35 protein-coding genes are annotated in these 41,705 nt (G+C 31.0%); 18 read left to right on the top strand and 17 right to left on the bottom strand.

From position 1 onward, the window contains the following. The 7 genes from E4J94_RS17020 to E4J94_RS16990 all read left to right on the top strand — a co-directional run. A partial coding sequence (locus tag E4J94_RS17020; RefSeq protein ID WP_317129234.1) for a transposase occupies positions 1 to 443 on the top strand: 443 nt, incomplete at its 5' end. Between the two features lie 91 nt (positions 444 to 534). Then, positions 535 to 855, top strand: coding sequence for a helix-turn-helix domain-containing protein (locus tag E4J94_RS17015; RefSeq protein ID WP_135836978.1), 321 nt, complete (start codon positions 535 to 537; stop codon positions 853 to 855). 474 nt (positions 856 to 1,329) lie between these two features. Beyond that, positions 1,330 to 1,725: a RidA family protein gene (locus tag E4J94_RS17010; RefSeq protein ID WP_135836977.1), complete on the top strand. Its 396-nt coding sequence runs from the start codon at positions 1,330 to 1,332 to the stop codon at positions 1,723 to 1,725. A 378-nt stretch (positions 1,726 to 2,103) separates the two neighbouring features. Continuing rightward, positions 2,104 to 2,940, top strand: a complete 837-nt coding sequence (locus E4J94_RS17005) for a pepsin/retropepsin-like aspartic protease family protein (RefSeq protein WP_135836976.1) — start codon at positions 2,104 to 2,106, stop codon at positions 2,938 to 2,940. Positions 2,941 to 3,196: 256 nt separating this feature from the next. Then, positions 3,197 to 3,730 carry a helix-turn-helix domain-containing protein gene (locus E4J94_RS17000; protein ID WP_135836975.1) on the top strand — a complete coding sequence of 178 codons (534 nt, stop codon included), beginning with the start codon at positions 3,197 to 3,199 and terminating at the stop codon, positions 3,728 to 3,730. An 88-nt stretch (positions 3,731 to 3,818) separates the two neighbouring features. Further along, positions 3,819 to 4,730, top strand: a complete 912-nt coding sequence (locus E4J94_RS16995) for a hypothetical protein (protein WP_135836974.1) — start codon at positions 3,819 to 3,821, stop codon at positions 4,728 to 4,730. Between the two features lie 197 nt (positions 4,731 to 4,927). Continuing rightward, positions 4,928 to 5,509: a Crp/Fnr family transcriptional regulator gene (locus E4J94_RS16990; RefSeq protein ID WP_246034368.1), complete on the top strand. Its 582-nt coding sequence runs from the start codon at positions 4,928 to 4,930 to the stop codon at positions 5,507 to 5,509. 418 nt (positions 5,510 to 5,927) lie between these two features. On the opposite strand, the gene E4J94_RS16980 is transcribed toward E4J94_RS16990, so the two are convergent. From E4J94_RS16980 to E4J94_RS16955, 6 genes are all read right to left on the bottom strand, one after another. After that, complete coding sequence (locus E4J94_RS16980) at positions 5,928 to 7,430, bottom strand: helix-turn-helix domain-containing protein (protein ID WP_135836972.1); 1,503 nt, start codon at positions 7,428 to 7,430, stop codon at positions 5,928 to 5,930. Positions 7,431 to 8,151: 721 nt separating this feature from the next. Continuing rightward, entirely contained in the window at positions 8,152 to 8,469 is a 318-nt protein-coding gene (locus E4J94_RS16975; RefSeq protein ID WP_135836971.1) for a helix-turn-helix domain-containing protein, read from the bottom strand. Between the two features lie 281 nt (positions 8,470 to 8,750). Continuing rightward, positions 8,751 to 9,182 (bottom strand): transposase, encoded by a 432-nt coding sequence (locus E4J94_RS16970; protein ID WP_135836970.1) that lies wholly within the window; start codon positions 9,180 to 9,182, stop codon positions 8,751 to 8,753. 62 nt (positions 9,183 to 9,244) lie between these two features. Beyond that, positions 9,245 to 9,805: a hypothetical protein gene (locus E4J94_RS16965; protein ID WP_135836969.1), complete on the bottom strand. Its 561-nt coding sequence runs from the start codon at positions 9,803 to 9,805 to the stop codon at positions 9,245 to 9,247. A 133-nt stretch (positions 9,806 to 9,938) separates the two neighbouring features. Further along, positions 9,939 to 13,886, bottom strand: a complete 3,948-nt coding sequence (locus E4J94_RS16960) for a hypothetical protein (RefSeq protein ID WP_135836968.1) — start codon at positions 13,884 to 13,886, stop codon at positions 9,939 to 9,941. A 143-nt stretch (positions 13,887 to 14,029) separates the two neighbouring features. Then, positions 14,030 to 14,716: a hypothetical protein gene (locus E4J94_RS16955; RefSeq protein WP_135836967.1), complete on the bottom strand. Its 687-nt coding sequence runs from the start codon at positions 14,714 to 14,716 to the stop codon at positions 14,030 to 14,032. Positions 14,717 to 15,298: 582 nt separating this feature from the next. Here E4J94_RS16955 and E4J94_RS16945 point away from each other — a divergent pair. Continuing rightward, positions 15,299 to 16,087, top strand: a complete 789-nt coding sequence (locus E4J94_RS16945; RefSeq protein ID WP_135836966.1) for an SDR family NAD(P)-dependent oxidoreductase — start codon at positions 15,299 to 15,301, stop codon at positions 16,085 to 16,087. A gap of 322 nt (positions 16,088 to 16,409) precedes the next feature. Further along, positions 16,410 to 17,189 (top strand): NYN domain-containing protein, encoded by a 780-nt coding sequence (locus E4J94_RS16940; RefSeq protein ID WP_135836965.1) that lies wholly within the window; start codon positions 16,410 to 16,412, stop codon positions 17,187 to 17,189. Positions 17,190 to 17,410: 221 nt separating this feature from the next. Here E4J94_RS16940 and E4J94_RS16935 read toward each other — a convergent pair whose 3' ends face one another. Then, positions 17,411 to 18,163, bottom strand: a complete 753-nt coding sequence (locus E4J94_RS16935; protein WP_135836964.1) for a sulfite exporter TauE/SafE family protein — start codon at positions 18,161 to 18,163, stop codon at positions 17,411 to 17,413. A gap of 217 nt (positions 18,164 to 18,380) precedes the next feature. Between E4J94_RS16935 and E4J94_RS16930 the strand changes: the two genes are divergently transcribed. Together E4J94_RS16930 and E4J94_RS16925 are read left to right on the top strand one after the other, a co-directional pair. Beyond that, the gene (locus E4J94_RS16930) at positions 18,381 to 19,286 is read left to right on the top strand and encodes a LysR family transcriptional regulator (RefSeq protein ID WP_135836963.1); all 906 of its coding nucleotides are present in this window, start codon (positions 18,381 to 18,383) and stop codon (positions 19,284 to 19,286) included. Continuing rightward, positions 19,276 to 19,935, top strand: a complete 660-nt coding sequence (locus E4J94_RS16925; RefSeq protein ID WP_246034367.1) for a GNAT family N-acetyltransferase — start codon at positions 19,276 to 19,278, stop codon at positions 19,933 to 19,935. The genes E4J94_RS16930 and E4J94_RS16925 overlap by 11 nt, the downstream gene beginning before the upstream one ends. A 68-nt stretch (positions 19,936 to 20,003) precedes the next feature. On the opposite strand, the gene E4J94_RS16920 is transcribed toward E4J94_RS16925, so the two are convergent. From E4J94_RS16920 to E4J94_RS16905, 4 genes are all read right to left on the bottom strand, one after another. Then, complete coding sequence (locus E4J94_RS16920; RefSeq protein ID WP_135836962.1) at positions 20,004 to 20,648, bottom strand: DUF6891 domain-containing protein; 645 nt, start codon at positions 20,646 to 20,648, stop codon at positions 20,004 to 20,006. A 258-nt stretch (positions 20,649 to 20,906) separates the two neighbouring features. Continuing rightward, positions 20,907 to 21,671 carry an SDR family NAD(P)-dependent oxidoreductase gene (locus E4J94_RS16915; protein ID WP_135836961.1) on the bottom strand — a complete coding sequence of 255 codons (765 nt, stop codon included), beginning with the start codon at positions 21,669 to 21,671 and terminating at the stop codon, positions 20,907 to 20,909. A 91-nt stretch (positions 21,672 to 21,762) separates the two neighbouring features. Continuing rightward, the gene (locus tag E4J94_RS16910; protein ID WP_135836960.1) at positions 21,763 to 22,695 is read right to left on the bottom strand and encodes a helix-turn-helix domain-containing protein; all 933 of its coding nucleotides are present in this window, start codon (positions 22,693 to 22,695) and stop codon (positions 21,763 to 21,765) included. Between the two features lie 57 nt (positions 22,696 to 22,752). Further along, positions 22,753 to 23,640 carry an alpha/beta fold hydrolase gene (locus E4J94_RS16905; RefSeq protein ID WP_135836959.1) on the bottom strand — a complete coding sequence of 296 codons (888 nt, stop codon included), beginning with the start codon at positions 23,638 to 23,640 and terminating at the stop codon, positions 22,753 to 22,755. Positions 23,641 to 23,692: 52 nt separating this feature from the next. On the opposite strand from E4J94_RS16905, the gene E4J94_RS16900 reads away from it, so the two are divergent. The 7 genes from E4J94_RS16900 (at position 23,693) to E4J94_RS16870 (ending at position 30,506) form a co-directional block, all read left to right on the top strand. Further along, positions 23,693 to 24,115, top strand: a complete 423-nt coding sequence (locus E4J94_RS16900; protein ID WP_135836958.1) for a MarR family winged helix-turn-helix transcriptional regulator — start codon at positions 23,693 to 23,695, stop codon at positions 24,113 to 24,115. Between the two features lie 6 nt (positions 24,116 to 24,121). Continuing rightward, the gene (locus tag E4J94_RS16895; protein WP_135836957.1) at positions 24,122 to 24,469 is read left to right on the top strand and encodes a GIY-YIG nuclease family protein; all 348 of its coding nucleotides are present in this window, start codon (positions 24,122 to 24,124) and stop codon (positions 24,467 to 24,469) included. A 235-nt stretch (positions 24,470 to 24,704) separates the two neighbouring features. Further along, positions 24,705 to 26,318, top strand: a complete 1,614-nt coding sequence (locus tag E4J94_RS16890) for a helix-turn-helix domain-containing protein (protein ID WP_221411306.1) — start codon at positions 24,705 to 24,707, stop codon at positions 26,316 to 26,318. 383 nt (positions 26,319 to 26,701) lie between these two features. Next, on the top strand, positions 26,702 to 27,433 hold the full coding sequence (locus E4J94_RS16885) for a DJ-1/PfpI family protein (RefSeq protein WP_135836955.1): 732 nt from the start codon (positions 26,702 to 26,704) through the stop codon (positions 27,431 to 27,433). 122 nt (positions 27,434 to 27,555) lie between these two features. Then, complete coding sequence (locus tag E4J94_RS16880; protein WP_135836954.1) at positions 27,556 to 28,311, top strand: hypothetical protein; 756 nt, start codon at positions 27,556 to 27,558, stop codon at positions 28,309 to 28,311. Between the two features lie 9 nt (positions 28,312 to 28,320). Then, positions 28,321 to 29,076 (top strand): hypothetical protein, encoded by a 756-nt coding sequence (locus tag E4J94_RS16875; protein ID WP_135836953.1) that lies wholly within the window; start codon positions 28,321 to 28,323, stop codon positions 29,074 to 29,076. Positions 29,077 to 29,630: 554 nt separating this feature from the next. Further along, positions 29,631 to 30,506 (top strand): hypothetical protein, encoded by an 876-nt coding sequence (locus E4J94_RS16870; protein ID WP_135836952.1) that lies wholly within the window; start codon positions 29,631 to 29,633, stop codon positions 30,504 to 30,506. 175 nt (positions 30,507 to 30,681) lie between these two features. Here the strand turns inward: E4J94_RS16870 and E4J94_RS16865 are convergent, their stop codons facing one another. From E4J94_RS16865 to E4J94_RS16840, 6 genes are all read right to left on the bottom strand, one after another. Next, positions 30,682 to 31,011 (bottom strand): helix-turn-helix domain-containing protein, encoded by a 330-nt coding sequence (locus tag E4J94_RS16865; protein WP_135836951.1) that lies wholly within the window; start codon positions 31,009 to 31,011, stop codon positions 30,682 to 30,684. A 220-nt stretch (positions 31,012 to 31,231) separates the two neighbouring features. Beyond that, on the bottom strand, positions 31,232 to 31,663 hold the full coding sequence (locus E4J94_RS16860) for a transposase (protein ID WP_135836950.1): 432 nt from the start codon (positions 31,661 to 31,663) through the stop codon (positions 31,232 to 31,234). Positions 31,664 to 31,673: 10 nt separating this feature from the next. After that, positions 31,674 to 32,186: a hypothetical protein gene (locus tag E4J94_RS16855; protein WP_135836949.1), complete on the bottom strand. Its 513-nt coding sequence runs from the start codon at positions 32,184 to 32,186 to the stop codon at positions 31,674 to 31,676. Between the two features lie 73 nt (positions 32,187 to 32,259). After that, positions 32,260 to 32,784 carry a hypothetical protein gene (locus E4J94_RS16850; protein WP_135836948.1) on the bottom strand — a complete coding sequence of 175 codons (525 nt, stop codon included), beginning with the start codon at positions 32,782 to 32,784 and terminating at the stop codon, positions 32,260 to 32,262. An 80-nt stretch (positions 32,785 to 32,864) separates the two neighbouring features. Beyond that, on the bottom strand, positions 32,865 to 40,484 hold the full coding sequence (locus E4J94_RS16845; RefSeq protein WP_221411305.1) for a GEVED domain-containing protein: 7,620 nt from the start codon (positions 40,482 to 40,484) through the stop codon (positions 32,865 to 32,867). A 141-nt stretch (positions 40,485 to 40,625) separates the two neighbouring features. After that, positions 40,626 to 41,261, bottom strand: a complete 636-nt coding sequence (locus E4J94_RS16840) for a hypothetical protein (protein ID WP_135836946.1) — start codon at positions 41,259 to 41,261, stop codon at positions 40,626 to 40,628. Positions 41,262 to 41,705 lie beyond the last annotated feature (444 nt).

Below are 41,705 nucleotides of genomic sequence, written 5' to 3'. Positions count from 1 at the left end.
CACTAATGAATTTCAAAGAAATACATATTGGGACTTTAATCAATCAAGCAGTCATAGAAAATAAAATAGAACTATCTCGTATTTGTAAATTTATGAAATGTACAGAGCAAGAAGTAAATGAAATGTACAGTATGAGCAGTTTGGAAATTGAAGTTGTATTAAAATGGAGTAAATTATTAGAGTATGATTTTTTTCGTTTGTATTCTCAACACTTGATTTTATATGCTCCTATTAAAAAAGATGATAGTGAAAAAGTAATCAATAATTATAAATCATCTTTACCCCAATTTCGTAAAAATGTTTACACAAAAGAAATGATAGATTATATTTTAAATAAAATAGACACGGGAGCAATGAAAAAGTCCGAGATAAAAGAACGCTATAATATCCCAAAAACAACTTTGTATAAATGGATTAGTAAATATAAAAATTCAACTAAATAAAGAATCTCATTACTACACAAACTTATTCTAATTGTAACCTTAGTCACTAATCATTTGTTATGATTAGTGACTTTTTTTTAAACTCAAATCAATGAAAACGAAAATAAACTACAAAACTCTTTATACAGATATAATAAATGATCTTTACCCAGATAAATTATTACAATGTCAAGAAATTCTAAATAAACAAGATTTAAATATTTTAGATATTTTAGAATTGAATAAATTAATTTTTGGAGAGGAATATAAAAACAACATCGAAGTAAATCAAAAATTCAGATCTTATTCAAAACAAGATATTTTATTGATATTAGATTATCAGAAAAAACATCGATTAAATAATACTCAATTGGCTAATCATTTTAATTTAAGTAGAAATACTATTGCTAAATGGAAGAAAATATTTATTTAAGAGCTTTGTAGTATCAAAAAAAACGTTGAAATATTGTGCTGTTAACTAACAGGAGTAACTGTTGCACAACCCTAATTTTAGGCACAAAACATAAACTCTATAAATAATAACCTCTTTAAAAGTGATATTAGGGAATTTTTGTTATCCAACATTATTTAAGCAATAAGGTATATAATATAGTTTTGTTTGTATATTTGAGGTTAATTTTACGGAAATAGATATAGCTGATTTTTTACGAAATTAAAGCTATAGTAGTTTCGTAGAAAACAATGTTAACGGTAATGTGATAAGAATATCTGAAGACTATGACTTAATTTGAACTTACTATAAAATCTTATTTTTTAGAATATTCAAAAATTAATTCATTATTAAATTTAAAGACACTAAAAAATGAGAGTGTTTTCAGAATCTACTGAAAAATTAATATCAATCAACTTATTTAAGTAATCCTAATTGAAAAATAAATGTAAAATAATGAGTACAAACAAAATAATTCGATTAAATCCTGATAATATTCCTACGCCAGTTGGAAACTATTCACATGTTACAATAATTCCTAGAAACTCAGATTTATATACTTTTTCGGGGCAAATTGGAATAGATAACAACGGTAAAACGCCCGTAAATTTTAATGAACAAGTTATCTTAACATTTAAGAACATAAAAGAACTTTTGAATAGCCAGGATTTGGATGCAGAAAATGTAATTAAAGTGAATATTTGGGCTACAGAAGAAATAGATTGGGAGTTTTTCGATAAAGAATGGGAAAATTTATTTAAGAAAAATTATCCTTCAATGACTATTGCATATATAACTGCATTAGGGCTTCCGGAACTGAAAATTGAAATTGAAATTTGGGCTGCAAAGTAGAATACATCTACCGCTAACATCGATAACTGTTGCACAACTCCAGTTTTAGTTTCAAAAACAAAAAACACTATAAATAAAGACCTCTTTAGAAGCAATTTTAGGGAGGTTTTTTGTTTTGCACAATAAAGTATACAATTTAGTTTTGTTTGTATATTATTGAACAATTTTGTGAGTTTCGTTATCCATACTTACATATTTTTATTTTAGTCTAAATAATTTGATTATCCATAAATTGTATTCTAATAAACTTATTGTTTACACAGAAATAGTTATATTAGTGAGTAAATTAACGAAATACGGATTTAGGTGTCTTTTTACAAAACTACGTTATACTTTATTTCGTAAAAAAATGTTAGTTGTAATACCACAAAAAATTATATGAAAAGAATAGTAGTAATTTTATCAATAATAATTTCGTCTCAATTATATAGTCAAAAAACTCAGATTCAAGTTTTGCCCTCAGGACATATTATTGCTAAAGCCAATATTGACGGGAAGGAAGGAAATTTTATTTTTGATACAGGAGGAGGAATTAATTTATTTTTTGACAGCTTCGCAAAAGATTTTAAGCAAAAGTCAACTTACAATTTTTTTACAGCATATCGTGCAACCGGTGAAAGAATTGACGCTCCTTTATATGAAAATAATGAAGTTCTTTTTGCAGGTAAAAAATTTGTGAAAATTCCATACTCAACATTTGATATGAAACTAGATGGAATTGATGGATTAATTTCACTTCAAATGTTTAGTGATACAGATTTTATCATTGATTACACTAAAAATGAAATTGAATTAACTGATTTTTCAAAAAAGAAAAATATAAAATCATTTGATATACAATTAAGTACAAATGCTGACAAGTCAATAGACATATTTACTTATATCACTTTAAATGATAAGTTTAAAATTCAAGTTTTATTAGATTCAGGAGCAGGTAAGAACTCTTTTTGGCTAAGTGATAAATTAATTTCAACATTAGAAATTGATAAAACTAAATTAGAGCTAAATGAAAGGAAAAGTGAGTTTAATGAAAAAGTTATAACAAAATTTTATAGTGGAAACATAAACTCTATTACAAATCAATATGTTACGTTGAAGGATCCAAAAGTCGTTTTTGTTGAAGGATTAATTTATGAAGGAAAAACAAGTATTAATTGGCTTGGAAATAAGATTGGTATTAGTTTAAAAAACAAAAAGATGTATATCCTTGATTAAAAAGATACTACATAGGTAACTGTTGCACAACTCCTATTTAGGTAGAAAAACAATATTAAAAATAATAACTTCTTTAAAAGCAATTTTAGGGAAGTTTTTTGTTTTGTACAATAAAGTATACAATTTAGTTTTGTTTGTATATTTGGGTATACTTTTACGAAGTAAACTATAGATATATTTTTACGAAACTCACTATATTTTACTTCGTTAAAAAAGAATGTTATCTGCTAATTTTATCCAAAATGCCATATCGAAAATGAATAAAGTAAAATATTGGAGAGAAAAAAATAATCTTACTCAAGATGAACTTGCGGAGAAATCAGGAGTGTCGTTGAGAACAATTCAACGAATTGAATCTGGAAGTACATTAAAAGGATTTACATTAAATTCAATAGCAAAAGTTTTAGAAGTAAACCCAGAAAATTTACTTTCAGAGGAAACTATAAACATTGAAAGAGCCAAGTTGATAAATTCATCTGTTCTTTTAGGTTTAATTATTCCTTTTGGAGGAATAATTTTCCCATTTATATTAACTTCAAAAACAAAAGATATTTATAACAAACAGATTGGAAAAAGTATTGTTGGAATGCAGATTATAATAACCACATTGCTTTCTATTTTTTTAATCATTTGTCCTTTTTTTCAAAAGGAATATCTAATCAGAAAACCACTTTTCATTTATGGAATAATTCTATTCTTGGTTATAAAATTGCTTATTGTTATAATTAATGGTATGAGTTTGAACAAAACTAATAAACTTAAAATTTGCCTGAAAACCAACTTCTTATAATTAACGACAGTAAAATGTCGTAAAATTGTCGCATCGTTTTTTCTAAAAATATCAACGTTTTAACTGAAAATTGCAACAAAAAAATTCTATGAAGTTATTTAAGAAAATTTTATTGGTATTTTCAATTTTAATTTTGCTATCAGCCATTATTGGGTATTTCTATTTTGATAAGAAATTTACACCTGAGAAAAATTATTTACAAGTAAATAAAGAAAGTGGAAGAATTCCAATAAAATGGCAATCAGAAAAAAAAACTGCAATGCTTTTGCCAATACAATTTGAAGCAGATACATCAATATATTATTTACAATTTGATACGGGCAGTCCCTATACAGTATTTTACAGAAATACGATTACAGAAATTGATCAAATTTCTATAACCAATAATATTGCAAAAAGCAGTTTTAAAATCGGAAATTGTGAAGTAAAATCCAATCAATTTAAAACTATTGATTTTGGTGAAAAACTATACAAAAACAAAATCAATATAATTGGAACCATCGGAACTGATATTCTCGAAAACAGAAAAACACTTATTAATTTCAAAGATAATTATGTAATTTTCAATTTAGCTTCTGAACCAAAAAATTTAATTAGCAAACCTTTTGATTTTAGTTTCAAAAAACGGAAAATCATTATTCCTGCTGTCTTAGAAAATACTGAAGAAAAGTTTCTATACGATTCAGGAACGAGCGCTTATGAACTTTTAACAAATAGAAAAATTTGGAGTAAACTGAAGTTGAAAAATTCAAAAATAGTAGAAGAAAAAGGAAAATCCTGGAATAATATTCTTACAACTTATACAGCTAAAACAAATAAAAATATAGAATTTCAAAATACAAAAATTCCTCTTCACGAGGTTACTTATGTCGATGGATATTCCAAAACTCAATATTATTTAATGAAATTTTCAGGAATGTCAGGAATGTTGGGGAATAAAATTTTTTCGCAAAAACAGCTTTATATTGATACTGAAAATTTTAAAATGATTATTGAATAATAAAGGTAACTGTTGCACAACTCCTATTTAGGTAGAAAAACAATATTAATAATAATAACTTCTTTAAAAGCAATTTTAGGGAAGTTTTTTGTTTTGTACAATAAAGTATACAATTTAGTTTTGTTTGTATATTTGGGTATAATTTTACGAAACTGACTATATTTTACTTCGTAAAAAACAATGTTATGTGTAATCTTATGAATACAGTATACCTAAAATTGATCAAAGATATTTCAAAATATATTCCACTAAGTAAAGAGGATATTCGAACGATTTCTGAGTCTTTTTCATCTATTACTATTCCAAAAAATACAATGCTTGAAGTTGAAAATACATATACAAAGTATCTCTATTTTATTATCGATGGATACGTTCGTGTTTTTTACACAAAAGAGGGAGAAGAACGTACAACACAAATAAACTGCCCATCTGGATTTATCACTTCCTTTCAAAGTTTTATTACCAATTCTAAGGCATATGATAACGTACAAACCATTTCTGAATGTAATTTGTTGCGTGTCACTAAAGATAGTCTAGATAAATTGAATAAAAACGTGAAAGATTGGGGAATTTATGGAGAAAAAATATACGAACAAGCCCTCATTTATAATGAAGATCGTACCCGAGATATGATTTTACTTACTGCTGAGGAAAGATATTTAAAACTCATGAAAACGCAACCAGATATAATCCAAAATGTTTCTTTACAATACATTGCTTCTTACATTGGCATTAAACCCGAAAGTCTAAGTAGAATCAGAAGGCAAATCACTTTCTAACGAAGTTTGTGGTAATGAAACGTGCCTACCAAAAGAAGTTGGTACAAAAATGAAAAAATTAGTTTTTGATTATCATAGTATTGAAAAGAAAACTTTTGAAGATATTACCAACTTCCATTATCAGTTTGATAATTATTCATCCTTTGATTACGTTTAAGGAATGTCTTGCTAATAATATTGTCCCTTTTATTATTGATAAAGATTTAAAACTGTTTTATTACAGAGGTTTACAAGATATGGAATCATATAATCTCATTTGAATAAATTTTGGATTCGTTTTCTCTTTTCTTATTAAAGGAAAAAGACCTCTTTGTCAAATTTAATTATATGCGGTAATCTATCTGATAGTTGAGTTAATTAGGCAAAACATTATATTATGCAGCTAATTTTATTAAATTAAAGAATAATTTTTTCTTTGTTACTTTAATTGGTTTATATAATTTCCTGGTGTAATTTGTTTCTCTTTTTTAAAAGCGTTTATAAACTTACTAGATGATGAAAAGCCACATTTATCAGCTAAATAACTGATTTTATATTTGCGATAAACTGGTTCTTGATTTAATTTATCAACAATATAATTAATTCTTAGTGAATTTATGTAGTTATTAAAATCTTTATTTTTATGTGAATTTATAACATGAGACATATACTTTACATTTGTATCACAAAATGTGGCTAATGAAGCTAAAGTTATTGTTTTCTTATTAAAGAATAAATTGGTTTCAAACAGTTCTAATTTTGCCAATATTTTTTTTTCAACAACAGCAGATATCACAATCTCTCTTTTATCTTTTTGAAATTCCTTATCTTTCAGTTGAAAAAGCTCTCTTTTAATTATTTTTAGATTATTTTTATATTTATTTCTATATAATAAGAAACATAAAATTCCAATAACACTCATTATTGAAATTGTTAATGCATAATAAAGATTATAGGATTTCTTTTTGTTTAAATTCTGATTATTTATCAATAATTTTTCTTGCTCTTTATTTACTAAAGTATTAATATTCTCTTGAATTTTACTTGATATAGAGTCTCGTGATTTACGAATTTCCAAGACCTCCTCTGTTTTATTTTCTAATTGACCAAATTCTTCAATCGTTTTTAAAAGTTCTTCTTTTAAAGATAAATATTCAGAATGGTTAACAACATCCTTTAGTAATGCTATATATTCTTTTGCTTTTGAGAGATTATTTCTTTTTATATAAATTTTAATCAAACCATTGTAGGACAATATTTTTATATGATTATTAGGATGGTCTTTGAAAAGATCTAATGATTTATTATAATGAATAAAAGAATTTTCCAAATCATTTAATTGATAATAGCATAAACCTAGTAACTGTTCATTACTTGCTGTAAAAAAATTATAGTTGGAGTTTTTATTGATTGTAAAATATTTTTGTGATGAATTAATATGAGTAATAGCATTAAGATACCTTTTTTTATCTATCTCTAAATAAGCTTTTTCTTGGTATATAATACCCAAAAAAGTTGATTTTTGCTCAATCGCTTTTATTTTTTCCGTTTCTTTTATTGCAGTTTGTAAATAAAAATTAGACTGATAAAATAAAGAAGACAATCTATATTGTGTTGCTAAAAAACCATATATTTTCATTTTCTGAATTGTTTCCTCAGTATCTTCAGCTAGTTTCTGTGCGCTAATCGCATATTCTATTGCTTTTGAATAATTACTTTTTTGTTGCCAAAGCGTAGCGGTAAGCATTAAACTTTTAATACGATACGGTATTGACTCTGAAATCGAATATAATGAATCTGAAATCTCCAAGGCTTTCTCGAAATTCTCTTGGGAGATTTCTAAATATACCTTCTTATAAATTTCGTCAAATTTATCTGGATTTTGAGCTAAGCTCAAATGTGGAAAAAGTAGTAGAGAGATAAATTTTATAAAAATTTTCAAAATTATTAATTTGTTTTAAATGTGCATATTAAACAAAAAATTGAATATCCATGCTTAAGATTAATAGGATGAGAAGACTAAAGGTTTACTTTGAAAAACTTATAGAATTCATTTTTGGTTTAAAAATATTATGGTTGACCCTCAGCCTATACATGAACAAAAATATTGTTATAAATATAAATATATAAACGAAATTTATTTGATAAATATCTTTACAACACTCTCATTCTCATACTTGGGTTAATATAAATACTCCGTTTTTTATCATTATTACTATTCGTAAGCGTATACTCTCACAATTGTTTATCTCATTACGGGTTACATTACACAAGATCTTTAAAATAGTATTTTAAGTTTTATAATAATATAAGAAAGATTGGCTACTTCTTATATTTAGAGGTTGAATTTTCTGATTCAACCTCTTTATCGAAGATCTGTATAAATTCTATAAAGAGTAATTATTCCTTTGTTATTGCATTTTAATTGCAATCTTTTATAAAAGAGTCCAAAACAATACTTTTTAATTATAATTTCATATTCATTCGATGTAATCTTTTTTGCTGTGCTATTATAAAGAGCTTCTGTTTCCTCTAATGTTTTACCTATTAGCGACATACTCTAGTTTTAATTAGTTCAAATTTGATTTTTACATTTTGACGCTTCAAAATTACCTTTTGCTTTAAATAGGTTTTTAGGTTTTTCATAGATTATATGGTTTATTTTATACTAAAAATAGTTTTTTCCATTTTGCAACTGTATTTCGACTTAATCTAAAATGATTTGCTAATTGAGAATTATTGAGACCTTTTTCCTTTTGGTATTCTAAAATCTTCAAAATATCTGATTTTTTATAGGAACGAAATTTCTTACTATCATTAATAATTGCTATGCCAAATATTTTTGCATTTATTTCTATAACGTCTACAATTGAGAGCGTTGTTTTATTAAGAATATTTTCACATGCATTTCTTTTTTCAGGGTATTTTCTATCTAAAATATCTTTAAAAATTTGTTTATAATTAGGGCTTGATTTTTCCATATCCTTTTTTAACTTTTATTCTTATTACTCCATCGTTATTAAAATATATAAAGAGTTTTTTTTCTACCTAACAAAAATTTGTAATCCGTATTACTAATCATAAGTACTATATATTCTATTCCCAAATATTATATTCTGAGTGATATTTACTGTATCTCAAGATGTTCTTTACCTCTATTTTGGTTTTGTTTTGAAACAAAGAAATCGTTTGTTGATGACGAATTATTTTTATCATTTTTTTGATCAGATTTTGATACTGTAAAATGAAATTGGACTATACTTTATTTGGTATATTTACTTATCCATTTATAAAGAGTCGTTTTTGGAATCCTGTAACGATCCATTATTTCATTTTTTGTCATCTGTTTTGTTTCTAATTGTTCTAATATAAATTCTATGATTTCCTTTGTATAGATATTTTTACGAAACTGTGGAAGACTAGTTTGTTTCTTTATACTATCTTTCGGTTTGTCTGCTGCTATTGATGCATATAAAATAAGATGTTGAGAGTATAATCTAAAAAAATCATATTCTAATAGTTTACTCCATTTTAGTAAAATCTCTGTATCCAATATTTTTGATTCATACATTTTCTTTATTCTCCGTTCATCACAATTTATAAAATTGCAGATGCGACCTATCTCTATTTCACTTTCTACAACAGCTTTTTGAATAACCGATCCAATATGGATATCTTTATAATTATCACTCATTATTTCTAAATGCTTATTTTTTTTGATAAAGCAGTCTTTATAAAAAGACTGCCTTATTCTACTTATTTCCAGTAACTCCAATTTGTACCATCGTACACAGCTAGAGTATCTGATGTTGTATCATACACTATATTACCTGCAACAGGACCTATTACAGCCGTATTAGGATCAGCTACTTTAGGTAGAACCAATGTTCTTGTTTCTGATTCTAAAATCAAAACACCTGGTTTACTACTGGTTTCTGCTCCAATAATTATCCCTTGTTTGTTAACAGATTCTCCAGTACTCACATAAGGGTTTAGTTTGCCTCCTTCTTGAGATGCGTCTAACTTCGCTGAAAGAGAAGTCCAACGATCATTTGTACTAGTTCTTCCTTCTCGAACTTCCACCTCTTTAGTTGCTACATTGAATATGAATGTTCCGTTTACAGCATCTGTAGGAGCTGTAGTAACAGAAGGCAAAATAATACCTCTAAGATTTGTAGCTTCATCGCCAAATTCTAATAATACACTATTATTTGTAACGCTACTTTTTCCGATAGCTACTTGAGCTGATGCAGCTACAAAAGCAAAAAAACTCGCTGTTACTAACATTTTAATCGCTAATGTTTTATTTATACTCATTTTATTTATCTTTTATTTTGAGATTGACTATCTCATGGTTTTGTTGTTAATAGTAACTAGAGAAAAGCATTTGGTAAAACAACCAATTTGTACCAAGATTACTTTTCTTATCAAAAAAAATTATGAAAAACTCTTATTCGTTACAACCTCTTTCCAAACAGTTCCATCCTTTTCTTGAAGGATCAATCAATGGGGATTCACCTCTGTATAATTGGACACAATTTTCTGTTGTGTTGTAAATAAGCATTCCTTCAATCGCTGTAAGTGCGTCTCGTTGAGTTGTAGTCATATGAGGAATTACTAAACCGGCATTTGAACTTTCTAAGGCGATATATCCATTTGGTACAACTTCTGGCCATCCCGAAGTTACATTTGCTTTTGTTGAAACTCCTACATTCGTACGAACTGATGAGGTACCTGAAGCAGCTGGTTTAACACATTTTGGAGCAGCACACGGAACTGCTTTTTTACCATAACCAGTACCTATCATAGCTGTAGGTGGCCATAAAGTACTTTGTGTAGCTAGTATTGTATTGCTTGAAGTTACATTCCAATTGACACGGTTTAAAGTAGCACCGTTTATCAATTTCAGTTTTTCAAATGGAGCTGTTGTACTTCTTCTACCCAAAAGTGTTACATTACCTGTTGGGTCTATATCTATACGTAATGCAGGTACTTTACTGGCTGCATTACCGATCTGCCAAATATTTGGTATACCATTTGTAAAAGTAGGACCATATCCAGCGTCGTCTGACTCAAAACGAACATTAGAAACCATGCCTCCTTGATTATGAAATTCTATTTCCATATTTGACAGTTTACTACCATTAATTTCCATATTAAATGAATTATCTAAATAGTAAATATCTAATGTAAAGCCTTGATCTGCTCCAGCTGGTTGAATAAAAGTTTTGCTAATTGTATTATTAACGATTGGATCTGTAGCATTACTCATACTGAAATCTTCTCCTAAAATTGGTTCTGTACATTCTGAAGGCTCAAAAATATCGACTGGTACTACACAAGATGGTACACCTACTTTGTTTTCGAAGTACATAATATCATCAATCAATGTATGCCCAAAAGTTGTACGGTTACCACGAATTTGGATATCCATTGTTTTTCCTGTAAAATCCATTGTTCCGATATTAATAGCTGCTTTTAGTGGCACCCAACCAAAAGAAACTGCTCCTGGTCCTGGTAGCGGATTATCTGCTTTTAACTGTGCTGACGCATATACTTTACCAGTATTACGGTCTACCAAATCCATGTACATATAATCTGTATTAGCCGTATAGTTTACATACGAGAACAATTGTAATGTATATGTTTTACCCATCTCTGGCTTAACATCTTCTATTCTATAAAATGGTCGAAGACCTTGAGATTGAGATACATTACCCTTTACAAGAAAAGCTGCACCGTTTAAATGACCTGACATATCTAGTACATTTAGAACAGAAGGATCTGCTGGGTTGTCCCAAGGATAAGTATTTGTCCAGTCATATACTTGTGGATATGATTGTCCAGATGCCCAATGTGGTGCTATTGCAGAAGAACCGTTTACAGTAGTATTGTCTGTAAACGAACGTGGATCCCACCCAAGTCTAACAAAAGCAGGCGGTACTACTGCATAGCTACCATCCCCAATATGAGAATCGAAATACTTGATAGGACCAGAAGGTGTAGCTCCAACACCTGTTGGTAAGTGAGTTCCAATATAATTAGAATCATATAACGGATCGTTGTAACCTGGTGAAAAACGGTAACCGTTGGTAATAGCACCTCCATTAGAGGTTAACGTAGATGATAATATATTAGGTTGATTCACCCACGGGATTCTACCGTCTTTAACTAATGGAGATGAAGTATTAAAATTCTGATAGTGAATAACTCCAGCATTATAACTAGCTCCTTCATCATATATATAATCCATCATACAATCTTGTAAGATGAAAATACTAGCACTACTCATATTTCTATTCCCTCCGTTAACAGTATTTAAAGCAATCTCATTATAAATATCTGTTGGAGGTGTATTTACCGAATTGTTAGTTGCCATAGGGTCCACGTAATCTGCTGGGCGCAATACACTTGCTGTAAAAGTACGTACAACTGGTGCAAAACTACCAGTAACACTGGTTGCATTGGTATCTGTATGGTCAACCACTGCAGAAAAAATAAATTCTATATGACCTACACCAAAATTAGACTTCTTACCAGTGTATCTTCTTAATACTGGATCATAAGTTAATGTAACACCTCCGTTATTTGATACATTGGTGATTCTTACACCATTTGGTATTTCAAACATTATTGTTACTTCTGCTTCTGAAGAAATAGCATCTGGACCGTTATTCCAAATATTTGAATAAAACCCAAACGCATCACCTTCTGATAAAGATGGATTTATGCCCGAAGCCCCTAAAACATCTGTTATATTAGCTGTTGCTGATAAATCACTTTTTTTAATAGCAACTGTTGTGTTAACTGTTGCTACAGGTCCTTTTATATATGACCAAGTATCTATAGATTTGTCGTTACCAAATCCTTGAGAAAGGTTAGTACTACTTAATGGACTGGTATTGTTATTTTGCTGTCCCCACATATGTCCTCCAGTACCTGTAGGTCCACTAAGCGAACCTGCTACACTTGCATCAAGTGGATTAGGGGCTTTCCCGTTATTGTTTGTGCCAGTAACTCTTGAAATATCGCTATCATCCCAATAAACACGAAAACGTTCGTCAGAAAGAGGATTGTTCCCGTTCAAAAGTTCTAATACGAGTCCATTAGGATTGATTTCCATATCAATAAATGGGAAATGCACCTCTGCTCCACGTAACTGTACTTTCACTAACACAGAGGCATTAGTTCCTGGAAGATAGTTGTTGTTACCATCCTTACCATCCCAAAATATTTTGTTACTACCTGCAATCGCAGTTCCTGTTAAAGTTCTGGTTGCAAAAGAAGGCGAGCCAGAACTTTCTATTGTAATTGTATAAACCCCTTGCGCATCTGCTGTAAAATTAATATACCCTCCTTTTAATCCCAATTCTCCAATTGTTCCTTCAGCTCCTATAATACTAATATTACTTGCATTTGGAGTTATAGGGGTATTTTTCAACCATGTACTATTATTTGGGACGCTACCATTAGCAGAAGTAGGTAAATCTTGAGCTGGTTGACTATAAAAAATTTTATGTGTTATATTATCCCCTGCATCTGCTGCCAAAGGAGAATGTACAAAAGAAGAAATACCAGTTGTGAAATTTTTACTTTTATAAGAAGGGCTACTATCATTTACGTCAGTCAAAAAACCTTTGTTATTTATAAAAAATGTAAAACCTACACCATTATTCCCGTTATTATTTACCTTATAAATATATCCATCTTTTGTCAGCGCATACATATTTCCATAAAAACCTGTCGTTTGACTACCACTAATGTGTAAATTCATTACATTGGTATAAACTCTTCCTGGCACCCAAGCTCCTGCACTCTCTACAGATACATCCCACGCTGCAATAAGTTCTGAGCTTGTACCTTGCGTCCAGCCATCATTAGCTGCAATATTAGAAACAGCAGGAGTTCCTGTAGAAGATACATTTCCTGTCGGTAAAAATTCTATTTTCCAAACCCCTTCTTCTGCCGTTAAAGCAGTACGGTTATAAGTTGCATATCGATTGCCTCCTGCAGCTTGCGACGTTAATCTTGGACCAGCAAGCTCTGATGTTCTATCGGTTATTCGTCCTGTTGTTCCTGAGGAAGTATAAACAGTACCATTTGGTGCTGTTAATCTAATTATACCATTTCCTATTCCTTGTGCGCTGGAAGCTGTATGCAGTATTTCACCGGCTTTAACGTAAGCATAATGTGTTCCTTCTGTTTTGAAGGGCCATGATCCTACTGTAGATCCTATTGTACCTGTATAAGAGTTACTATACAAAAAAGCACGTCCACCTGTTACGCCATTTGGATATAGATCTTTAGACCCATCTGCGTAGGCGTTACTCCCACAGAGTAAGGCTATTGCAAGAGGTAAAACTTTTCCACCTTGAGAAAGTAGTTTTTTAATATTCATATTATTTAAGTTTGTTTATGTAAGCGCTACATGTTTACACTTTACATTTATATATATCGTTCGAATTTTACTTACCATAACTGTAACTAGTTAATTACAGTAACCGAAATTCTGAGTACCCATTACAGAGTAATATTCTAAACCTATCCACTCTGTGTGCTACCAGAAAAAATAAAAGGATCATATGGTGGTGGACGATTTTTAAAATACGCCACAAGGGTTTTGTGTACAAAGACTTCTTTTCTATATTTATTATTTTCTTCTCTTAGTATGAGAGACTTGTATAGTTCTAGATTATCAGCTGATGTTACAGATATGCACTTATTATTTTGATAAGTTTGTACTGCCATTATTTGTATCCGTTTATCTGAAGAAAGTCGACTACTGGAAGTATTAGAATAATATAATGGCTTTACTTTTTGGGTAACTTCACTCAACTGTTTTGTTGTTGACGTAGTATTCTTTTCCCTTGATCGAGATTGAGTAATATGTTTCTTCGCTTTTTTCTCGACAACTTTACCAAAATGTATAATCTCAGTATTTTTTAACTGATCAGCATTTGTTATAAATGAATTTCCTTTTATATATAGCTTTGTTTTTTCTGTTTTTGCAGGAGTAACAACATGTAGTAGATGAACATTTCTTATTGTTGTCTTCTCTCCAATATATAAATAAGTTTCACTATTTTTTAGAGAATCATTAACCGATGAATTCCCATACACCTGTGTAGATATAGCCTGTACAATAACACACAAAATACAGGCATACAACTTCATATTAAACTGTATGCCTGAAAATAATAGGTTTATATGACGATTATTATTCATCATCTTGTTTAGTTGGGTATAAAATAGGTTTTAGATTTAGGTTTTCAACTTAACTTACATATGGTTTAATTTTCAGAATAATGAAAATAATCGTTATGCAATTTTAGAACAAAATGACTTTAGATACAAGTGTACCTATTGCCGTATGAATGAATACAGCACTGTTTTAAAAAACATTTAAAACAATGATTTTAAATGTTATAACTTTCATAAAAAAGGAATATACAATACCTACAAAATGCAGGTTAATTCATGGAAAAGTTCTCCTCTTTTATCCGCCGCTATTTTTCCATTCACATTTTTTTAGTAATTTAGTTCATGGAAAAAAATATACGAACAAGCCCTCATTTATAATGAAGATCGTACCCGAGATATGATTTTACTTACTGCAGAGAAAAGATATTTAAAAACTCATAAAAACGCAACTAGATATAATCCAAAATATTTCTTTCCAATACATTGCTTCCTACATTGGTATTAAACCCGAAAGTCTAAGTAGAATTAGAAGGTAAATCACTTTCTAACATTTGTTAAGTAGAATTCGTTTTAATCTTTGTCTTTTTGTGTCAATTAAAATTAACGAAAATGACAAAATTTGAATATCAATCCGCACTTATTACAGGTGCATCATCAGGAATTGGAAAATCATTCGCTTATTTATTAGCTTCAAAAGGCGTAAACCTTGTATTATCAGCTCGTTCAGAAGATAAACTTTTACAAATCTCCGAGGAACTTAGAGCTGAATTCAAGATTAACGTAGTTTGCATAAAAACTGACTTATCTGAAATTAATGCATCACAACTGATTTTTGATCAAATAGCAAAACAAAATATTTCGATAGATTTATTGATTAATAACGCAGGTATTGGAAAGTGGACAAACTTTTTAGATGAATCAATAAATTCTTATCAGGAAATGATTCAGTTAAATGTTAATTCATTGGTGACTTTGACGCAACTATTTCTGCCTCAAATGTTGCAAAACAAAAAAGGAGGAATTATCAACATTGCTTCTACTGGAGCATTGCAACCTTGTCCCTATATTGCGGTGTACTGTGCGACGAAATCATTTGTTTTAAATTTTTCTGAATCCTTGTATGGAGAATATTTTGATAAAGGCATTACAGTAACAGCGATTTGTCCCGGCAATACTCAGACTGATTTTCAAAAAACGGCTCAGGCAAACACCCAAGGAATGAGTTTTGAAAGTCCTGATGAAGTAGCAAAACAAAGTATAGAAGCACTATTAAAAAGAAAAAATAATAAAATCATCGGATTTAATAACTATTTACAATCTTTCATTCCTCGTTTGCTCTCGAGAAAAATAGTCATCAAAATAGTTAAAAACATGATGGATAAAAAGGTTAATGGATAACAAAGACTGCATATAACATTGGAAACTATTACACAATTCTAATTTTAGGTACAAAAACACAAAATAGTATAAATAATAACTTCTTTAGAAGCGATTTTTAAAGAGTTTTTTTTTGAGCTGTACAACAACTAGTTTAGTTGAAGAGAGAAGAACTTCTACTCTATTTAATTCGACAAAAGCTGTTTGCTTATGTTATTTTTATTAAATTTACTTAAGGCTCACAGCTCTGGCTTCTTTTCAGTCTAAATTGAAACTTTTCGCCACTGTCACCAAGCCCCGAAAAATTATCTGTAAATTATTAATCAACATTTCGTAGAAATTTATGAAAGAAACAAAATTCAATATTGCAATATTAATTGATGGTGATAACGCACAACCAAAACTATTAAAAGAAACAATTGAAGAAGTTTCCAAGTATGGTAAAGCTACAATAAGACGAATATATGGAGATTGGACTTCTCAGACAATGAGTTCTTGGAAAAGTTTAATTAATCAACATTCAATAAATCCGATTCAAAAATTTTCATATACATCTGGCAAAAATTCAACGGACGGAGCTCTAATAATCGATGCTATGGATATTTTACATAGTAAAAATGTAGAAGGTTTTTGCATAGTTTCAAGTGATAGTGATTATACAGGTTTAGCAAAACGCATAAGAGAAGAAGGATTATTTGTAATGGGAATTGGAGAAAAGAAAACACCTGAATCTTTCGTTCAATCTTGTGATATCTTTACCTACACAGAAAATATAACACCTAAAATTCCAGAAATTCTACCTGAAAATGTAAAAGAAGAAAAACCTAAAGCTAAGGAGTCTAAAGTTGAAAAAATAACAAAAAAATCTATTCCCAAAAAAGCAAGTTTTTTATCTACAAAAGATGAAAAAACTATTTCAAAAGCTTTTGATATTTCAACTGATGAAAATGAAATTGCCTATATTTCTACAATTGGAGCTAATATTAGAAAAATAGATCCTAGTTTCGATACGCGAACTTATGACATTTATTCGTTATCTAAATTATTTGAGAATTTAGAAGAATATGAAGTTATTGAAAATAAGGTTGGTGCTTTAAATCATCCTTTAGTAAAAAGAAAATAAGGGTAACAGTTGCTCAACTCTATATTTCGGTAAAAAAATAAACTCTACAACCTCGCTAATTGTTTTAAGCGAGGTTTATTGTAGATATGTAAAACCTCAAATTATTGAGATATGCGATACACACCCCATACTTAAGTCACACAAAAACTTAGGATAAATCTTTAAATATTACATAATTAACAGAATCCTTATCCATTTTTGAAAATGTTTTAAAATTAATATCATGATAAAAATGGATGAAACGTAATCTCTGCACCAATTATCGCAATAAAAATGAAAAAGCAAATACGAAATGTTTTAATGCTTATTCGTTTATGCACAATACTACCTACCCACATACCTAATAAAGCAGGAATAATTGCAATTGTAGAGGGTAAAATATTATCCATTTGAAAAACACCTCCCTTCACTAATCCAGTTGCGAGCGCGATTGTAGAAACTGTAAATGATAAACCAAGGGCTTGGATAAGATCGTCTTTTGAAAGATTAAGCGCTTGGATGTACGGAACAGCAGGAAGTGTAAAAATTCCAGTTGCGCCATTAAGAAGTCCAGTTGCGAGACCTATTATAGGTGATAATTTTGGTTCAAATTTAGATGAAATAGAAAATGTTTTTCCAAAAAGCCCATGTAAGGAATATAATATTAAGGCTAAGCCTAAACCAATACTTGAATATGGTGTATTGATACTTGTTAGAAACCATGATCCTGCCAATGTCCCTATCACGATTCCAATCATCATCACCCAAAATCTTTTAATTAAATCAAGAAATTTTGGTCCTGTAAATAGTTGCCAAACATTTGTTATAAACGATGGAATGATAAGAAGTGAAGCCGCACTAAGAGGCGACATGATAATACTAAGTATTCCCATTGCGATAGTTGGTAATCCCATTCCTGCAACACCTTTTACAAATCCTGCAATAAAGAATGTAATAAGTATTAAGAAAAAATTTAAGGTAAGAAATTCAATCATTTTGAACTATTTAATTTTGATCATTTATATGCTAATTTCAATATACTTACTTCATAAACTAATGAATATCAAGAAATAAACACTTATAAAAAGGTATTTTATGTTTAATAAAATTTAGTAATGAAATACACATTGTAATATTTCTGACAAAGGTATATCGAATAAACACTTTAAACAATCGGAATTATTTGTAGTTTTACTACAAATAATTTGAACTATGGATCTTCATCAACTTAAAAGCTTTAAAACCATTGTAGAAAAAGGTAGTTTTCTAGATGCTGCAAACGAGCTCAATTATTCCTTATCAGCAATTAGCTACCAAATGCAGCAATTGGAAAACGAAATAAAGTTTCCTTTGTTTGAAAAAATTGGGCGAAGAATGGTACCTACCGAACAATCCTTAAAATTAATTCCACATATCAAAAAAATGCTTGATGAAATGGAGCAGATTCGCATGTTAAATGCAAAAGATAGAAAGATTGAGGGAAGTCTAACGATTTCGGTTTCGGATAGTATTTTGACCTATATTATTCAACCTGTTTTAAAGGAATTTATCAAAAAAGCTCCCGATGTTCAGCTAAAGCTTAAAGTCAAAAACTCATATGATATTCAAAAGGAGGTTGTACACAACGAGATTGATTTAGGTATTCATTATAATGTATATGGCTATGATAATCAGATTAAAGTTACCGAAATAAAGAATTTTAGTATTGGTTTGATGGCTTCATCTAATTTTCCAATATCGGAACGGAATTTTAATCTAGAAAATCAAATTAAAAATTCGTGTATCATCAACAATGACCCTAACGCAGTTTATCAAATTTATTTCAGAGATTATTTAAAAGAAAGGAATTTGAAATTTACTGGACAGACATTAGAAGTTTGGAGTATTGAAGCAACAAAACAGAGTGTTATGAATAACCTTGGAGTTGCTTGCCTTCCTCGTTTTGTGGCTACCAATGAGTTAAAAAAGGGAGAAATTGAAGAAATTCTTATTAAAGATTTTAAACAAAATATCATGTTAATTGTAGCGCATCATTCAAATAAATGGATTAGCCCAGCAATGAATCTTTTTTTAAATTTATTAAAAGAGATCATTTCTGATCAAGAGAATGAAATTTAAGTCAACAGATTGCTCAATTGAAGATAATTCAGTAATTGTAATCGAGTATATTGTAACTGTAAACGAGTTTCTTAGTAATGTAGTATATGTTCAAAACTTACTAATTCAGCAAGTTTTGAGTTTTTATTTTTTGTGTTTTCAAAATCTTAAATTTATACTACTTTTAAAGAAACAAAAATTAGGAGCTATGATATTTAGAAGAGCAAGATTAGAAGATGTGCCAAAGATTGTAGAAATGTTGGCGGAAGATGCTTTGGGTGCGACACGAGAGCGTTTTGAAAATCCTTTGCCACAGGTTTACACCGATGCTTTTCAGAATATCGACAAAGACACGAATCAGGAATTGATCGTGGTTGAGAATGAAAACGGACAAGTTATCGGCACTTTGCAATTGAGCTTTCTACAGTATTTAACGTATCAAGGCGGCATTCGTGCACAGATTGAAGCGGTGCGTATTCATAAAGATTTTAGAAACAAAGGTTTGGGCGAAGAATTTTTCCGTTGGGCGATTGATCGTGCCAAAGAAAAAGGTGCACATGTTTTGCAATTGACATCGGATAAAAAACGTCCTGATGCCATTCGGTTTTATGAAAAATTAGGTTTTGTGGCTTCGCATGAAGGTATGAAATTACATTTCAAAAAAGATTAGCAAAAACAGAAAAAGAATTTAGGGACGACAGGATTATTCTGATGAAGTTTGAATAGAATTTTAGCGTTTTATTTCTTCCCAATCATACGCTTTGCAACCGCCTCATAATCCAAATCTACATTATTTTTATCATAGAAAAGTTCCCATTTAAAGTTCGGGATTAGAATTTTGGTTGTTGGTGATTCGTTCCAATCAACTTCAAATTCATGTTTTTTTAAAACTTCAACCACCTTTTTGCCAACCGTGATTGTTACACCATCATCTTCATTATCCACTTTCTGAAAAGCAATGTACAGACTTGGATCTTCCTTTGCAATCGCTCGTGACAAATCTTGCTCGTGATAAAAGCAATAGCCATCGGAAACAATTCCGTTATCGCGCAACTTTCGCTCAACATCCACAACCTCGTATTCGCCGTCGCTGGTCGTATAACCCGCATTGTGAAGCGCAATAATGTTTTGATCGCAAAGCTCGTCAAAAGCGGCTATCAAACGGTCAGTGTCCGTTGGACTTTTCCAAGTTTTAGTTTCATTTAATCGTGATTGCCACTCGGCTTCAATATGTTTATTTGCCCAATCTTCGGAGATTTCGTTTTCGAATTCGTTGTCTTCAATCTCCTCTAAAATGTTGTCTTTAATCTCATCAAGCGATAAAAATCCCATTCGAACTTGGTTCTCAATCGATTCATAAATAAAAGCTTCGTTTTCAGTCATTTTTCAGTATTTGTAGGTTTTAATTATTTTAAAAATAGGACTTTTCCTCAAATTGAATAGTATTTCAACACCGTTTTAAAACAATTTTAACAATGATTTGATTTTAAAATTCAAACCAATTTCTAATAGAAAAATCAAGTTTTCAAAAGAGTAATAATTGTAATGAAGAATACAGGTATCAGTATTATCTTATTTTAAAAACAAAAAACCACGGAAAACATAAACTCTCTGTGGCTTTTAATTTTATTTGAACTGTGTTTACAAATTCATTCCTCCTGAAACTTCGATGCGTTGACCAGTTACCCAACGTGCTTCATCGCTACATAGGAAAGCAACTACGCCACCTATATCGTCTGGTAAACCAACTCTTCCCAAAGCCGTAACCTGCGCCACATGATCGTTGATTTCCTTATTGTCACGTACTCTCCCACCACCAAAATCTGTTGCAATCGCTCCTGGTGCAACCGTATTTGCTGTAATTCCACGAGAACCTAATTCCTTTGCTAAGTAACGTGTCAAAACTTCTACAGCGCCTTTCATGGCTGCATAAGCTGATGATCCCGGATTAGAAAAACGAGCCAAGCCAGTTGAAATATTTACGATGCGACCACCATCATTTAAAAATGGTAAAGCTTTCTGCGTCAAGAAAAACACACCTTTGTAATGAATGTTCACCGCATTATCGAATTGCTCTTCCGTAGTTTCTGCAAAAGGCGCATACAAAGCCGTCCCCGCATTATTCACCAAATAATCGAAATTCGGTTTTCCTGTTTTTTCAGTTAAATGATCAGTTACTTCCTTTAGAAAAACACCGAACGATTTTACATTTCCCGCATCCAACTGAAAAGCAATAGCGTTTTGTCCTAAACTAAGGATTTCAGCAACAACTTTATCCGCTTCTTCCTTGTTGCTATTATAGGTTAAAATTACGTCTACACCTTTCTTTGCTAAACTCAAAGCCATATTTTTGCCCAAACCGCGACTTCCGCCAGTTACCAAAGCAATCTTATTTTCTGTACTCATATTTTTGTTGTATTTAATGATACAAAGTTGTAAGAAAATCTGTAATTTAATGTTGCGTAAATCAATGAATGATTTGTAAAATTCAAATCATTTAACTTCGGTAAGCCAAAGGTGTTAATTGTGTATGTTTTTTGAAGAAATTAGAAAAATGAGCCACTTCTTCAAAACCCAAACTGTAAGCGATTTCCGAAACATTCCAATTGGTTTGTTTGAGTAAATATTTAGCTTCCTGAACAATGCGATTGCCAATAACTTCGGTTGTAGTTTTGCCAATGCTTTCTTTTAAAACTTTGTTTAAATGATTGACATGAACTGATAATCTTTCCGCGAAATCCTTTGCTGTACGAAGATTAAGTTTTTGATTGGGAGATTCAATCGGAAACTGACGCTCCAACAACTCAATAAAAAGTGAAGTTACCCTTGCAGCGGCATTATGCGAAGAATTTTGCTCGTCTAAAGGTTGCAGTTTTTGTCCGAAATGAATCAATTCCAAAACATAATTTCGAATCAAATCATATTTAAAACGATAATCGGAATGCAGTTCCTGTTGCATCTTTCGGAAGATTTGTAAAACCTCTTCCGTCTTTTCATCATCAATTTGAAATATCGGATAAGCACCCGTTTGGAAAATCGGCAAATCATCCAACACAACGCCTGTTTTATTTCGAACTAAAAAATCATCAGTAAAAACACAGAAAAATCCCGACTGATGCTCATCTTGAGGTAACCAATGATATGGAATTTTGGGCGTTGCAAAAAGCAAGGCATTCTTTTTGATTTCGAACGTTTTGTCGGCATATTCTGCTAAATTATGCCCACGAATCATACTGATTTTGTAATACATCCGTTTGTTGTAGGGCATTAATTGCGTTCGACGTGTTTCGTTGAAAGTTTCGGCAATATCAAAAATATTGAAATGTCCAATATCCTTAGAAATATCTGGTGGCAAAAAGCTGTAGATGCTTTGTCCTGTCGCATTAGACATTTCTTGATAAAACTGGTCGATGCTGGTTTTCTTTTCCATAACAAAGTTTGCAAAAATCAAATGTACGCAAAACTTTTAGTCGATAGTTTCTTGTGTTTAAATTCTTGCTAAATCTGATATTGCATTTACAATTTTATCATTCAACAATATTGGAATTTCATGCCCCATTCCTTCAATTTTTAAAAACTTTGAAGCTTTGATCCGTATATGCAAATCTTCTGCACAAGCCAAAGGAAATATTGGATCTTCGGTTCCGTGAATAATCAAAGTCGGTGCTTTAATTTTATCAAACCGTTCGGGAGTAAAACCTGTTAAAGTCATCGCAATAATATGTCCCAAAGTTTGCGCTGAAACTGCACACTGATTTTCCTCTACAAGCGTTTTCCATTCAGCATCTTCATCAAATGGAATCAAACTACCTGAAATTCGTTTAGCAAACTTCAACTGTTTTTCACGAAAGGCCTCTTTATCAGTTTCAAAATCTGGGGTTTTCTGCATTATCATTTGCATAACGTCTGGCGCTGTCTCTGGAAGTTCAGGATTTAAAGAAGTAGACATAATTATAGTGGTGCTCAAAACTCTTTCCGGAAATTTAGCGGCTAAAACTTGAGTGATAATTCCGCCCATTGAACGACCTACAATGTGTGCTTTTTTGATTTTTAAAGCATCTAACAATCCAATTGCATCTTTTGCCATATCTAAAAGCGAATAAGCATTTTCTGGAAACTTTCCTTGCTTTAAAATTTCCATTAATTTTCCAATATCCGCAACTTTATGTTCGATAAAACTACTTTTCCCAGCATCGCGATTATCAAATCGAATCACATGAAATCCTTTATTCACCAACTTTTGACAAAAATCTAAATTCCATCGCGTCATCTGACTACCCAATCCAGAAATCAATAAAATACATTCTTTATCTTCCTTACCAAATTGTTCGTAGCAAATCGAGATACTGTTAATGTTTATATATTTTGAACTCATTTATTTTAAATAAAACTTAAATAATACTTGACAACTCAAATAAAACTCAACAATGAACAATCAACTTTTAATTGCTTTTTCTTTGATTAAAGCACAATCTATTTTGACTCGAAAATTTGATAAACTACATCTTCACGGATTAGGACTTAGCGACTTTATGATTTTATATATTTTAATAAATAGTCCAGAAAATAAATGCCGAAGAATAGACCTTGCCGACAAATTGGGAATTACCGCATCAGGAATTACGAGATTGTTAGCACCTTTGGAAAAAATTGGTTTAGTTGCTCGTGAAGCGCATTTGCGTGACGCTCGTGTGAGTTTTGTAGTCATAACGGAAATTGGAAAAGAAATCTTCGACAACGCCAAAACAACCGCAGAAGAAGTAGCTGAGGATATTTTTCCAAATTTCAAAGCCAAAGAATTAGCAACTCTGAACAAACTTTTCATCGATTTGGATGTTAATTTTAAATAAAAAACAATGGATAAAGAACAAAAGAAATTAATGCGAGAAGCTTTCGACAATCGAAAAGTGTCGATGGGTGTTTTGTCGATTCGTAATTTGGAAACAAATAAAACTTTTATAAAATCAACAATAAACGCAGAAGCTTGGGAAAACAAAACCAAGTTCATTTTGAAAATGGGACAATTTGAAAATGCCGAACTTCAAGCTGATTGGAACAGATTAGGTGAAGATCAATTCCAATTTGAAATGATTGAAGAATTAGAAGAAAATGAAAATCAATACTTCAATTATCAAAAAGAACTTCAGAAAATGGAAGCACGGATTCGTGAATCTTATAACAAAAAAGAAAACATTTTGTACTAACAAGTCAAGTCTTAAAACTTCAAAATAATTTCAATATTTTATCTAAACCGTATTCCTAGGTTTTAATTTCAATAATATCAAACTTGAAATAAATACATAAACTTGAAAGTAAATTTTTACACTTTAATACGAACAATTTTATTCAAAAAACTTTATACGTTAATTATGATCTAATACTTAAACAAGCTCAGAAAGAAAATTAGATACAAAAAAGATTATCATTTTTATAAAAGTATTGAGAAAAAATACTACAAACGTCCAATATTTGATTATTTTCGGAAAAATATTTAAGATTAAAGTACCAATGTTTAAATTTCAGTGCATCTTCCTTTTTTTCATATGTACTTTCGTTAATTCTCAAAGTAATAAAAGTATAAGTAAAGAAATTGATTTTTTAAGCAAGAAAAAAGATAAAGGTGCTGAAGATTCATTTTTAATCGGAAAGGAAATGTTAAGAATTTCTAGAAACGATTTCGAAAGAATGAAATCGTTTCTAAGAATGGGTGATGCGAAGTGCAAAAGTATGCAGTATTCTGAATCGATCCAATATCTTAAAAAAGCAAATGATCTTGTAAATAAATGTGATTTAACTTACGATTATTTTAATATTAATTTTTTTCTGCTATTAAATTATCAAGAGTTAGATTTGAATACAGAAGCCAATGAGACTTGGGATAAACTGCTGAAAATTTCAAAAAGAATACAAGATCCTTCCATTGAATTTTCTATGATGCAAACAAGAGCTCTATACTTTGAAAAAAGAAGAGATTATTCTAATGCTGTAATTTATAGAAAGATGATTACTGATTTTGTTGAAAAATTGCTAAAATCAAATTATCCTGATACAAATAGATTTGAATTAGGCTTAGCTTATATACAATTGAGTTATGTTTATTTAAAAGATAACAAATTGAAAGAAGCTAAATTTTATTTCGATCAAGTGCCTGCATTAGTTAAAGGTGTACCTAAAGAAGATCATTATCTACTCGATTTACAATATTTAGTAAAAGGTATGATTTATGCAGAAAATGGACAAACTATAGAAGCAAATAAATGGTTTGATGAATCTTTATATCTAGCAAATGAAAGAAAATACCCTGCTACAATTGCAAAAGTTAGCGAAGAAAAGCTTCATTACGGAATTGATAGTAAAGCTGAGAGACAAAAAAATTTAGATATTGTAAAACAAACTAATCAGGGTAAATTAAATGAATCAGGTAAATATTATATTTCTGAGTTTGATAAAAATAAAAGAGAGAACCATGCTATAAATACTAAATTCAGTAAATTAATTATTTTTACTTCTTTGCTTCTCTTTTTAATTTTCTTTCTTTTAATAATGCATAGAAGAAATAAGAAAAGAATAGAAAGAAGATTTGAAGAAATAATTTCAACTCTCCAAAATGAAAGTGAAGAAAAAGATATAGATCTCCCACAAGAAGTCATTAAGAAAAATGTTTCTCATACTTCAAGAATAATGTCTGTCAAAACTGAAAAGGAATTATTAATAAAACTCCAATTATTTGAAAAAGGGACAGCTTATACTTCTAAAAATTTCACATTTTCTAACTTTATTTCTCTTCTAGAGACAAATTCAAAATATGCTAATTATATTATAAAAGAGTATAGACAAAAAAATTTCAATGATTATCTCAATGATTTGAGAATAAAATATATTGTAGAAAAATTATACAACAATCCAGAATATTTAAATTATAAAATTAGTTATTTAGCTGATATGTCTGGCTTTTCATCGCATAGTCGTTTTACTCAAATTTTTAAGAAAGTCGTGAATATTTCTCCTTCTCAATTCATTCATGAATTATCTAATAAACATAAACTGAATTAAACTATTCGATAATTTACTTCATTCAGCTTTATGATTATTAAAATACTTTACTCTTTTATCATTTCATAAAATTTAAATCTATTACAGTATCTATAATCGTTCATAAACGATATTTTCTTTTTACAAAAACTAACCATTCTATTAAAATTATAGAAATAACTCCATTATTCTGATTTATTAATTTGAATCTGTATTTCAAAATAAATTCTCATATTCTAAAACTTAAAAAACTAACAATAAGTACATTAATACAATTATTTTATTGTATAAATTATATAATACAGACATTCATTGGAATGTTTGACTACAATTTCGGGTATACATTTGTGAAAAATTACTAGCATAAAAAATTGCTCGTTCAGTAAATGTACTAACAAACCTATATGAAATATTCAATCTTAATTTTTCTTATTCATTTTAGTTTAAATGCGCAAGAAAATAAAAATTATTCATCTACTAATTTAAAAAACGATACTATAAACATTGCTGTTCTTTTATACAATAATGTTGTGTTACAAGATTTTTCAGGTCCTATCGAAGTTTTTAGTAAAGCTAAAAATCTAACACATGGAAAATACAATATTTATACAATAGGATTTGATTCTAAAAATATATCAACCGAAAATGGTTTGATAAAAGTAACTACAGATTATACATTAAATAATTTTCCTCCTGCTGATTATCTCATAATACCTGGTGCAAATATGAAAGTTATAGAAGAGTTAAAAAATAATCATTCATTAATTGATTTTATAAAAAAAGAAAATAATAATCCTTATTCTAAAATAGTATCTATATGTACAGCATCTTATTTGCTCGCCTATAGCAACATTCTAAACAATAAAATGGCAACAACCCATTATTTTGTAGCTCATGATTTTAGTGAAAAATTTCCAGAAGTTAAACTCATTAGAGATGTTAGATTTGTTGATGAAGGAAAAATAATCACCTCATCTGGAATAACTTCAGGAATAGATGTAGCGCTTTACATTGTAGGGATTCATAGCGGAAAGAGAATTCAAGAAATGATAAACAACGCATTACAATATAATTACGGACATAATCAGAAGTGGCCTACTCCAAAAAAAGGTATGAAATATAAGTCTAAGTCATAAATAAAAATTCATATACTTCTATAATTTAGAATATAAAAAATATCGTATAAAATACTATAAATCTAAATAAATAAATAAATAAATCAATAAATAAATCAATCAATAAATCAATCAATCAATCTATGAAAAAAGAAACAATAGCTATTCTAATTGCTTTGTCATTTAACACTTTCTTACTTTCTCAAGTTGGTATAAATACAAAAAACCCTCAAGGAGTATTTAATGTAGATGGTAAAAAAGATAATAATTTAGAAGGAGCTCCTACAAAAGAACAACAATTAAATGACTTTGTTATTACTAGCGAAGGTAATGTAGGTATAGGTACCACAAATCCAACAAAAAAATTAGAAATTATTTCTATTTCGTCTCCATCATTTAAATTAAATGATGGTTCTCAAGGAGAAGGTTACGTCTTAACTTCTGATGCTAATGGGAATGGTAGTTGGAAAGCTACTCAAAAACCTATATTAGCAAATTGGTCGTCAACAGGAATATCTACGCCAGTAGAAAATATTTCATACACAGGAACTTCTATTACCTTACCTCCTGGAAGGTGGTTAATATTTACAAACATTATATTAGCAGCTAATCCAAATCCTGTTTCTGGACAAGGAATTTGGGTAAGATTAGCATGGAGTAGTACACAACCAAATTATACTTATAGTGGTGGAACTGGAAATTTAAACTCTGGAACATTAATTAGTTCATTTGGTCTATCAAGTGGAACAACTCTCATCAACAACAGTACATCTTCAAATAAAACGTACTATCTTTTTAATAATATTCCTACTATAACAGGTAATTATGTCGGAGTATGGAATAACCTTGGGAGCTCTTCATGGGCTGAAAACTCTATAATCGCTTATCCTGCAAATTAAACAATACTGATGAAAAAAATATTTTTATTATTTCTATTTTCTTATTCCTATTCTCAAGTAGGAATAAATACAGAATATCCTACGGGCATTTTTATGGTCGATGGTAAAGCTGATAATAAATCTTCTACACCTAATATAAGTGCAATCAGTAATGATGTAAAAATAACGGAAAATGCAAATCTAGGAATAGGTGTTGAAAATCCTAGTACGCTCGTTGACATTAAAAGTAATAATATTAATTCTGGTTTCAGACTGAAAGATGGTTCTGAAGGAGAATATTATAGACTCGTAACAAATATAAATGGTGATACTAAATGGAGAAAAAGAAGCTCAGTAATTGTATCACAAATTGAAGGTTCTTACAGTGGATTAATTTTTACTACAACACTCAATTATACTGGTCGTTATATCATTCTAGAACCTGGAGAATGGATGGTTCGATCAAATTTATTATTAAGAGCTTTCAACTCAGCAAGTCCATCTTCTGGTGTATATGTTAAGTTTTCTTGGGCTGAGAATACAAATGGAATATATACATTATCGCAAGATGTCTTATTTGGTAAAACTTTTGGAGGAGATTATTTATTAGATTACGGAATTGCTAAAGGAGCCACAATCATAAAGAACTCTTCTTCTGAAGCAAAAAAGTATTATTTGGTAACGAATGGGGCTGAAAATATTGGAAATTTCCCTCTTAATTCAGTTTGGGATCAATTAGGAGGTACATGGGGAGAAACATCTATTATGGCATTTCCTTTTAATTAGCTTATTATTAGAGTATTCTATATAATTATTTAAAATTTAATAAGTTAACGCTAATATTTAAGTGAAATTTTCTTATAATATATAATATTAGTTCTTCTAACTATCAAAGATTTATTAGCAAAATAAAAGCTTAATTATATACTTTGCTTCAGCTGTATTATCAATCATAATCATTTTATTAACAATATAATAAGGTGGATTAAAAATCCGCCTTTTATTATTTTACAAAATCATATCAAGTTGTATTATTAAAATAATATATCTTAATTCTTTTTACAAATATTTTAATTAAGCTGCTACTATACACTTTCTATAAACGAATAGAAATTACTTTATTGTCTTAAAAATATAAATCGGATAATAACAGATTCTAACATTTCATTACATGAAATAGTTATATGTTATCTTTTTTCAATTAAAAATTGTACTCTATGAGAGAGAGAATTACTACTTATTTTTAAATAAATAACATATTAGAAACAAATATATTAGCCTAAATAAAAAAAATTCAATCAAAAACTCTAATTTTGTAGAAAATAACGAATCCATATTGTATGAAAAAGAATTATTTATTATTTGTAACCTTATTGTTAAGTTCGTTCATGAGTGCACAGGTAGGTGTTGGTACATCTGTTCCTAATAGTACTTTAGATGTAAGAGGTTCATTACAAACTGCTTTTAGAGAAATCTCATCAAGTGTTACCTTAGGTATTAATGATTACTATACCACCTATAATGGAACTAATGATGCAACAATAACGTTACCTGTTATTGGAACAGGAACAAGTAGTTTTAACGGTCGCATTTACAGAATTAAAAATGCAACAACTAAACGAGTAACAGTTAGAGCTTCAGGGTCAAACACGATAAGAGCGACAAGTGTACCTGTTACGAGCTTTATAATAGAAGCTGGTTGTTATGTAGAAGTTGTAAATAACACAAATACAGCCTCTACCTCTGCTACATGGGACTTATCGTATATTGCACAACCTTACACTCCAAACGTAAGTATTTATGGAACAACTTTAAAAATCCCTCATTTCTCGGCAAATATTTCAAATCATAATTCAACAACTTATGATTCTGGAACTGGAACCGATGCTTGGTGGGTTATCTCATCAACTTCATCTTCCCAAGCTTTAAATGCAAATACATCTATTAGACCGAGTAAAATGACGATAGTTTATGAATATCAAGGAACAGCTTTTGATATTAATAATTTACATCCAATTTTGACAGCAGGAAACACAACGAGTTTTCCTGATGTATTTACAGTTTCTTTTGGTGGATTTTCAGAAGTTGGTGGAAAAACCCGATTAACACTAACCGTTGCTAGAGTAGATTTAATTGGAACCGATGGAGGATCAAATAGTAACTGGCAAGGTACTGGATTTTTTATAAATACTTTACTTACAAAGAAACTGTTTTAGATTATATAAATTCAGATTTTATCTTATAATAAAAGGTGTCTATTGACACCTTTTTCTTTTTTTTTTAAAGAAGCTCTTTTATAAATTTATGTCTGATTTTACAACAATGTAATTTGTAAAAAAAATTATATGATATAATTATGTAAAGTTAATAAATACATTATTTAAATAATTTTCATATAAAAATCTTCTTCCATTTCGCTACCGTATTTCGACTTAATTTAAAATGATTTGCTAGCTGTGAATTTGTTAATTTATGTTGCTTTTGGTAATCCAAAATAAGCAAAATATCTTTTTTATTATATGAACGATACTTTTGATTAAAAGATTCTGTTTCCTTAGTGACTCCAAATATTTTTTTATTCAGTTCAATAATATCTATTCCAGAAATAATTGTTTTTTTTAGGATACTGCTACAGTTTTTTCTTTTATGGGGAAACTTTTTATTTAAAATATCTTCATATATCTGTCGATAATCAGGTGATATATTTTTTTTAGAATTCATAGTTTTTTAGGTAAAGTGGTGTCTATTGTTAATTCAATATATAATATTTTTATTCTGATTCCTTAACCAAATTCTTTCAATAATATAAGGTCTAATCTGAGTAAAATATTCATCTACAAACTGATAATCTCGGTTTTAATTTTTCATAGTTTATTTTAGAATGTATTACTATAAAATATGTAGGTAGGATATAACTATTTATTTAGGTCAATGGTTAACTTTATGAGTTTTTATGTTTACTTAACCATTTGTAAAGAGTCGTTTTAGGTATCCTATATCTTTCTACAATTTCATTTTTAGTCATTTCTCCAGAATGAAGTTGTTCTAAAATAAAATCTATAATTTCTTTTGTATAAATATTCTTACGGAATCGAGGAAGTGATAATTGGTTTATTGTTTTGTGCTCTTTATTCTTTGCTGATACTGGAGCATATAAAATTAAATGTTGACTGTAAATTCTAAAAAAATCATATTCCAATAGTTTACTCCACTTCAACAGAATTTCTGAATCTAAACTTTTTGATTGATACATTTGTTTTATCTCCTCTTCTGAGCATTGGAAAAAGTTACAGATACGGGGTGTTTCCACCCCTTCATCTGTAACAGCTTGATTAATTAAAGTACCTACATGTATTTCTTTGTAATTACTCATTGAAGCACTATTAATGATTATCTATAAACTTAATTAAATCAGGATCTAAGAATTGCATTTCAAGTCTATTACGAATGCCTTTTTTACCTGTTTCAATACCTTTTATTACATCAAAACTCAATGAATCTCCTTTTTTTAATTGTATCTGAAAATAATACTTTCCACTCTTATCAAGAGGTTTTGCTTGAAATGCTTCTTTACTATTGAGATTTATAACATAACTCATTTCCTTTACTTCTTCTTGTGGTAAATTAGAAAGTAATGTTATACGATATATTCCTTCTTTTCCAACAGTTATCTTATTATTATTTAATACATTTCCTTCAGTGTCAGATCCATTAATTTTTATTTCAGAAAATATCATTTCCTTTTTGAACTCTGTTTCATTATAGTCTTCACCCTCAAAAGTATAAACTGTATTTTCATCTACAATTCCTTCATTATATACTTGAGAATAAAGGCTGTTAAAAAAGAGAACTAAGAAAAGTAAGGATAGCTTAAATCGTTCAAATATTTGTTTCATTTTTTATTTTTTTTGATAATTTTTTAAAATAAGTCATCGGTATTATTTTTCACACCGATACCTCTATAATCAATTATGGTTTCCAGAAAGTCCATACAGTTCCATTATACACAGCAAGCTGCCTTGCTTTTGTGTCATATACAATCATACCTGCACTTGGATTAATTATATTTAAGTGAGGACTTTCTACTTTTGGCAAAACCATAGATCTATTTGTATCTGTCAACACTAAAATTCCTTCTTTTGTATCGGAATCGCCATTCTGTCCTACAGCCACTTTTGCAGTAGTCTGCTCTATTTTTCCAATCCCTTGAATAGTTAGATCTTCGTCTCCGTTTTCATTTACACTTAAATCAACCCAATTACCTTTTTTCAAATATTTGACTTTGAAATCAGATGTATCATAGATAATTGTCCCATTTTCAGAAATCTTGCTTGCATCTTCAATATAAGGAAGAACTAATCCTCTGTTTTCTGAATCACCAAACTCTAATGACACAGAATTGTTACTTACATTTTCTTTTCCTATTGCCACTTGTGCTTGTAATGTAAAAGATAGCAAATGAAAAAAGAATGTTGTTGTAATTATTTTTTTCATATTTCAATTATTCTTAATTGATCATTTAATTTTTTAAAAGATTTTCCGCTCCTCTGTGAAGAGGAGCAGATTATCTTATTTTACTCAGGACAAGCCTGTTTTGAAATACAATACCATCCGAATGTATTTCCATCATCTACAGATGTATATATTTTCATACAATTATTAATTGTATCATATACCATCATTCCTTCTACAAAATCACTAGCAGGAATACCTACTGGTACATCAGGAGTTGCTGCATTATTATCTTGATCCTCAAAGGCTACTCTATTCGGAACAAAACCTTTTGTTTTAGATTCAAGTACCAACCATGCTCCTTTTCTAACCATTGGCCAACTATCAGAATCCTGCATACCTGCACCTCTGTTTAAAGAAGATATTCCTACATTACTATCTAATGTCAGTCCTCCTGTCGTAGCACCTGGTTTATAGCAAAAACATTCTTCTGCATTCCAATCCACATAGTAGTCTTCTACTTCTCCATTAGGAGCTGCTAAGAAGCTACGTTCGTCCTCAAGAGTACTTAAATCGTCAGCAAACAGTTCTGTCGTTAAACGTAAACGCACAAAACTCCTCATACTAACACCACAAACCGATGGATCATCTGCCCATGTAAGTGTTATTATTTGCTGAGATGCCGAAGAAGTAACCTTTTGTACTACAGCTTCTCCATGTTCAAAAAAACCGTTGTTATTCCAGTCGATGAAACCATATAAATAAGCTTCTTCTCCTGTATTATTTGTCAACGGAACTTCTAATTTATAAGACGACCCTATTACTTTCTGAGGTAGTGGAGTACTTGGGAACGCAGGAAACGCATCTTCATCATCTCCTAATTCATCATTATCATCTCCCATTGCATCGTTACCATTTCCTGTAACAGTAAACTGAGGTCCATCTTCACTATCTGCTGCAATAGCTCCTAGTTTCAATGGGTTATCTATCTGGCTATACTTGATTTCATGGCTTGCCATATCACCTAGATTATAACGGTTATCCAAATCTCCATAATCAAATGCTACATTTCCACAAATAGGTCCTACCGAAGGAACATTTGAAAAGTCATACTCTATAGGGCTATTCGTACAACCACCACATCCATCACTTCCATCAACTGTGTGTCCTACATAACCATAACGGTCACTTCTTTCTCTAACTACAATAGAGATATGCCCTCCTGCTTCTACATACATCATCTTTCCTTTCAGCATTTGAGTTCCGCTATTCGTCGTATTTGCAGTTAACATATAAGCAGATGTAGGAGATACTACTCCTTTTTTACTTCCATCATTCGATCCTGTACTATAAATCCTTTTATCTTCAGTAATTAAACTAAATAGAGGACCATAACTGTCATGATTGTTTGCAGAAATCCATTTTACAGTTCCTATTTCTTTTGTAACATCATCCTGATTTCCTACTGCTTCTGGTTCTTCATTAATAAATCTAACCATGCTCCATTTGGTTTGGGTAGTTGTATTACCCAATCCTAATTGACCTTCTTCGTTTGCTCCAAGTACAAATACTTTTCCTTCGTTGTCTCTTACATAATAAGATGTTAAAACTTGGTTATTAATATCTTGTTGTTTTATAGGAAATGTAATTCCTTTTGGAACAATCATTTTAGTTGCAAAATTTTTATTAGAAGCAACTAATCCATCTCCTAAAAATACATTAGCACCCCAAGTATAGAAGTTATTACCATCTGTAGCAATTGCTGATGCACCCGAAGTTCTGATATCTTTCATTCCTGTAAGAGGAGTGTTGTTCTCTAACATTACTTGATGCCATCCTGGAACAGGAACATTCCCATTTCCTTGAATTGCATGTCCTATTGTATTAGAATAGGTCCACACTTCACCTGTCTTAGTTAATAACATTAATGATCCTACTGATGAATTTCGACCTGCGTCTATCATTTGGATATGAGCAGCTCCTATACCTTCAGGTAATGCTACTTGTCGGAAGCCTGTACCAGAAAAAACACCGTTGGATTGTCCCCATACATATAATCCTGCAGAAGATAGAAGCATGTACTGATGATAACTTGTGGAAGAAGATACACCTGTCACCATTAATGGCGTTCCTAAAAAGTCGAATCCATTACTTCCTGATTCTACTTTTATAGGAGTCATTTGGTTTGCTCCACTTCCATGTGCTGAATTCCCGAACACAACATAATCTCCACTTGCTAACTTGGCAATACTTGCATGGAAAAGAGCTTGCAAAGGATCCATCTTTCCTAAACGATCATCATCATTATTATCACATGGAATGATAGAAGAATCTGTTGGTTGAGCTGGTAAAATATAATCTTCTACCTCTCCGTTTATAAGTACACCATATTCCCCAGTATTCGCTCCATCACCTATTGAACGTTCATCCACATTTGTGGAAGCTGCATTGTCTACCAATGTTGCACTTGTAATACGCACTCTCATATAAGTGTAATTAGTCGTTCCTGTATAATTCGCTATAGGCCAAACTAATCTTGTAGCATAATCTCCAGAATTTGCAGGAATCGCTACAGATATATGTTCGTTTGATGTGAATCTTCCATTGGCATCTAAATCTAACCAAGCATGCAATGTCGCTGCTGTAGTAAGGTTATTCTTTACTTTTATACCAACACCATAATCTGTTCCAGAAAGTAATATTGGTAATGGAGTAACTATACCATCTTCATCCAATCCATCGCCATTCACACCATTGTTATCAGATCCAAAAGCTACACTATTCGGATCACTTTCAATATCTACAGTATCACCCATCAAAAGATCGGGGGTGTGTCTATGACGTGCTGGAACACTCGTTCCTATTGAATTTTTTTCATAGACAGCTGGAGCATCACCAAAATCAAACTGTGTTGTAATTGGAATCCTATGATCTTCTATTTCTCCGTTATAAATAACAGGTGTCGCTGCATACTCACCAGTATTTATTCCATCAGCTAAAGCACGTTCATCTACCAAAAGCCCTGGTGTACCAGTTGTAAAATCAGTTAAAGTTCCTTCAGATAAACGTAAACGCATATATAATTGTGTAGGATTACCACTAACAACAGATTGCGCATTTGTCCATGCAAGCGTCACATAACCGTTATTAGTTGCATTTGCTACATTTATTGTTGCAATTTCACTAGATTCGTAACGTCCGTTATTATTAAAATCAATCCAACCATATAAGGTTTTTGAAGCTCCTGTATTATTAGTTACTTGTACACGTGCTGTATACCCATAACCACCATTTCCATAAATAGGAGTAATCTCTACACCATCTTCATCATCTTGTCCAGAAATATCATCACCCAAAGCATCTAATGATGTATGTTTAGCCGCTTCATAATCTGGAGGAGTATTACCAATATACAGTCTATTACTTACCGCTTGTCGTGCTGGCGCTACAATATTATTTCTACTAGTATCATATGAATCTGGTGTATCACCGTAATCATATTCTGTAGAAACAGTTAATCTGTAATCTTCTACTTCCCCTATGGCTGATGTACTATAAGTTCCAGAAATAAGACCATCTCCTATTGAGCGTTCATCGAGAAGAAGACCTAGTGCTCCTCCTACTGTATAATCAGCAAGTGCTTGTCCTGAAATACGAAGACGCATGTACAATTGATTCGTCCCAGTTGGTATATTATTGGTCAATGTATTTGTCCAAGATAATTTTGCAGTCTGCTGAACTGGCGAATTAGGAATTGAAACACTAGCCATTTCTGTTGCTTCAAAATACCCGTTGTTATTAAGATCAATCCAACCATAAAGAGTTTTAGCTGAACCACTATTATTAAATACACTAACGTCTGTACTATAAGCAATTCCTTTATAGATAGGTAAAAGTGTAGTAATACCATCTTCATCCAATCCATCACCATTCACACCATTGTTATCTGCTCCCATAGGAACAGTATGTGCTGATGGCTCAGTATCTATTGTAGCACCTAATCTCAATACAGAAGACAAGACCTGTCTTGGGTATATAGATGTAGCGCCTTCCCTATTTCTTGCATATTCAGCAGGAGCGTCTCCATAATCATATCCTTCAGCTATTACATCAAACTGATAGTCTTCTACTTCACCAGAAGCATTGCTACCTCCATAGCTTCGTGTATCAATCAGAGTTGCATTTCCACTATTTGAATTGCTAAGCGAAAGAGCGGATAATCTTAACCTTGCATATACTTTTCCTTCAGCCAAAACAGAAGGTGCAAAAGTATTGTTCCATGTCAATACAAAATGACTTGGAGTACCTGCCGTTACTGATCCACTAACAACAACAGCCTCATTACCGTTGAAAACACCATCTCCATTAAAGTCAATCCATCCGTATAAATATTTTGTTCCACTTACTGTTGTATTTACAGGAACACTGATTGTAAATGGAGTACCATCCACTACCATCATAGGAGTTGAAACAGCATCTTCATCTTCTCCATCTCCATTGATCCCGTTGTTATCCGCTCCTGCAGCAACATTGCTAGGTTCCAACTCATAATCAATTGATGCACCTAAATAAAGATCTGGTATAGAACTATTCACCTGAAACGCAGGGTTTCCATTCTCATAAGAAACTGGTACATCCCCATAATCACGAATAACTGTCAGCTGATAATCCTCTACCTCTCCAAGCGCTACAACACCATACGTTCCTGTTACCAATCCATCTCCAATAGCACGTTCGTCTACTACCGTTGCATTCGTCCCAGTCGTTTGATCACCTAGAGTAACTCCTCCTTCCGCTTGCATAAGTCTAGCTCTCATATACACTTTCTTTGTATTTGATGGAATAATTCCAGTTTGTGCAGCTGTAAAAGGAATAGATGCAAGGTAGGCACCTGGAGTTGCTGTATAGGAATAAGATTCAGTTGCCTCAAATCTTCCGTTATTGTTAAAATCTATCCAAACAACTAAAGTAGCATTAGCTCCTGTATAATTTTTAACTTCTATATTATAATTGTTAATTGCACCTGGTCTTATATATAATGGACTTGTTATACCATCTTCATCAGAACCATCTCCATTATTACCATTGTTGTCACTTCCCACAGTAACTGAAGAAGGACCAGATTCATTGTCATAAGAACTTCCTAAATATAACGTATGCGTGCTGAAATTTCTTGCTGGTTTAAAGTTAATAGGAGTTGTTCCATCTTTATCCATTTCATAACTTTCTGGTGCATCTCCAAAATCATATAATTCACTTCCTACAGGAAATCGATAGTCTTCAATCTCTCCAAAGCTTGGTATTGTATATATACCTGTACTAACACCATCAGCTATAGAGCGTTCATCTATAGTTGTAGTCGACGTGTTATCAGCTCCAGCAGTTTGAGTAAGTCTAACTCTTACATATACATTTGTTACTCCGGTAGGAATTTGACTAGTTTGTGAACCTCTGAACCAAAAATTGACCGTACTTTCTCCAGCAGGAACTGCCTGATAACCACTAGAAGTAGCATTCGTAGATGCATAAGCTGCTTCATTAGCTTGAAATTTACCATCATTATTAAAATCTATCCATGCAATAACATTAGATGCTGTATTTGCTGATACTGAAGTAAAGAAATTAAAAAGAGCTCCTCTAGTAATTGTTTGTACTCCCACACCATCTTCATCAAGTCCATCACCATTTATTCCATTATTATCAGCTCCAATAGCTACACTTTGAGCAGTCTGCTCATGATCTATTGTTTCACCTATTGTATATAGCGAACTAGCCACTTGTCTTGCAGGATAAGAAATTCCCGCATTATTCAGTTCATATCCAACTGGTACATCTCCAAAGTCGTATAGATCAACCGATAACTGATAATCCTCTACTTCTCCAAAAGGGGTAATTGGTGTATTTACTGAATTAGTAGTTGATGTCGCACCATTTCCTATGCTTCGTTCATCAATTAGTGCACTATTTGTTCCTGAGTTAAAGTCGAGTAAACTTAGATTAGAAAGTCTTAATCTTAAGTAAATATTCGTTGTGCCAACAGGAATAGATGTTGTCTGTGTAGCACTCCAAGTAAGAGTTAATGAATTTAGTCCTACTCCTGTAGAAGTTGTCGTTGCTACCTCTCCTACCTGAAAACGCCCATCTCCATTCAAATCCAGCCAACCATATAAATATTTCGTTCCTGCTAAATCCGAAGGAATATTAACTGGTACATTAATGCTGTAAGCAACTCCACGGCTCACGCTTACCAATGTCGCTAAACCATCTTCATCGGGATCGCCTATAGAATTATCACCAGCCATATTATTTTGATTAGGTGATATTACAGAAGCAGGTGCAGTTTCTACATCCAATAAATTTCCTATCGTAAATCCTGCCAATGGAGCGTGCAACGCTGGTAATGCTACTCCATTAATATCGTTTTCAAAAGTAGAAGGTACATCACCATAATCGAAAGTATTTAGTACTTCTATTTGGTAATCTTCAACTTCTCCGTTAGGAATAGTTCCATGATCTGCAGAACTAGTTGTTGAGATAGCACCAAATCCAATGCTTCGTTCATCAATATCAGCTCCTCCACTTGCAACTGTTGTATAGTCAGCCAAAGCCCTATCAGAAAGTCTTAACCTCATATAAAGCTTTGTTGCTCCTGTTGCTATAGTTCCTGTCTGAAGCCCTGTCCAACTAAGCACTTGTGTACTTGCTCCCGCTACTGAAAACGAGATTGTCGCAAATTCACCAACTTCGAATTTACCATTATTATTAAAGTCAATCCAACCATAAAGATACTTAGTGCCTGTTGTATTAGTAACAGGAACATTTAGTGTAAAAGGTACTCCTTTTCTTATTTGGTTTACTGAAACAGAAATCGCATCTTCATCTACTCCATCTCCATTTGTTCCATTATTATCAGCTCCCAATGCTACACTATATGGTTTAAGCTCTAAATCTGGAAGAATACTTCCTAATGAGAAACCTGCAATACGTGAATGAGCTGCAGGCATGAAAATTCCTTCTTTTGATGTATCATAAGAAACTGGTACATCCCCATAATCAAATATTGCAGAAGTAACACTATTCCATGTACTACCTATATTGATTCCGTCTATTTCCAATGTAGGTGCATTCATAGCAGCACCCTGAAATAGATAAGCAACAGATAATGAACTTACATCTGCTATTGGAGGAGCAATACTGATTGCTGCTGTTCCAGGCTCTGAAGCTGATGATGGATTTACATATAACCTAATAATGTCATTATTAGTTCCAGTAAAAGCTTCATATTTAAGCACAATAAAAGTATTCACTCCAAAAGATCTTACAGAGGCTTCATAATCGGCTTCTGCTGCTGTTTTTCCTATTCCAAAACTATAGCCCGTCCCATTTGCTTTTATATATATTCGGGCATTCTGTGCTGCAGTAGAAGATCCTAAAGAGAAAAAGAAATCTCCACTCGCTTGTGCTGCCGAAACATTTACCACCATAGACGCATAAGCCGCCTGACCTGTTGTACTTGTAGGTATTGCTGTAAAGGCACGGCGCACATCTTGTCCACTACTTGCCAAGGAAATTTTATTTCCTATATTATTTCCTATTGTTCCTGAACGAGAAAGATTTCCATCACTTACAACAATGGAGGGTGTCCCTGTTGCATGAGATGTCCAGTTTGCATTCGTCAACAATGTACCAGAAGCATAATTAAAGCTCTCTGATAGCAAATTCTGTGCTAGTGACTGTTGCAAAAAACTGGTTAAAAGAAGCAATAACATCATGATGAGACGTTTTCTTCTTCTATAAAAAGTTATATTTTTTATCATTATTTGTATTTTAATTCAACTTTCATCTACTGCTTCAAAAAATATCATAATTCGAAACAGCTAAGTTTATATTAGATTGAAAGAAAATGAAGGAGGTGGACGAATACTTAACCTATCTTTTTTCTCAAGGTTTTTAATTGAATTAGCATAAAAATATTTAATCTTTAATATTTCTTTTTTATGACTTTTTAAAATAACTGAACCTACTATCGGTGCTAAAATTTTTGACGTATTGTTTGTAGGGACAAGTGTTATCGCCTTAGAAGCAGAAAAAATGTTAATTATATTTTGACTAGAATTAGTTCTAGTAATCTTAGCCGAATATTTTGGAGCAATATCATGTTTTGTATCTTTAGCTACTACATTCTTTTGAACACGTTGATTGTTATTTTTATGAGAAAGGCTAATTTCTGTACTCTTTAGATTTACATAAGTTACTTTTGCTGTAACTTTTTCCTCCGTATCAATAAAAGAGGTTCCTTCGGTAATATAAATACTAAAAGATTTTTGGGAAAAAGAAGTCTCTTTTTCTTCCAGCACAGTATCATTATCAATAATAGTAATTCCTTTACCGATAAAAACATTAGGGTTATTAACTAAAGATTGTGCTGATAATAAATCTGAAAAAACAAAACATAAAAGCACTAAAAGGTGGAATAACTCCTTTTTAAAAAGTACTTCTATGCTTGTTTCAATTTTCATTAGTTAGGTTGTTTTTGAAAAATAGTCCTTCCTAGACTATTTATTCAGTGTATTGATTTACAGTGCAATAAATTATAAAAGTGATTTTTAGTTAATTACTCATTTAATAAGCAATTAAAAACATCTTTGTTTAAAAAAAATAAGGCTTAAAAAGAGAGTTAAGACAGTATTTTTCAGTAATTTGCTTTGTTTTTAAAAAAAGAATATATTTGCATAAAAAGTAGTCTAGGAAGGACTACTTTTTTTTGTTAAATTCGTTCATTATTAATTTATTAAATCTGATTGAATGACATTTAATTTTTTCTTGCCTGATAATGGAGACCTAAAAAATATCCATCTTTCTTTAATTGATCAATCTCAAAATAAAAAATATACATTCAGAACTTCTCTTCGAATAAAAGCTGATCAATGGGATGATAAAAAGCAACGTCCATTCAATATTTA

The sequence above is a fragment of the Empedobacter tilapiae genome, from assembly GCF_004785645.1.
Classification (GTDB): Bacteria; Bacteroidota; Bacteroidia; order Flavobacteriales; family Weeksellaceae; genus Empedobacter; species Empedobacter tilapiae.
This window is presented reverse-complemented; position numbering and strand designations above follow the sequence as displayed.

Bases quoted from the DNA above. Each gene is read 5' to 3' on its own strand.
- E4J94_RS17015 (WP_135836978.1), top strand. From the start codon at position 535: ATGAAAACGAAAATAAACTACAAAACTCTTTATACAGATATAATAAAT.
- E4J94_RS16870 (WP_135836952.1), top strand. From the start codon at position 29,631: ATGAAAAAGAATTATTTATTATTTGTAACCTTATTGTTAAGTTCGTTC.
- E4J94_RS16915 (WP_135836961.1), bottom strand. From the start codon at position 21,671: ATGAGTACAGAAAATAAGATTGCTTTGGTAACTGGCGGAAGTCGCGGT.
- E4J94_RS16875 (WP_135836953.1), top strand. From the start codon at position 28,321: ATGAAAAAAATATTTTTATTATTTCTATTTTCTTATTCCTATTCTCAA.
- E4J94_RS16895 (WP_135836957.1), top strand. From the start codon at position 24,122: ATGGATAAAGAACAAAAGAAATTAATGCGAGAAGCTTTCGACAATCGA.
- E4J94_RS17005 (WP_135836976.1), top strand. From the start codon at position 2,104: ATGAAAAGAATAGTAGTAATTTTATCAATAATAATTTCGTCTCAATTA.
- E4J94_RS16910 (WP_135836960.1), bottom strand. From the start codon at position 22,695: ATGGAAAAGAAAACCAGCATCGACCAGTTTTATCAAGAAATGTCTAAT.
- E4J94_RS16990 (WP_246034368.1), top strand. From the start codon at position 4,928: ATGAATACAGTATACCTAAAATTGATCAAAGATATTTCAAAATATATT.
- E4J94_RS16905 (WP_135836959.1), bottom strand. From the start codon at position 23,640: ATGAGTTCAAAATATATAAACATTAACAGTATCTCGATTTGCTACGAA.
- E4J94_RS16975 (WP_135836971.1), bottom strand. From the start codon at position 8,469: ATGGAAAAATCAAGCCCTAATTATAAACAAATTTTTAAAGATATTTTA.
- E4J94_RS16940 (WP_135836965.1), top strand. From the start codon at position 16,410: ATGAAAGAAACAAAATTCAATATTGCAATATTAATTGATGGTGATAAC.
- E4J94_RS16995 (WP_135836974.1), top strand. From the start codon at position 3,819: ATGAAGTTATTTAAGAAAATTTTATTGGTATTTTCAATTTTAATTTTG.
- E4J94_RS16855 (WP_135836949.1), bottom strand. From the start codon at position 32,186: ATGAAACAAATATTTGAACGATTTAAGCTATCCTTACTTTTCTTAGTT.
- E4J94_RS16965 (WP_135836969.1), bottom strand. From the start codon at position 9,805: ATGAGTATAAATAAAACATTAGCGATTAAAATGTTAGTAACAGCGAGT.
- E4J94_RS16925 (WP_246034367.1), top strand. From the start codon at position 19,276: ATGAAATTTAAGTCAACAGATTGCTCAATTGAAGATAATTCAGTAATT.
- E4J94_RS16885 (WP_135836955.1), top strand. From the start codon at position 26,702: ATGAAATATTCAATCTTAATTTTTCTTATTCATTTTAGTTTAAATGCG.
- E4J94_RS16955 (WP_135836967.1), bottom strand. From the start codon at position 14,716: ATGATGAATAATAATCGTCATATAAACCTATTATTTTCAGGCATACAG.
- E4J94_RS16970 (WP_135836970.1), bottom strand. From the start codon at position 9,182: ATGAGTGATAATTATAAAGATATCCATATTGGATCGGTTATTCAAAAA.
- E4J94_RS16840 (WP_135836946.1), bottom strand. From the start codon at position 41,261: ATGAAAATTGAAACAAGCATAGAAGTACTTTTTAAAAAGGAGTTATTC.
- E4J94_RS16860 (WP_135836950.1), bottom strand. From the start codon at position 31,663: ATGAGTAATTACAAAGAAATACATGTAGGTACTTTAATTAATCAAGCT.
- E4J94_RS16865 (WP_135836951.1), bottom strand. From the start codon at position 31,011: ATGAATTCTAAAAAAAATATATCACCTGATTATCGACAGATATATGAA.
- E4J94_RS16960 (WP_135836968.1), bottom strand. From the start codon at position 13,886: ATGAATATTAAAAAACTACTTTCTCAAGGTGGAAAAGTTTTACCTCTT.
- E4J94_RS16850 (WP_135836948.1), bottom strand. From the start codon at position 32,784: ATGAAAAAAATAATTACAACAACATTCTTTTTTCATTTGCTATCTTTT.
- E4J94_RS16900 (WP_135836958.1), top strand. From the start codon at position 23,693: ATGAACAATCAACTTTTAATTGCTTTTTCTTTGATTAAAGCACAATCT.
- E4J94_RS17000 (WP_135836975.1), top strand. From the start codon at position 3,197: ATGAATAAAGTAAAATATTGGAGAGAAAAAAATAATCTTACTCAAGAT.
- E4J94_RS16935 (WP_135836964.1), bottom strand. From the start codon at position 18,163: ATGATTGAATTTCTTACCTTAAATTTTTTCTTAATACTTATTACATTC.
- E4J94_RS16945 (WP_135836966.1), top strand. From the start codon at position 15,299: ATGACAAAATTTGAATATCAATCCGCACTTATTACAGGTGCATCATCA.
- E4J94_RS16880 (WP_135836954.1), top strand. From the start codon at position 27,556: ATGAAAAAAGAAACAATAGCTATTCTAATTGCTTTGTCATTTAACACT.
- E4J94_RS17010 (WP_135836977.1), top strand. From the start codon at position 1,330: ATGAGTACAAACAAAATAATTCGATTAAATCCTGATAATATTCCTACG.
- E4J94_RS16920 (WP_135836962.1), bottom strand. From the start codon at position 20,648: ATGACTGAAAACGAAGCTTTTATTTATGAATCGATTGAGAACCAAGTT.
- E4J94_RS16930 (WP_135836963.1), top strand. From the start codon at position 18,381: ATGGATCTTCATCAACTTAAAAGCTTTAAAACCATTGTAGAAAAAGGT.